The organism is Mucilaginibacter sp. GW821-FHT07G05 (assembly GCF_059418565.1).
In genome coordinates, this window is record NZ_JBWKQC010000002.1 from 692058 (window position 1) to 749728 (window position 57671).

Consider the following 57671-nt stretch of genomic DNA (forward strand, 5'->3'; position numbering starts at 1 on the left):
TGCAAGCGCCAAAAGCGTCTCCGGATCCGTAGTATCTATCACTTCATCTTTTAACAGTCCATATTCTTTAGCAACGCGTAAATGGCCCTCCATGTTGGCTTTCCAGGCGGTTGAGATCGATCTCGTTTTATCGTATTCCCTACGTAACTGATTTAATCTTTTCTCAATTTCCTGTATCCTTTGTCTGGCTTTTAAAGTCTCAAGATTTTCAACGCCAAGGATATAAGGAAACCAGTTACGCAGTTTCTCCCTGTGTTCGTGAGCGTGTGTTTTATAAAATAGTATATTTTGATTGGCTACTATTTCCTGCGATTGAAATATCAAAGCCATCAGGTCGCGAAAACTCAAGCGTGAATTGTATGCTTTTTTTTCCTCTTGGCCATCAAGGTTGAAATAAGGAACCCCTGAAATTGTGTTAAGATAATTTTTGATTCCATCGGTAGTTTCATTTCTTTCCCTGATTTCAGGGGGTATAGAAACTGTTTCGGCCCGAGATAAGTAAAAGTCGTTACTTACCTGATTGCCTACCGGAACTTTTCGCGCCAGCAAGACCTGTTCTTGAGCGGTCTCTAAAACAATGCCATACCATGAGGAGAAGTCACGAATCGTATCAATTGGTATAGTACAATCACCTGATGCCAAGCAATAATCGATTATAGGGATAATTGCCGACTTACCAGTTCGTGAAGCGCCGGTTATTACGTTGAGCATCCCTAGTTTAAATTCTACCGTTCTCGGTGGAAATTGATTGTTTTTAGGCCAAATGATTAACTTTAATAGTTGTAGTTTCATCAGAATACGATAGATAAATATTTTGCGATTGTAGGTGTATCATGTTTTCCAAACCAATTTCCTAATATCTCAGCTCTATTTCCGGCTTGTTCGTGTACAGCTTTTAATGCATTTCCACGAGAAGGTTTTTTTAGTTCACTTTTAGCGTAAATTTTAGCTGTTTCCATATCCCAAAAAAGAAGCCCTTTCGACACAGCAATATCAATAGCTTTCATTGTATAAGAAAGCCGCTCCTTTGTTCTTTCATGTATTGTAAGTAGAATATCGGCGCTTTTGGAATCCTCAAAGCTTCTTACATAAGATTGAAGATCCGCACGTTTATTAGAAATAGGAGCCGATAACTTTTGGCTCGTTAAAATAGCGGTGGCTACAAAATGCAGTAAGCCAATTGGTGCATCTCCGTTTGGGTGAGTAGCCATATAGCCGTTCGTAAAACGCCATAATAAATAAGCACCGATAATCGGTGTGTTCCATATTTTTACTTCTTCTAATACTTCTCCCATAAGTTAAAGCGTATTCCAGCGAGGATGCCAACCCAATGACTTTCCCTCTACTAATGCATGGTACGTACCCGATACTGTTCCAGCTGGCGGGGTCATATCTCGTATCACTTCCTGTCGAACTTTACAATCATAAAACAGTAGTTTACCTCGGTCTTGTTCTTCTAATGTTTTTTCTGTTAAATTAATTGCTTTTTGCCTTGTTTTCCAAAACTTAGTTAATCGTTCTTCGAAGTCAATCGCAATTTCTTCATTAATAATTTCGTTTTCAACCCATAAATCGCGATTCACTTTTGCTCTAAGAAAGTCAGTAACAGCCTCTATTACATCATCTTCGTCAATATCTATGTGATTTAACTGCTGTAAATAATGGGGCTGGATCTTAACTTGATCTTGTATAACTTCTATTGTCGGAGGATTTTGTAAGGCAAAATCTACTAATTCGAGTTTTCGGGCTCTATCAAAGTAAACAAGGAATTGCTTTTGGTATTCTTCCCAAGGGATAAATGCTGGGGCTTTGAGTGCAATTTTTAACATTATTTGCTCTTGCAGCCACCCGTTTAAAAGGTTGGAAACAAATTTATGTTGATTTTTTCCTATTAGAAGACGTTCTAGTTCTTGATTTATTTGCGTTAATCCCAGGCCGTCGTTTATTTCCAGTTCAAATTTTGTCAATAATTCCGCCAAAACATTTTGGTCATATTTCATGACATAATCATAATATCGCCATATTTCATGTTCGTTATTAATGTCCGCAAGTTCCTTTTTACCGTCCTCTAAAGCTTTTTTGGCTTCTTTAATTGTAGTAACTTCATGGAATGTATTGACAATTGACTCCCTACCGCTTTTATTTGTATAAAGCAGAAATTTTGTTTTATTTAAATCAATCGTTCCACTATCGATAGCTTGAAGCCAATTATAAAAAGTTTTCCAGAAATCAGTTGAACGATTCGTAAGGGGATTGGAAACAGTTGAAATCTTATCCTCTTCAGCAATAATTGACGCATCTGCTTTATGAGTTACCACGTCCCCAAGAACTTCAATACTTATTGCATCCCCGGGACCGGCTTGTAAAAGATGCAATAGTGCCCGGGGAAATTGGACTGTATAACCAAGTAGTTGAGCAGGAGCATTTGTTGACATTACGAAAAGGTTTATAAATTGAGCAATGTAATATTAGTAAAAATATTTCACTCTATAACGTCAACATATAAAGATACTTATGTAATTAGTAGCTGCAATCATATAACCCGTTTGACCAAGTTGTAATGAAATTGCGGTGTGATTTTTATTTACTAGGCTATTTTGAATTTTTAACCAACCTTAAAAATGTCGTACCATCCCTGACGCAGCAAGCCGATTGCACTGCGGCAGACGTTTTCAGCTCATCTTTATTATTGAAATTCTGCTGAAGGTTTGCTACGAATTACGCTCCGACCGTCGTTAGCTATTAACTCGGTTTATTAAAGCGGAACGATGTAGGTTCTTTAAAGCCGACATTCCTAAGTACAAATTGAAGTCCCTCGTCAGATAGTTTTCCAACTCTCTCGAATGGTCTCCAATCATTCTTTTTGTGATATAATTCAGATGATATATAGCTTTTTTCATAATAAACTTTCCATTGGACGCCGTGTTCATCGTATTTAGTAAAGTGATTCTCTTCAAGTGCAATATTGCCAAATTTTGATGAATGAGTTAACATAGCTCCTAAGAATAACTCGGGCGAATCACTTGCGGATAAGAAAATGATGTAATGGGAGGAGATATTTCTAATGTTGCGATTATTCTCCCCGTATAGTATGTCGCCCGGTTGCGCTTCTTTTGTAGGATTTTCCATAAGTGGAGCTTAAGTTTGAAACTATTGAATTTCCCCTAATAAGTATTTGTTTTGGAACAGCTTAGTTTTCTCCAGACGTTGGAAATCAGAGGGCAGATATTCTCTACGAATTAACATCTCAGAAATGATACTAACTCCAAAAACATTGCCCATTCCCTGTGCCCTTTCACTGATGTAACTTATGAGCAACCTTCCCCGTTCGGTTAATGGCGCATAAAAACTCGGCACTAATTGCCGTTGCTGCCAATCGATTAGATAATCGTCATAATCTATCTTTACTAAATTTTGAGCTAAAAGGTATTTTGCGTAATCATGCAAAAATTCGTATTCATCAAATCCCAGGGAAATACCAAAATCAGAATTGTTGTTGTAATCAGCAATGTCACATGCTAATGACATTGAGAAGAAAGAATGACGGCAAATATTTGTTAATCCTTGCACGAATAAATCAAAAAAGGATATCGCAAAAGTGGGATTCTTAGATCGATTCTTGATCATATCATCAAGTAAATCCTTATTATTTAAAAATTTGCTACCATACATAGTAGAATCTCCGAAAATGGTATTTCTGCCTGATCTTTCGTAGATATTAACTTTGGGAATCTTAATTGCACTCTTGTAGTGATTTTTAGATATCTCATCACTAACATTTACAAAATAGGTGCACTGGTCTTTAGGGCTGTAAATAAATAAGATAACTGATAAAGGGTATGTGGACCAATAAACTATATGTTTCTCCTTAACGTAAAAAACATAATGATCGGAATGATCGTGCAAATATGAATCGCCGTATTTAATTTGGACAGCTATCATCTGACCTGTTACCTCACCAGTGTCATTCACAAACTCTACCTGCCCATCAATTCCTACATCAGTATGCGGCGTTTCTCTAAATACATGTCCCTGCTCATTGATCAAGGATGCAATTTTGAGAACACCTCGGCGTTCCGCGACAAAATTATTGGGTACTTTGGGCAACATGCTCATAATTCGCCTATAAAAGTTTCGTCTCAAGTAAATATTTCAAGAATAGCGAGCTTGTTTTGCCTGCAAAGGTTTTCGCGCCATCCGTCTTATCTTTCATATTATCCATAACAGATTTAAAAATAAGGAACTTAGTATTTCCCTCATTTGCAAATTGACATGCACGGGCGATTCCGTAGCTTTCCATTTCGAGAGCTATGACCTTCCTATCTACTGGTTTGACATTTTTTTCAAAATATCCATCTCTATTGATAACCATAGTGCTACAAGCAAGGGGCTCAAAATGTATATCTAACACTTTTCCTCCCGTTAAAGCTTTGATTTCTTTGTTTATTTTTTCTTTAATACCTTCAATTAAGGGCCGTAACCTATCAATCAAAACGGTATCAGTATCACAAATAGAACTGTGCTCAATTTCAAAATTTTCATAACTTAAAATGACTCGCTTTCCCGTTTCATCTCTTAGATTATCCAAATCAATTTTTTCGCCTTTGTCGTTGAATATTTGCATTAATTCATCTTTTTCGTTTTTAACATCAGAGATCTTTCCTTTTTGAAACATGAATACCTTACTTGCAACAACTATATCACCAATGTTAGTCTTTACATCACCTCCACATACTCCAGGCATTAGAATGTATTTTGGTTTAAAAATTTCAGCCATCTGGCTGGCTATGACAGCTGCATCAATAGGACCAGTAGCCGTCTGAAAAGCTGCAACTACTTTTTTCGCAGGATCTGATTTTGGATGCCCCAATTTGTAAATTTTTCTTCCCGTATTGTGTTCATCGGTCCATTCAAAAAGCTCTTCAATTTGATCAAATTCATCTTGATATAAAGCCGTTATAATTCCAATATCATAAGAGTTATTAATGCTATCCATGTGTCTAATAGATTCTTCAGTTATTGTAATTTGCTTTTTTTTGTCGGTCTTGGTATCGCCGAGTTCCACGTTATTTCTCAAAGTAGAGTATAATGTGACTGTTCTGCTTACCCTTTCTGTTTCGAACAGATTTTTCATAACATCTCCACCATCACCAGAAGACACAAGATGGGCGGTAATACCATAATCACGTTCGATTTTTGTATTTAACAAGTTATAATATCCTCTCAATGCTTCACCTTTATCACTTTTTGCGTGGAAAAGATGACAAGCGAATATAAATTCTTGCTCGAATTCAAGTTCATTATATGCTTTATCGAATTCTTCACGATTTGTCACCAGCTTAATTTCCTGCCATAAAGTTTTCCCAATCCTTAGTTGTGTATTGTCTGAATAAAAATTTTCTTTTTCATCCATTACGATTAAGACCACGCGTTCACTATTCATTACTAAATTGTTTTAAATGTTAGGGTTTGTTTAAAAATGTTACCTTCTTTTTGATGTTGATATTGCACATTCTGGGTAGGCATATTATTTAATCGTTCAAGTCTTGCAATACCATTGCCGCCACCCTCCTGAGAGTTTGCAAGGGCATATGCCTGAAAATTGATTGTTAAAAAATTTACAGAAGCTACGGACCAGTTTATCTCTACCGGATTATTTATATCACTATGTCGGAAATTCTGTAATAATTCTTTAAAAATGAGCTCTATATAATATGATGGAAAGTCTAGTGAATAAGAAGCGTGATGCGTTTGATCATTAACTGCAGGATGTTTTACAGTGTATCCCTTAGCTTTTAATTTGTCAATGAATTCTCCAATTTTATCGATGATAATCGGTTTATGGTCGTCAATGAAAATTTTGAAATACTCCGTTCCACTTGTGATAAACATTTCAAAAATCTGCTTAGAAATCTCACGAATTCTATCAAATTTTGATGAAGTATTTAATGTTGATAACAGTTCGTTTATTTCCCCAAAAAGTGCACGTAATGATGTGTCTTTAGCTTCTAATTTGTGGTATAAAGCTTCATCACAACACATAAAAAATTCTGGAAAAGATTTGGAAAATGAAAGAAGGTCAGCAATAAAAGGGGAAATATTGTCCCAGGTAGTGAGAATGACAGCTTCTGTGTCTGGTCGAAAGTCCTTTTTTAGTTCTGCTATTTGAGTATCAAATATATCCCTTTGAAGATTTAGAGAATCCTTGTGGTTCTCATCATCAATTAATTTATTATAGTTATGCTTTATTTTTGTAAATAAATCCTGAAAATTGCGACTTGAAGCTAAACTCATGGCAAATGTTCGGAAGCGCTTTAAGGATTTTAGGTGCCTTGGTTCCAACTCTTTTCGATCTATAAGTAGATTAATTAAATTAACCAAATTTTCATTTTTTAAATCATATGATTTATCTACCCTGCCTACTGGGTAGTATCGTAACAGTTTAAATAGAAGATAACTTAGGTCATTATCAGATTTACAGAAATCTACTATAAGCATCTTTAGTTTTTCATAATTGAAAAGATCGATTAAGTCTTGTCCTTGATAAACGATAAAAAGAAAATGAATTAGATTTTTATTGCTCCACTGGTGAAATAGTTTTTCTTTTTCCAAACGTGGCGCTTTGGCTCTTGTAGGATTTCCAAATAATATAGTCTGAACAAACTCTTGTAGTTTTTCTGTTAAGTCGGGAAGAACCTTTGTGATCCTATTGAAAATATATGGTTCATGCAGAAATACGGCACAAACAAGCTCTATTTTTTGGTAGCGACCATCAAAATCAATAGTATTTTCATAGGTACTTATTATATCGTCAAAAAATTTAAAATAATCAGAATACAGGTGATAGGACATGATTTTTCCTATCTCATCTTTTTTTAATATTAGGTCTTTTATAATGGTTGTTCCATCTTTTTTCTTTAATAGAAACCTGTTACTACTACCGTTTATATCCTTAACAGCTAATTCCTCGCGCACACTATTTGCGATTGCCTTTATCGCATTTGGGACGTTTGGATATGATAAAAGGCTGTCAAGCCAATTCCTTTCAAAAATTACAGGACTTTCTTCAACATAGTACGTTGGAATATGCCAATGACTGCCAAAGAAAATTTTGAGATTTATTTCTTTATTGTTATCTGGATTTGCAAGTAATTTAATGCCACTAAAGAAGTCTTTTTTGTGATCCGAGACACGTCCTATGATCGACAGAACAATGATGTCGGTTACTGGCAACGAGGAAACCTCATTAATCATTTGGATTAATGATTCACCGGAACATGAGCCATCATCCAGGATAAGAACTGTGCTGTAGGTTTTCGAATGCAAGAAGCTCGGGAGTAAAGGGAATCTCCATCCATCATTTGTGCCATACCTGTCTAATTGATACACCTCTATTTTATGATTTTTGAAAATCTTAGTCTTTAAGAAATTAAAATTCAGTTCACTTACCCCTGAGTTCTTTGGGTAAAAAATTGTTCCGACATTACTTAGGATATCGTCAGAAAGTTTCTCAAATATTTTTGTAAGTAATACCTCATTAACCGTTGGTTCACTGAGAACGCCGGCCATATCAAAAAAATAGGGATGTATCAAGCTGTTGAACCTAAAATACCCGGCTTTTAAGAATTTTTCAGGCATTAAAGTTATAAATTCATCAGGGCCTAATAAAGTTGTGCTTTCATTCCCTAGGCGCAGATTACGTGATTCTACCATTACAGGACTAAATGTGAAAGGATCAATCCTTATTACTTTAGTTTTGGAATCAATCAGGCGATCCCTTATCAATGCTCTCCTGAATTTTTTTATGGGATAATTTTTTAAGCAAATAAGATTTTCATCTATATCTTGGTAATTTTTCTTTGAGCCTTCAAATGTCTCATCTATTGCATTAACTAGGACTGCGGTGCAACATAATTGCCCATTCATTTTTTCAACAGCAGTTTTTATAGAAAAATTAAGATACCCGGTAGATGTGACGTCGCATAATAATACCACATTTTTGGGTATATCAAATTTATTCGTATCGCTACCTTCTATCAGTTTCTCATAACTTTCAAAAAACAGTACTTGATCGCTATTTAAAAGCTCTTGCTTAATAAGGGATTGTCCAATCTTAGCACTATTAGGTGTTATGCATAGATAAATTACGTCTTGTATTTGCCCCTTTTTTTCTAGTATTTTGTCAAACAAGGATCTGGATAAGTAATGGCAGTTTTTTTCGTCGCTTAAAATATCATACATCTGCAAATACTCTTCCTGATAATAGTTGCCATTGCACAAAAATATCTGATTTTCAGCTTTTAAAATACTTGTTTCTAATATGGCATCAATATTTTGGGAGAGAGCAGTGCCTTCCACCTCTATGAAAATTTCAAGCAAATACTCTCTATTTAAAAGGGAAGTCAGATTTCCATAAGCGTCATAATAATTGACATTACCGACGACACTATCGGAATCTTTAAAATCACTCCTCCTTAATGAATGACTTTCAAGAATAGTGTCATTTAGAAGTATTATATCTTCATTATTATAGACTCCCAGCCAAAAAACATTTAAGTCGTTATTGTTTTCCCGGCTAATAAAAGGTAGGGGGTGAATAGTATAATCCTTCTTTACTTTGGGTAATAGGGTAATCTCGTGTTGTAATTGCTTTAAAAAATCCGCCGGTGGGGGATTAATTATAATTACACCATTCTTTTGATTTATACTATAATCACTTAAAAGAAAATAGATTATTTTTTTTGAAATTCGTTCATCCAGATCATAATCTTTGAAGTCTATATATATGGTTGTTGGATCATTACTTCCTTCAGATACCTGATTTATCAGTTCTTCAAATACTCTTGAATAAAGATCATTTTTATCTGTTCCTGATTCTATTAATTTATTAGTAATATCGTAGATACTAACAACCTTTTTTTGTCTCCTACTTATCTGTGCAGTTTCTAAAGGGATTATTGGCTTTATAACCGTTGTTGGTATTTTATTTACTATATCACGTTCAGGTAAGTAGATACTTATTAATGTCCCAGGAAAGAAAAAATCACCGTCTGTAAATTTTTGGGGGAAGAATTCAGTTGTATTATCTGAAAAATCATAGAAAATCTTACCATAATTGCTACGCGCAACCAGTAAACCTTTGAATCTTTGAACTATAGAAAGAAGGTCAAATAACCCTCGCGGGATAATTGCACGCTTTGCATATCGTTCAGAGAGTGGGTCTTTTGAACTGTCAAACTGAAAAGCATATTCTAATATCTCAGAATCTATGGCCTCATCAGATTTAGAGAAATATTTATCTTTTTTTTCTTGAAATTGGGACTTTAAAGTTGCTGGAATTCCTACCCCAAAATCAAGAAAAGTGAGTTGCAAAACAGAATTGTTTTTAAATTTTCTTGACACTTTATCATAAAAGAAGTTCTTAAAATATGGTAGAGACTCCTCTTTGAAATTATTTGCTAAAATATCTTGATTGTCTTTTCGCAGTTTTAAATTTAAGCCAATACAAATAAATGCCTCTTTATTTTCGCTTTGAAATATACTGGGCTTATAATGATCAAGAAAGTTTTCATACAACTCCTTTGTAACTATGGAACTCAGCGTATTATTTTCAAAGGGCATATAGCAATTGTACTGCTGTAGTATATCACTTGTCGCCTCATTAAGCCGGTAAACCTCAGACAACATATCTGAAATCTTTTTGTCCTCGTATCCAGTTATATAATCAAGTGATATAAATGGTGTAACGCCATATCTGCTATAAATTTCATTTTGGGAGGAAGTTATATCAAATTGTCTTTTTAAATTATTTATAGTGTTGCCGTCTATATCAAAGTAGTCCTTGAAATTCCCCTCCGGAGCAATTTGGAAAATCTTCCAAGTTTCCCAAATCTGAATTATATTCTTCGCTCGTCTTATATCCAAGCTATGTCCAGTATCACGTGCTATAAATGTTACTTGAAATTTTATCCCATCATTAATTAAGCATTTAAGCAGTGCAGTAAAAACAAGGAGTTCTTGATTTGACATCCATTCTGTTGATGATAAATCAAAAATGTACTTAATTGTATCCCCATGTTTTATAAATGCTTTATAAAACTCATCGATAAAGGCACCAATATGTTTTTCGGAGAATTTTTTGCTTAACGTGAATGTATAATTCTTCATACATTAAAAGTCATGATGGGTTTGGGTAAATTATTATGCTAACTTATAAATTTATCTGATTGAAAACTAAATCTTGCGAGGGAAATGCAAACAGCAACTATTTGCAGATTGTCTTAGCTGGAAATAGCAGTAAAAAAACCGCTGATTTTCCTCCGAAAATCAGCGGTTGAACAATCAAACCACCTTTTATAAACAGTAAACTGCAGAAATAAAACGCCGCGCAATCCCCTGACGAAGGAAGCCGATTGCGCGGCGGCGCGCATCAGTCCACCTTAATCGGGGTGCTGCTGAAATTTTTCAGGTTCAAGAAAAAGCCCCTTGTATCGGTCATACCTTCACGGAACAGTTTCCATAGCAGTGATGCCGCCATGTTCGCAAGCGTTGAGTTAATATACAAATCCTGCTTTTCCAATGCCTCGGCAAGGGAACAGCTGGGCTCATTACTGTCATCCTGCGCTTCCAACTGCGCTTTAAATTCTTTGGTTACAAAAGGTAATTCTGCTACGGGCTCATACCGTTCAGAATTGGGTTGTGTGATATAACTGATAGTAGCCAATATGGCCTGTCCCGTATTTTTGGAGTTGCCCAAATCCAGCCAATATAACGGCTTGTCCCGCTGCGCCCTACCATCGGCGGCAATGGCTTCAAGTCCGTCTGCAATATCAAACCTTGCGGCTGCGGTGTCCACACAGGTGATGTAAATATTTGCCCTGCCACGTTCGGACAGTTGGTGCTTATTCGTACTTGTAAATGGTTTGGTAACCGCTTTCCAGTCCGTACCGAAAAAGCGGTTGATGCGGTTAATGAGCGCAACAGATTTGTACATACCGACTTCGCAATCGGCAAAAAGCTGCCTGCCCTGGTTGGCGGTGGTAACAATATCATCATCATATAGGTTAAGTTGCAGGCCTGCATGGCCTAAAGCGATAAGGCTGTGGTTCATCCGTGCCAATGCGGTCAGCATCTGGCTGCCTGTACCTCCCGCACCGATAAGGTTGACCGTAACGGGGTTGGTCGGGTTAATCAGGTAGTTGTCTGCAAAGTGCATGGCTGTTTTCATTTCAGTAGGTTTTTAAGGGTGTAACGAGTTGGAATTAGCGATTTTACCGGGAATTGCTTTTTAGTATTTACAAGGCTTTGCCATAACTGGATGATATTGCCTTTTACGGGGCTGTTGCCAATGGTATGGCTGAAATAGCTATCAAAAAAATACCGCTGCCACCTTTGCATAAATTCTTCCAACAGGCAGTCGGCAGGGATTTGGATTTTAACCGTCCCCATACAAACCTTGCCATCGTTGTAGAGGTTGAAAAAAGGCGCATGGTACAAGGCGGTGTCTTCACGGATTTCTGCATCGCTGCCCAATGCATAAACCCATAAGGCATCCTTTGAAGCCCGCCACAAAAGCGATGGTATGGAAGCTATGCCGCATGGAATAGCAAGGTTGCCTGTAAAGAACAATCCCACCCTTTGCGGCGGCGTATGCCATACCGCATAGCCTTGTTGCGAGGGGTTAATGTACAGCACATTTTTAGGCAGTAAGCCCGACGGCTTTAAAAAATTCCGCTGTAATTCTTCCGAGGTGTCGAGCGCTTTGGCAAGGGCAGTGCTTTCCCTTACGCTAAGCGGGTGGGCATTGATGGGGAAACCGCTCTCATCCATATCGTAGCTTTCCACGTAAATGTGCTTTTCGGTGCTGCTGGCCTCGTAAACCACCAGTGTTTTTACGGGGCGGTAAAGCGTGCCGAAAGTTTGTGTTATATCGTTCATGGCGTATTATTTAAAAGGAAACATATATGCTCCAAAAGGGCAAACAGCCTGTATTCAAATTCAAGGGTTTTGCCATCGGGGGCGAAATGGGCATCGTAGTGTCGGGTTAGTGTCGGCAGTTCCATCCTGCCGCACTCGTTAAATTCATCATTTATCATCTGCTGTACCTGGCTGTATACTTCGCCCTCGGTCTCGGCGACAAAGGATATATATTGTTCCGCCCTGATCATGTCATCATCGTATTCATCATCCCGGAGGGTTGTTTCCGTATAGCGGAACACCGATTCATTGCGGTAGCCGTTGAGCAAGGCAAGGGCTTCCTTCGCCGTTTTCAGGCATTCAAATTCGTATTCGCTTAGGGGCTTGTAGTGGTCAATACGCTGCTGAAACTCATCTAAATGATGCGCGCAGAACAATTCACTATGGATTTTATCCCCGTACTTTTCGGCGGCATCGAGTTCTTCGGTGTTAGCATATTCATTTTCTTCGTCTATGTATTCTTCATTACAATCCTTTAGAAACTCGTATTGGTAATACAGGGGTGTACCCTCGTCACGGTAGTACGGGACGCCTGCGCTTTTGTAGAGGTAGGTGCAAACCGATAAGAGCAGTTCCGCCGTGCTTTGCCGCTGCGTGTCCTGAAGCATCCTGTAAAGCGGCAGTACAGGGATGTAGAACAAGGTCGTGCCGGGGTTAAAGGTTTCCATAGTGGACAGGCACAGCTGCCCGTTATCGCATTTTTGCAGGGACAGGGTAATATCCCTGCCTGTTTCCTGCAATTGCGCCTTTGTACTTTCCACCGCCAATAATACATTGTAGGGATAGGGCTTGCCTGTAACATCCACTGGTTGGAGGCTGTACTGCCTTTGCAGCTTTTCAAGGGAAGTGAAAAAATCCTGTTCCGCCCCGTTCGCCATCGGTACTGCCGCTTGCTTATAGCGTGGCAGAAAGCTATGTCTTAGAAAACCATCGGCAGCAGCCCGAGGGGTGCGGACTGCACCTTGTTGGTTTTCACTTCGTTTGCATCGCGCAGCCTGCTGAGGTTGCTTGCGAATGCGCCTAATTGTTGGTGCAGTTGCCATTGCCGTTTGGTTTTAATTGTTCCTATTGTAGCTGCATTGCTTTGCGTTTCCATATCCTTATCCTTTTGTGCCGATTTGGGCGGTAAACTCATACTGTACGGCATCGTCCTTAATGACAGGCCCACTTATGGTGGCGGTGGTCAGTATCGGGTAAGTCTGTGCGTAAAAGTTCAGCACCGCCTCGGGGCTGAAACTTGGCGAGGGGTCGGCAAGCTGTATATCCTGCCCTTTGTCTTTAAAGGTAAATACCCTTTCTAATTGCGTGGCTATTAACATGGCTACTGAGTTTTAGTGTCGTTAAATAAATCGGGTGCGAATTGTGCCGATAGGGAAGCCTTTCGGTTACGGAGTGTTTCCGCTTCTTCGGGATAATCCTGCGGGTTGGGCACTTTCATCCATGCCTCTTTAAACTTGCCTTCGGCTTCGAGCTCGTCCACCTTTTTCATGGCTTCCTCGTATTTCTTCTCTTTGTCGGTCTTTTGCTTAGCGGCTTTCTCGGTGCTGTCTTTTTCCATTTTGGAGGCAAGCTTTGCTTTTTCCTGCCCTTTCAGGTAGGCCTCCATATTGGTAAGTAGGGCGGCGGTCTGCTGTACGGGTCGGGTAATAGCTTCAAAAAAGCCTGCATCCAGTTCGGCCACCGTTCCCCTTAAAATAAGGGGCGGCACTTTTTTTCGGGCATCATCGCCTATCTTGTCGTTGTAGAACAGCACCGATACAATCCATAAATCGGCACTTTCATTGGTGATATTGATTGTCCACCCGCCTTGAACCTGTAGGGCGGCGATGGACTGAAAAAAGTTCGTTTCCATAATCTTGTTTTTGTTAGTGTCCTGTAAGAAATAAAAGGATAGCAGCTACTATCAGTAGTGCTGCCACTACCATAAGCAGCTTTTCAAATACGGTTGCAAAAAGGGCTTTGCTATAGCTTGTGTAGTGCTGCATGCCGCCCCAACCACGGCGGTAGAACCTGCGCCTGTTTACCCACAGGCGTATGAGTAATGCGATACCCAAAAGGGTAAGGCTTTTAGGGTGCGCTGTTATAAATGCGGTTATCGTTTCCATGATGAGAGGATTAAGGGTTAAAAGAATACTTCGACTGCAAGGAAGAATTTACGGTTGTCCCGTTGGCGTGTCTTGGCATATTGTGTCAGGCAATGCACGGAAAATATCGCCTGATACCCATCGAACAACTGGCCGGTAAAGAGGCGTTTGCCCGTGTGTAGCTTTTTGCCGTACTGTTTGATGGCCTGCTCAGCCTGCCCTGCAAGCCGTAACCAAAAGTCAAACCCGAACAGCCCATCCTGCCAGGCGGCTCTGTGTTCTGCTTCATTTTCCCTGATCGTGGCGGCCATGCCCTGCATGGTGTCCAAAAAGGTGGGTATCTCGTCAGGGAAAAGCCCGAAAAGCAGTGCCGCCTTTTCCACGTTGTTTAATTGCTTTAAAGATTTCATGGCGTATAATGATTATGGGGCAGGCAGGAAGCCTGCCCCTGTTAGCTTGCAAAAGTTTGATTAGTTCAGTAATAGGATTTCGCTGCCTTCTTTAGCAAAGCTGCTGCACAGCTCAAAGGCTTTTTGTGCCTTGCCCTGCGCCGTACCACCCATGACGATGGATTGCAGTTTGGCTTCATCATCCTTGTAATTACGCACGTTTTGGTAGTACCCTGTCACGGCATTGTACGCCCCGAACAGCGTACCCCGTGTGGTGTCCATTTGTTGGGTATCGCTTATCATGGCGTAGGCAAAGGCATCCTCCACACTGTTCTTAAATACGGTGGATAGTTCATCCTCAGCCCCTTTTTTAAGGAGGTCGTACGTTTCTTTGTTTGGGCAAAGGGCAAGCTGAATGAGTTTCTTCACTTCGTTATCGGTAACCTTTACGGTTGTCCAGTTATTAAATATGCCCTCCAATTGTTCGCTCATCATGTTAGCAAGCCCCATTACTTTATGGGCATCTTCCAATCGCTGTTTTACCCCTGCGGTGTGCTTAATGCGTACCACGTTGGTCATATTGCGTAGGGAGGCGTTAAGGGTGTTCTGGCAGACAATCCTTATTGGTGTAAAGGCTGCGGTAATACTGCCTGAACCATCGTGCGAGGTGGTCAGGAAAATGTACTTTTCGGTTACATCATCACCCTTGCCCACACGGATATAGCCGGGCAGTTTGGCGGTAATGAATATGCGCTCGCCGTTGCCGAGCGCCCCTGCAGTCTCGTATAATATCCCATCGCCACCATCTACAATCGCATCAAAAAAGGTAAAGGCATCCTTGTTCTGTACAATATGGTAGTCCTTGCCGATTTTATCGCCCAATATGGCTTCGGTGTCCGTGCGCAGGGTGTAAAAACTGTTGTCTGACGTGATGCTGTTGCCGCTCGGCAGGATGTGGGTATTGGGCAGTTTGGCTACAGTGTAGTCAAGCCCTGCATATTTTATGGCCTCGGCGCTTGTCGGGTAATTCGTTACGATTTGCCCTAATCCGTGCCATGCCTTTTGCTGTACGCTAAAGAAGGAGTATTTGCCTGTATGTTCGTTGAAATTCAGATTATGTCCCATGATGTTTTGACTTTAAGAATTGAAAAATTGAATGATTAAAATGGCAGGTCGTCATTTTCCCCTGCCTCCTGTGACTGTGCTGCCCTCGCTGCCCCCTTGTTGCTTTTAGGCTTTGTACTGGACTGTATGGTTTCCTCTTTCTTAGCGCCCCCGTGGAATTTGATTTCAGAGGTGCGGAAATTCAATGCCGCCCGCAGCTGCCCGTCCGTATCCACCCATGCCCGTGGGCTTATCCTGCCCGAGAGTTCCACCAGTGTCCCCTTTGTCAGGTATTGTGCTACCTTAGCCGTCCGCCAATAGGCGCAGTCTACATACGTTACCTGCTCGGTACGTTCGCCTTCCTTGTTGCGGTAGCTGTCGTTCAGCGCGACCGAAAAATTCACTACCTGCTGTTCATCCGACACGTTGCGCACCTGCGCATCACTTGTCAGCCTTCCGATGATGTTCATGATAAATTGCTTTTAAATGTTAATCCCTTTTTATTTGCTGCCCCAATCCCTGAAAATTTATTCGGCAATGAGAGGAGGAGCTGTTTCGTTTTGCCTTGAAGTGTCTGATTTGCTATAGTTTTCATACCTGACATTTTTTTTATTCGTGTAAAGAGCCGGAGTATGCTGGTTTCGTTTCAAGGGCAGGATAAGGCTGTTCCCCGGGGGAGCAAGGTTTTGGGCAAAAAAATACTACCGCCCATGGGGCGTGTGGAGATTTTTTTGCCAAACCCGAAGGGCATGACCTTGAAACCCCAAAAGGGGGCTGCCATACCTTCGCCCTTAAGAAACGGTGACCAGTATACGGCTCGCAGCAACAGATAAAGTGGAGGGGATGAGCGCAGGAAGTCATGCACAAGGCGGGACAGCAGCCCGCCGGTGCCCGAGAACATCGCAAGTATCTTCTATGAACTGATCGATGCCTTTAAAAAAAACAAATTTAATTTGGAACGTTAGGTTTAATATAAGTATCTTTGCCCCATGCCAAGAAACAAGGAATTTGATTACGATGAGAAGCTGGTGACGGCAAGGGACCTCTTTTGGAAGAAGGGTTATAATGCGACTACGATGAATGACCTGGTGGACACTTTGGCGATCAACCGGAGCAGTTTGTACCTGGCGTACGGCAATAAACATGAGCTTTTTATAAAGTCACTAACCAATTACATCCAGCAAAAGGACAAGCAGTACAGCCAGGCGGCAAAGAAAAGTAAAAAGCCTTTAGAGGCTATCCGTCATATTATCCTATCTGTGACCGCTTCAGCTATAAAGGATACCAACTGCCTGTTCACCAACTCCGTATTTGAACTGGCAACGACAGATACAGAAGTTAGTGGTATTCTAAGTAAGCAGACGCTTAAAGCCGTTAACCTGTTCGAGCAATTGTTGAACCAGGCTAAAGCAGATGGCTCACTTAAATCATCCAAAGAGCCACGCGCCCTTGCGCACTTTTTGGTATCCGGTCTGGTCTCGATCTACAACACGCAGATCCTTTTTACCGATGCAGCGTTAACCAAACAGACAGCAGAAATTTTAATAGGCTCAATTAACAACTAATTTTTTTGCCTTATTTTGAAACGATAGGTTTAATATAATTATGAAAAAATACGCATATCAAAGCGCAATAGCATTGCACCCGGCTCCCTTCGTGAAACGCTTCATAGTATTTACATCCCTCGCACTAATGGTGCTGTCATGCACCCACAGTAACCAACAGTCGCATCAGATGGAAAAACCTAAGATCCGAAACAATTATATAGAGACAGAAACCTTCCAGGAAATAGGTTTTTTTGGCGAGGTCAAACAAGAGCAATGGACTGCCTTTGTCCAGGCCGTACAGCATAACATAAGTAATTCGCGCAGAGAAAAGGCCAATATTGCCTTTAGTCTGTACCAGCCCGAAGACGGCAGGTTGCAGCCCATATGGTTTGAACGGTTTAAAGACAAGGCGGGGCATAACTACCATAAAGAACAGGGCTATTTTAAAAATGCCATTAGTGTTATCCAGCAATCATTAAAAGGAGAAGCAAGATCTATTTCACTTCTGCTGGTGGACAGGCTACCCGCCATAACGGCCAACGCCGCTGAGCACCCTACCGATGCCCGCCATGTCATCGTGCTATTCGATGTCAAACCTGAAAAGCGAGAGGCTTTCATCGACGCCATGGCCGCAGCTACAACGCTCTCGCGTAATGCGCGGGGAAACCTCGAATTTAACCTCTATGCGTATGCAGATGATCCAAACAAGTTCGTCCTTATTGAAGGCTGGCAAACTGTGGCAGACCATGAGGTGCAGCTTAAGCAGGACCACATTAAACGGTTAAATAGCGCATCGGAAGGCTTATTCGTATCAAATCCTATGGAGACCCGCTGGATCGTGAAGGATATCTCTCAATAATACCTGAATAATTAAAATTCATATATATCAATATGCAAACAATCAAATTAAATAACGGCATCGAGATGCCGATGGTAGGTCTGGGCGTTTTCCAGATACCTGACCTGAACGAATGTGAACAGACGGTACTAAGTGCCATAAAAGCAGGTTACCGACTGATTGATACGGCCTCTCTTTACCAAAATGAATCAGCCGTAGGCAATGCTATCATAAAAAGCGGCGTCCCAAGGAAAGAACTTTTCATTACCACCAAGCTTTGGGTACAGGATGCCGGTTTTGAGAAAACCAAAGTAGCGTTCCAAAAGTCGCTGGACGAGCTACAACTCGAATACGTCGACCTTTACCTTCTCCACCAGTCCATGGGCGACTACTACGGCTCATGGCGTGCGATGGAAGAATTATACAAAGAAGGCAAGATACGGGCAATCGGGATCAGCAACTTTTTCCCCGACCGCTTGGTAGACCTGATCGCACATAATGAGATTGTCCCGGCCGTGAACCAGATTGAGATAAATCCATTTTATCAAAGGGCTACTGAGCATGAACTGTTGAAGAAGAAAAATATCGTCACGCAATCCTGGGCATCTTTCGCTGAAGGGAAAAATGAAATTTTCAGTAATGAGATATTGACCCGCATTGGCCAGAAGTACGGTAAATCAGTCGCGCAGGTTACCCTGCGCTGGCTCGTACAGCAAGGCATTGGTGTTATTCCCAAATCGGTGCGTGAAGAACGTATGATCGAAAACTTTAATATTTGGGATTTCGAACTGAGCCAGGAAGATTTGAATGCGATCGCAACACTGGACACCGGCAAAAGTGTCTTCTTTGACCACCGTGATCCGGAAACCGCAGAATGGCTTACCAAACTGACCTTTTAAATAAGTTTTGCGACGCTAATATTAAAAAATGTAAACTTTACTATAACAATTATCAATTAAGAGCATGAAACATAGTAAACTGGGAGCACTTGAAGTGGGCCGTATCGGCTTGGGTGCCATGGGAATGTCTGCCTATTATACCATGGGTGAAGGCAACGAAGCGGAATCCATAAAGACCATTCATAGAGCGATTGAGCTGGGCGTGACCCTGATCGACACTGCCGAAGTATATGGGCCTTACACTAACGAAGAACTGGTAGGCAAAGCCCTGAAGGGCAAACGGGACCAGGTGGTACTGGCTACCAAATTCGGCGTAATCTCGCATCGCAATGGCGGCATTAACGCACTGGACAGCAATCCCGATAATATCCGCGCAGCCGTAGAAGGGTCGCTCAGGCGCTTGCAGACTGATTATATCGATCTTTATTATCAGCATAGGGTTGACCCAAATACACCCATTGAAGACACAGTTGGTACGCTTTCCCAATTGGTCAAAGAGGGTAAGATACGGCATATAGGCCTTTCGGAGGCGGGTGCCGCTACCATTCAAAGGGCTCATGCAGTGCATCCCATTACAGCGCTGCAAAGTGAGTATTCTTTGTGGGCACGTGATCCGGAGCGTGAAATATTGCCGTTGTTGCGCCAGCTTGGTATCGGCCTGGTGCCTTATTCGCCTTTGGGCCGTGGTTTCCTTACGGGGCAAATTAAATCTTTGGAACAGATTGCCGATGACGACTGGCGTAAAACCAATCCGCGGTTCAGTGCTGAGAACTTTTCAAAAAATTTGCAGATCGTGCGGGAAGTGGAAGCCATTGCTGACCAACTGAATGCAAAGCCCGGCCAGGTCGCCCTTGCATGGCTACTGGCACAAGGTGATGATATTGCGCCCATTCCGGGAACAAAGCGCACGGAACGCCTGGAAGAAAACGCGGGAGCTGACAACCTGGAACTTAGCCAAGCCCACATCGAAAAGCTAAACCACCTTGCACCTGCCGCTGGCCAGCGGTATGATGAAGCCAATATGAATTCGATAGAAAAATAGCCAGCCGCATCGCACTATGTAAGTTTTAACCGTCCTACGTATTTTGTTAACTATGTAGCTATCAAAAAAATCGCTTATGATTAAAATGATTTTTACACTGGCAAGCCTGATGATGTCCGGTACTTTATTGGCGCAGCATATAGATGGTGCTAAAATTCAGGACCAGTTCGGATTAACAGGGGATAGCATTTCGCTTCCTATTTCCATCATTAACACTTACCCATTTATTTCGGGGGAAATTAATGGCGTTAAGGGTAAACTGATGTTTGACACCGGCAATCAGAATGCCTTGGATATCAATAATAACATAATCCCGCTCTCCTTTCAAAAGGAGGTGGGTAACGGGCAGGTTGGGAGCGGTCAAAAGTTTAAAAAGTATATTAATGATACTATTGAGGAGGTAAAGCTGGTAAACGGGTTGCGTTTTCAGAACTTAAAACGAATCCCCAGTGCTAATTACGATTTTTTACAAAATAATATTACCCCCGATTGCATAGGATATATAGGCCATGATTTTTTCAAGGGATATCTTTTTAAACTGGATTACACCAAGCGGCAAATTACTTTTTACAAAAACACTTCGGAAAGAGAATCATCAAAAGATTTTCTGGTGGGAGAAAAAGTATTAGCTGTGTTACATTTCGAAACAAGAAGGCTTCCAAATCATCCCTTGATCAAAGTAAAAGTGGACAATGTTGAAATGCTCGCATCTTTTGATACGGGAGGTTCCTATGGAGGATTAGAAATTACCGTAAAGGATGCCCAAAAGCTTAAGAAAGAAAAACTGAAAGATTATGGTAAAGATGGCTACGATGACGAGTTAGTTTCTTTATACAATGTGAGTATAGACCCTCAATTCACTATCGATCAAATAGGTATCTACAAAGAATCCGGGGATGACAACAGCCACGTCAGGAAGGCCCTGGGCATAACCGAGGACAATTTTTTGACTTTCGCTTACCGATTTTTGTCAGAATATAAAACGGTTTGGGATTACGACCATCAGAAAATATATGTTTTAGCATATTGACGAGATATAAGGAGTATACAGGGCCTGTCGTTGGATATAGCATGTAACAACTCTAACTATAAATTGATAATGACACCTGAATTGCTTAGCGGAAGTTTTATGAAGGATGATTATCAATTGCTGAAATTGACGAGCGCGTTTAGGTTGCCAAACCACTTTGATAAATAAAAGCGGCAATGGATATGAACCATTGCCGCCTTAACTATCTGTAAGAAGTCAATTGAATGTCTTATGCTAATAATTCGCCCATGCCAAATACTGTCAGGCCTTTACCAAATTGCTCAATTACAGCCTGGTTAGCCGCTTGGATATATTCCCCTGTTATCGGATCCACAACGGTCCTTAACGGCCTTTTGCCTTTTTCGGCACCGATCAACCTCACTATGGCATCGGCAACATCCTGCGGGTTAGGGTTTTTAGCCTGCATCTCCGCAGTCAGGGCGGCTACCATTTTGTTGGGTATATCTGCAACTGCGCCGTACCCCTCAAAGACGCCCTGATCGGACGCGGGGTTGTTCTTTTGCTGCATTTCAGTAGGGAAAGCACCCGGCTCCACGATAGCCACATCTATGCCCAAACGTTTCACCTCGTAATGCAGGCCCTCACTAATTCCTTCCAGTGCAAACTTGGAGGCCGCATAAATGGTAGCGAACGGGAAGGATACGCGACCAAAGCCGCTGGTCACATTAATAATCAGCCCATCGGCCTGTTTGCGCATGTTGGGCAGCACCTGTTTGATCAGCCGCCAAGGGGCATAAACGTTGATATCAAAGGTAGTGTGCACATCGGCCGTGGTAAAGCTCTCGGCCACCCCAGTCATCGCGTAACCGGCGTTGTTTACCAGCACATCAATAGTGCCTTCTTTTGCTATAATGCGCTCAACCGCCTGCTTCACACTTTCGTCGTCAGTCAGCGTTACATCCAGAACCGTAACATTTGCTACAGCAGAAAGGGCCTGGGCTTTTTCCGAATTCTTACCCTGGGTATCTCTCATGGTAGCGTAAACCTGGTGGCCTAATGCAGCAACACTGTGCGCGGTCAGCCAGCCGAAGCCACTATTTGTTCCTGTTATCAAAATTACTTTTTTGCTCATTTTCTTGTTTTTTAAAATAATGATGCAAAGTTTGGTAACTATAAAATGAAACCATTTACCATTTGGTAAAAAGTGCCCTTAACGGATATTTTTTCTTATCCGGCTCAGTGACTGCTGGGTAATCCCCAGATAGGACGCAATATGGGAAAGTGGGACGCGGTTGAGAAGGCCGGGAAACTGCCCGATAAACGATAAATACCTGGTGGTGGCATCTTCCGAGACCAATGGGCTTCGTCGCTCAATTGTTTTTAACAGGCAATTCTTTAAGATCAGGTGCTCGATATCTTTCCAGCCAACAACGGTATTGCCGATTTCGTCCCAGTCTCTCTTGGAAAAAACAAGGAATTGACAATGGGTAACCGCCTGAATGTACTCGGAGGCTACCATTTGTGCCTCAAACCGTTGCTGGTCAGATACAAAATTGTTCTCGTCAATAAATGAATGCGTAATCTCTTCGCCTTTATTGTTGTAGTAACAGAAGCGGACAACCCCTTCAAGAAGAAATCCGACGTACCTTGGTATCTTTCCGGCTTCAGAAAAATATTCCTCCTTAGGAAGTTCCAGCGTTTTCGCTTTGCTTAAAATGAAGTCAGTTTGCTGTTTATTGAGATTGCCGAACTGTAGGATGTAATTGATAAAAGCTTCCATAGGCCAAATTTCAAGTTTATTGAGGGCATTGCATTTACCATTTGGTAAAAAAACAGCTGTAATGACTTTTATAACTGCAAAGTACAAAATTCCATCATGCCACGACTCTGATTTGCCGCATCAGGGATTGCAGCGGGTATCCTTTTTTTGAAAAGAAAAGATAAGAGCGGAAAGCCCGGCCCGATGGGGATGCCCGATTAATCCAGTAGATTTTCTGCATGTACGTTTAGAAGAAAAAGATTTTACCAGCGTATAAGTATGGTCAGTACTTGATACTGTTACCTAGTACTCTATTGGCTGAATAGCGTATATCTTAAAACGTGTTTATACTAATATTCGTCTTTCTGTTCTTTATTAAACAATAATACCATTTATAAAGGGTCTATCGGAAAACTATATAATTCATAATAATTGGATGCATTTAAAGATTATATAATACAATTGTCGCGCTGAAAACGCACTTTTTTGTGATGTTAAAAAAAAGTATTTTTTTAACAATTGTTTAGGTTTGATATAAATTATTTCTTAATTTTATTTGGCTGTAATCATCTTATTATTAGACATTTCAGTTCGAAATCCTCTTTTCCACTTTCATTTATAGAGATAACGTGTTACCGGTTAACACGACAATATATACATATCCTTTCTGACCTGTTATCCGGCCCTAATTTGTAAGCCGGCAGCTAGAGGTATACCATTAACATTAAATATTATCAGAAATGAACCTAAACTATTCTGGCAGTAACCAAAAAATCATCCAGTCTGTATCTATTGCCAACAGAATACTGGCCGATCCTGTGTTTTATGCCCAAATTGTTACGTTTCCTGATTTTGCCTATTCAGTTTATAGAGGTGCGCGGGTAGCCGAAGAAATGCAATCCGATCTGGTAGTTAAGATACAGACCTATTGGAACCCACTTAGCGGCGCAACAGCCAAGACGCAAACCGAAATCAATATCAACTCTGCTAAGCTAGGGCGTCCAATTCCGTCTATTGTGAATACCATCATATACGAAAGTGTTCACTTTATCGATTGGGCCATAAACAGGCAGTGGGATTACACAGACCGCAATGCTTTTGAAAATCCTCCAATCTCTGCTCCCTATAAAATTGGGAATCTTGCAGAAGGGTTTGCAGTTCGTTACTTAAATCAATAACCTTCAATCACAGCTTTTATGTTCGATCATCCAGTTCTTGACATCGTTATCGGCCTGACCTTCATATTTTTATTGTATAGCCTGCTTGCAACAAGTATAAATGAGCTGCTTGCCACGATATTCTCTTATCGACCGAGGATGCTTGAGTTAGCCATTGAGCGGATGCTGGATGGCAAAAGCTATAGTTATTACTGGTGGGATAAGTTGGCGAACTTTATTTTTTTTATATGGCATTGGATTTCTTATGGCGCGCATTACTTGGCCAAATATAAGATTAAGATCAAATCGTCTTCAGATCCTGTTCGACCTCTTAGATTTAAACCATTCTTTCAGCGAAAGCCTTTATCTGAGTCTTTTATCAGGAGCAAGCTAAACAGCAAAGCAGAATTGTACGCGACGAACTTTATCAATCATCCACTCTAAAAAAGAGCGGCTGAAAATTCTATTTTAAGTAAAAAGCCGGCTTATCTTGATGCCGCAACATTCTCAGATATCTTATTGGATATCTTAAGCCCTGCCTCAGGCGGACCGGTTTTACTTTCGGATGTCGCAAATCATATTGAAATTCTCCCTGTTTCGGGAACTGGCAGTATGGCACCCGACACCAAAAAAATATTAAAATTATACCTTAACCAGGCCAACGGTGACATGCAACGCTTAAAGCTACTGCTTGAGGATTGGTATAATGATACAATGAAGCGGGTAACAGGCTGGTATAAGCGTCAATCTTATTGGGTGCTTTTTTATATAGGTATTCTGCTTGCCGCCACATTTAATGTAGATACAATTTCGATAGCTCAAAAATTATCTACCGACAAGTTAGCAAGAGAAGCGATGGTCAAAAGCGCTTCCGATTATATAGCACAAAATATTAGCTCCCAGCCTAATCCTTCACCGGTAAATACCACTGCTGCAATAGACACCGCTAAGATCAACAAAGGTATCCGGGAAATCCGGGCATTGTATGAAAAGTCGATTGCTAAAGAAAATACGACGCTCGGACTGGGATGGACGTCAAGAATGCATAATGATTCCTTATCCTGGCATAAGGCCAGGCTGACAAAACAAACGAGCTATGATTTTCCGGCATACTTTATTTTGCACAAGCTCCCCTTGATAATAGCCGGGCTGCTGATAACTGCCCTTGCGATATCCCTCGGCGCACCATTTTGGTTCGACCTCCTCAACAAGTTTGTGAACCTGCGGGTTAGCGGCAAAAAGCCTGACGATGAAAATGCGCCGGCATCAAAAACAAGTGCGCTGAATCAAAGACCTAAACCAAACTCCTTTGCCTGAGATGAAAGAATATATTGTAACCAAACCCCTGCTTAATATCAGGAGCAGCGCTTCTGACCTGAGCGACGAAAATTATATCGGAGAGTTGGCAAAAGGTGAAACCATTCATCTGAAGGATGATCTGATTGAAGGAACAATTCCTAAAGAAGGGACTTCAAACTTATGGAGGATAGATCATTTAAATCGCTTCTTTGCGGACGAAGGGGTCAGGCTTATGGATTTTGAGGACCGTTCCAATGCCTTTGTGGCCGACAAAAACTTTGATGCCTTACATCAAGGCGCAAACGATACCAGTAACTGGTTGGTCAATTGGGGTTTTGCGGATCTGGAAATATGGAAAGTATGGCGTGACTATAATACCCGTGGCAAGGGCGTGAAAGTAGCAGTAATTGATCTGGGTGTCAGCAGCGCCCATAATGATCTGGCGGGAAGGATTAGTCCAAAATCAATGAGCCTTATCGGAGGTCCGGACGATATACTGGACAGGAGCCCAAATCAGCACGGCACCATGAGCGCGGGAGTTATAGGTGCCAGCGGGAACTCGACAGTGTATGGCCTGGCCCCGGAATGTGAGCTGATTATCATACGCGCAGGAGATGGGGGATTTTTACCACTAAATATACAGAAAGCGGTAGAACAAGCGATTAAATTGGGTGCCCAGATTGTTTCGATGAGTATCCAGTATTTTAAGCCTTTGCCGGAATTAGAGAAGATTTTTCAGGAATACAAAAATAAGCCCATCCTGTTCCTTGCTGCCACTGGCGACCGCGGAGGAGCACAATTGTCCTTCCCGGCGAGCTGTGACGGTTGTATCTCTGTCGGCGCGTATGGTCTCGATGGGAAGGTTCGCATGATTGACCCGAACAATAATAAAAACGCTAAACTGAAATTCCTTTCGCCGGGCATCAATATCCGCACATGTTCCGCCACAAGTGTTCCCGCAAATTACAATGACAGTAGTGCTTCGACCGCATTTGCTGCGGGAATGATGGCGCTCGTCTGCGCGGCACTGAACCGTGTCCCCAATTATCAGGAAATCGTTTCCGCCTTAGAAAAGGGGCGATGCACAGAAAAAATTGGTTCCGTTCCGGGATTTTCACCTGACGAGGGCTCTGGGATTCTATTACCCCGCAATTTGATTAACTTTTTAAAAACCTGAATATGAAAAAGTACCTTACCTTCCTTGCGATCCTGCTGTTGAGCTGCGTTTATGCCATGGCGCAAAATCCCTATTATGACGCGCTTAAGTTGCGTTCAATGATGACTAAAGTTGAAACGGACGCCGTAACGCAAGATTCCGCTTACTTCTTTAATACAAGTAAGATAACACAAGTGTACCAAATTCTTAAGAACTACAGTTATGACAGTGGTAGCAATGGCCCAGCGAATGATGATGGGGCAATTGACCGAAGCATTTGCGGGGGGGCAGTTACCAATGACTATTTATGTAATTACTTCGCGGGTGCGCCAGCGGGCGCTACTGCCATCAGTTCTGTCTTTAGTACGATTGGAAGTTATAATGGTACAAACCTGTTTAACGGTTTATCACAGTTTCTTATTGAACGGGCTAAAGCAGAAGTCAATGAAGCATTTTTTATCCGCTTTAAAGATTTCCTCGACAATTATCCGGAATTCAAAACGCTATTCCCCAACACCTACATCTTTCTGTCAAACTACAATTCCTGGGAATATGCCAACCTGCTAAATACCCTTAAGGAAGCTTTTAATAAGGATATTAATCAACTGCCTGCCAGTATCATTCTACTAAAGGACCTAAAAGTCGTTGACTGCGAAAAAGTTGCTGGGGACACATCCGAAAGCTGTCAGAAATGCAAGGAGAGAGTCACGGTTATCAAAGACTTTTTCAACAGCAATAACGGCAGACTCCTGCTTTCCGCTTTAAAGGTTTCGGATGGGGTATTGCAAAATCAAAAAACCCCGCAAATTATTAATTCGATTACCACCAGCGAATTTCTGTTGGGCTACAATGGTGCCAATGCAGCGGCAACTACAAATATTAAAAGCACATTACAGGTAATAAACATTTTCAGCCTCAGCATAGAAAGTAATGAAACCGGGAAAAATTATATCAGCACAGATCAGTTTAATGGAATGTTGAAGGATGAGGTTTTACGCAATCTTTTCCTGGGGTTGGTATTCCAGAAGATAAGTATCGCTAATTCCGGAGCGGGTATAACATTTAATATCAGCGGCAATTCCGTCGCTTTGAATTCGCTGATCACACCGGATAATGTGCAGGGGCTTATAGCTTATATCACTAACTTTTTGGAGCAGGCAAAAAACCTTCAGCATGTCACTGATCAGTTGAAAGCCGATAGACTTGCAGCTAAGGCCGATTTGAGTGCAGACTTTGCAGCATTAACGGAAGCAACCCGACAACTCCTAATCGGATTGCGGGCAATAGCTATCATCGATTCAAGACTAGTTGTCCCTGCTGAGGTGGATAATTTTTTTAATCACACGGATCGAACGCTTCAGTTAACCAACGAAATACTTGCCAAACATTATAATGCTGCCGTCATGGACCTGCTTAGCATGCTTTCTTCGTATGCTCAATCACAAGGCACAGTAGATACTGAAGTTACCATCTTTTTTGCAAACTTATTGAAGTATGGGTCATTTGCAGCTAATGTGGTTGAAGCAAAATCTGCAGAGGATGTTAAAAAGGCTGTAGAAGCAATGGCCTTACCAGTAGGTAGCTATACCGTTAAACAGAAATCCGCCTTTAATATATCACTTAATGCCTATGTTGGTTACGCATGGGATTTCAACAAACTGCTGTTCAAAGACAAGTATGCGCATGGGATTTATGCGCCGATTGGTTTTTCATTCAATTTTGGCTCGTCCAAACCTTAGGGCGTTCCGGTAACTTTCTTTACATCGATTATTGATCTCGGTTCCTTTGTATCTTACAATATTAATAAGACATCCACCGACGAGCTCAAACAGGAGGTCAGGCTAGAAAGCGTTTTTTCACCGTCGTTTCAAATTTTCGTACAGGTACCTAAAACGCCGCTAACTATAGGAGGAGGCTGGCGCCAAACCCCTAAACTATTTTATAGTTCTGAAAGCGAACCCTTTGTACCAGTAAAATCACGCAGCGTGGTGAATATCTCTTTATTGATCGACATCCCCCTTTTCACGCTGCATAACCGGCCATTTGCAGCCGCTAAATAAAAATCATATGAGCGTGATTATATTAACCTCGATTTTGAGCTCCGATTGGCTTAGGTATGGCTTCATCGGGCTGGTTGCCGTGACCAATATCATAGTCTTTTTTGCTATTCGTCCCCTCATCAGACGGCGACCGACGCAGCCGCTATGGCCGATTCTTTTTCTGATATTTTCACTTGTGTTGTTAGCCGGTGGTGGCTTCTCCACCTATACCAGTGATAAAATGAAATTTGATAACAAGAGAAACATGCTAAATACCAGTTATTCGATATCGTACCAGCTAAGAAGCGCAGTATTTGAGGGGCTTTTTGTGCTGAAGCTTTGCTCAACTTATGCTAAACAGCTATAGTTCCTTTTCCATTAGACATAAAGGCATTTTTTCCTTCTTTAAACCCCTTCAATTTAACCACGCGAACCTGCGTGTTCATCGCCGCACGCCTTTATTACTTTCATTTGTGGCATGACTAAAGTGATGTATATCGTCCACATCACATTTATTGGAGTCTTCTCGGTTTCTAAAACTTAACGACTCAATGTAAAAACAGTTAAACGTTTTTAATTAATATGTATTGCTTTAAATGATGTTGTTATCAAGCGTTGATATAGTGTTGTTTCTTTGATAATTATCTCGGCATCGGCACTCATTCCATATCGTAGCTTAATCGTTTTTTTAATATCAGATACATTAGAAAGTATCTTTATTTTTGAAATAAAAGCACGTTTATTATCTGCGACATCAGCTATGTTATCGATCTTGCCGTAAAGAATGCCGTACTCTTCAAAACGATAGCTTTTTAATTTAATTATAACACCTTGGCCCTCTTTGATTTTTCCTATATCATCCTGTGAAATGTTCATTTGTCCAAAGAAGTTATTATCGTTTGCCCTAAGATAAAACGCAATTTGCCCCTCTGAAATCAGTTTGTTTTCTTTAATATCTCCAACATAATTGACGAAACCCGTTTCAGGGGCAGATAATACATATTTATTTTTCCACTCTTCACCATGCTTAATAAAATCATCCAGAGTTTTCAAAAACCGCAACTGTTTCTTAGAAAGATTGTGATCAGATTCAAAAAGTTCATTTTGTTTAGCTAACAAAGTACTTTCTGAAATGGTTAAAAAATGTTCAGTTTGCGAAAGGAGTGACCTCTTGGAAAGATAACGATTTTTATGCCTTCGTAATTCGGTTATCGTTTCTTCTCCCTTCTTGAAAAGCGACAAATGCAGAGAGTACTTTTTTTTCATTAACATGGCGTCACGTCTTTGCGATTGCATTTCGCGATTTAGCTTTCGAAGTTCCTTTTTTATTGTGTGAATATCACGTAACAGGAGCAAACGTTTTTTTTGCCGGAAACCGTTTCTTTCCGTTTCCTTGAACAACGAATAGCACTTAATAAATTCAAGGTAGCTCATCTGAAATTCACCAAGACCATTAACTCCTGAAAAATCAAATAAATTACTAGGTAAAGGGTTCCCTTCGATCAGAATTTTCTGTAATGTGTCCATTTCTGACAGTACTTTTAATATATCACCATGAATACCAGTGTATTCAAGGAACGCTATTGGTTGCCCTTGGTTAACCTTTTGCCCATTTGATACAATCAATCGGGCAATTTTCCGTGTAATCTTAGCCGCAATCGGTATAGGATGATCGTCAAATGATATTGTAAGCTCGGCGTTTACAGTTTCGGGGTATCTAATTGTAGCAGATAAAGCCAAAATCAGTAAAATAAAACCGAAAAAAAAAGTGATACCCCAACGTACGACCCAAGACGGAACGGCTGTTATTATTTCCTGAATTTCATCGGTATGACGTGAATTGCGGTCAGTTTGGTTAGAAAATGCCATGGCATGACTTGAATATGATTTTAATTTCCCAACTCTAATTGATTCTTTACTAATTGAAAGTAATTCCCTTTTAATGCGGTTAACTCCTTGTGAGTACCTTGTTCGATAATGTGCCCTCTGTCAAGCACAATGATATTATCTGCATTCTTTACAGTGCTAAGTCTATGGGCCACTACAATCACGGTGCGGCCGTTAAAAAACTCTTTCAAGTTGTCCATGATTATCCGTTCGTTGTTAGCATCTAACGCATTGGTGGCTTCGTCAAATAATATATATTCAGGGTCTTTATAAACGGCTCGTGCAATTAATAGGCGCTGTCGCTGGCCTTGACTTATTCCATTTCCTTCCATTCCAATTTTGGTTTTCAGCCCCAACGGCAGGTTCTCTATTAAATCTCCAATATTAGCAACATGAATTGCATGCTTCAATTTCTCTTGGTCGGGATATTCATCGCTAACAGCAATATTCCTCTCTAACGAATCAGAAAAGATGAAGCCGTCTTGCATAACTACTCCACAATGTCCTCGCCAAATACTAAAACTAATATTTGAAAGAGATTGCCCACCTATTTTAATCTCGCCTTTTTCTGGCTCGTAGAATCGCAGCAGTAATTTCAAAATGGTCGTTTTTCCACTACCACTCATACCAACAATAGCTGTGATTTTTCCTTTTGGAATTTCCAAATTAATATTTTTTAATACAGGCTCACTACCAGCCCCTGGATACCTGAATGTTAAATCGATAAGATTTAACCCACCTTCTTTTGGAACTATGGAGCCAAGTTCTTTATTTAGGTGTTCTTCGTCATCCATTTCATGAATTTCATTTAATCGCTCTAGGCTGATTTTGGCATCTTGAAAGCCTTGAATGAAATTGAGAAACTGTTGAATTGGCATGTTCAATTGTCCTATAATGTACTGAATAGCCACCATTCCACCCAAAGTTAGATGGCCTTCTATAACCGCTTTGGCACTTAAGAAAGTTATAAATAAGTTTGTTAATTCATTTATTAATGTAGAACCGCCTTGTTGAAATTGGCTAATCGAAAGATTCTTAACGGTAAATCTGAACATTCGAGCCTGAAGGCGTTCCCATTCCCATCTCTTTTGTTGTTCACAATTATTTAGCTTAATCTCTTGCATTCCATTGACGAGTTGAACGATACTACTTTGATTCTTTGCTGAAATATCGAAACTCTTGTAATTGAGATCACGGCGACGCTTTAAAAACGAAAGTATCCAACAGGTGTATAATATACTGCTTAAAAAAAAAACAAAAAAAATAATGACATTGAAAAATATTAGTACAACAGAAAAAATTAAAAGGTTGAAAGTAGAAAATATAGTGTTCAATATTGAGCCTGTTAAGAAGGTTTCAATCTGGCGCTGATCGTTCATACGCTGCATAATATCTCCTGTCATTTTGGTATCGAAAAAACTCATAGGTAGTTTCATAAGTTTAATCAGGAAATCTGTCAATATTGATATGTTAATTCTTGTACTAATATGTAGCAGGATCCATGAGCGAATGAATTCTACGCTCACCCTTCCAATAATCAAAGCAGCCTGTGCTATGAGAATTATGTAAATGAAGTTGAGATTACGAGCATTAATACCTATATCAACAATAGATTGGGTAACAAAAGGTGCAATTAACTGTAGTAACGAACCAACAGTTAGACCTAGCAGTAATTGAATGATCAATTGACGGTAGACTGTCAGATATTTAAAAATACTGCCCCAACCAATTTCATTCACCCGCTCATCTATTTGATCGTAGAATCCAGGTGTAGGACTAAGAAATAAAGCGATGCCGTTATTTTCATTTGTATCTTCCAGCCAGTTGTACATGAACTCCAACTTATTTAACCGAACTAAACCCTGAGCTGGATCAGCAATATAAAAGTATTTTTTTTTAACTCTGTAAAGTACAACGAAATGACTCTGCCTCCAATGTAAAATACAGGGTAATTCAGCTTCAATTAAACTTTCCATATTTACATTTGCACCAACCGATCTGAAACCGATTTTTTCTGCTGCTTTACTAATGCCTAATAATGATACTCCGTTTCGGTTAATTTCACAAAGTTGTCTTAATGATTGTATCTTAAAGTTTCGACCAAAGTGTTTAGCAACCATCCGTAGACAGGTTGGACCGCAATCCATTTGGTCATGTTGTTGAAAATATGGAAAGGGCATAGCGATAAATAAATCTACAAATGTATTGCATGAAACATCCGACTTTTTAAAATGTCAATTCTGCTTATTTACGCCTTTTGTGAAATAGCAAATTGAGATGAATAATATCTTTCTAAAAAATGGTAAACTAATAATTCGTGCTTTCGCTGATTATTGATGAACAGTCGATTTAAAAACATATGGATAAAACTGGTCAATACCTGATTCATTTTCTCGGTATCATGGTTTATTTTTCTTTTCAAAGACTCGACAATTAATTTATTCATCTGTGAGCGTTCATGGAAGATTAATACGGCCTCCTCAATTTCGTTTTCCGCGTCAAATTTCGGATTCATGTGCGAAAATATTTCTTTTTGACTCCTTCGATACTTGTCATTCAGTTTTTTTACTAATGAATTACTGCCACCGAACTCACTTAAAAAATCAGAGGATAGTCGTTTCAACAGATCTCTTTTTTCAACTAGAGAGAAGTTAAAGTCATTTAGTAATTCGTCGGCTCCTCTAAGGGCAAATAGAAGACGATACTTTTCGTATTCTTCGCCGTCGAGCAATTGAAGGAATTTTAGTACCGCATGACTATCATGGAAAAACAAAGTTTCAGCCTCTTCAATAATATCTTCACCATATCTTTCGATTTCCCTGGTATAAGTATCTATAACCACGCGTTCAACTGATTCATTTTTCAATAAAGGTTGCAGTGATTGCATAAATAACCGATAGATAACTAATTGATTATCCAAATTCGAATTATAAAACCTTATTCTGATATGCGCAGAATCATCCTTATAACGTATAAAAAAGAATTTTTCTAAAAGCCCAGCGTTGATACCATTTAGAATAAATAACGGTAGTTCACCTTTTAAAAAATGGTCTGCAATAACAGGCCCGCAGTAAACTTTAAAGTACAACCACTCACTAAATGGGGAAAATTTCCTTGTTATTTTAAACGGTTCATCAAATTTTGATAAATTTTTGTTATCCAAGGCAGTAAAACGTCGCAAGGGAATAACAATTTCATTAGTATAGGGATTGCCGTCTGCATCCCTTACGATGCAATTGTTTTCGGTAAACAAAAATTCCTCAATATTAATAGTTCCGTAACGTTTAACATAGTGTATTAATAATTCTATACCATCTATTCGCTCAAGATCAAGGTAAAGCTTGTTATCTCCTTCAATATAAGAGACATTTGATGGTATTTTAAACTTGTTTCTAAAACTACGGATATGCAACAAGCGCTCGTTATTATCCAAAGGTAAATCGTCCAAAAAATCTTTTCCAATTTTCCATTTTGCCTTGGAAAGGATAAGGTCCTTATAGATTACTCGTGGTAGGTGTTTTAAAGAAGACAAAACTCCCCAATCCCATACGTTAGCGATGTATAATCCTTGAAATTGCAAATCTCCCAAGAACCGATAAATTGGCAGTGAAGCTGTTATGAAATTATGAGCCGTTGTCAGTCTTGGTATAACTCTTTTCTTATGCTTTAAACTACGTAGTACTATTTCGTTGTTACGTATACTCACCACTAGGTCACTGATTGGAATTTGTTCATTTACCGACATTCCAGATTTGCCTACATACGGAATCTCATAATTTCGTAATAATGGCCTTAGTAAGACGTTTCCTATTCGTGCCTGAGGCTGGTGCGCAACTTCCGCATAAATTGCAGTGGAATCATCAAGCTGTTCCTGTAGCAGTATTTCCTTTATAAACGAAGCCAGTTCAATATCACCGTGTGCGAACCTTGTCAAGAGGTTTGCTGCTGATGGCCCCCCAGAATTATTAAGGTCAAATTTGATTTCATTTTGACCATCTCCGCCTTGTTCTTCAATAATACAGCCGAATAAATAAAAGCTGTTAGCACGCGTTTTGTGACTATTATCATTTAAAGATTTTAGCTCTGTTTCAGACAATTCTATTAAAGATCGCTGATTAGAAAGATAATCGAGATATTTTGAATGAATATACCATTGAATATCATCAAAGATAACCATCTGTGACGAGGTTTGACTGAGTCCAGCCAAGTCTTGCACAATTGAGTGATCCCCAATAATGGACTGGTTGCTACCTCCATATCCTACGCCCAACTCCGCGTCAAGGGCAGTAGTTAAAGGGATTTCTTGATATTCATACCGCGCTAAAAATTTTGCTTTAAATTCCTCCTGTATAGGATTACTATATTTTCGACTTAATGCATACAAATCCTCATGCTGTTGAATTATTTTATGAACCGTTTCACGATTCAATGCATTTTTTTCTAAAGACAAGAATAAATCAGTCTGTAAAGTATTTTTAGGGATTGCAACATCAATATCCAGTTGTTTCAATTTCTCTTTGAGATTGTGATAATAAGAGATACCGGGAGTTGCTGCCGAAATGACTTTTTGAATTTCTTGTAGCTGTTTTAATAGATACTCGAAATTTTCAAGTTTTTCAAGTTGGCGAACAAGGTTATCAAGAGGTTCTAAACCAGTTACGCAGGGTTCAAGATCTGAAACCAAAATTTGAGAGTTATATAATCCCATAATAAACTCTTCCGCTTCTTCTTGGCCTACATTTTCAATGGTCATCAATAATTGACAGACTTCCTGTATTGTCGCTCCATTTTTAACACGCGCAAGCACAGAGGTCAAATATTCAGTTTTTTCGATATTAGTTAGTTCGTAATGTCTGGTATTATCTTTTATATAATATTGCGCATACCGGAAACTCTCATTCAATTCATAAATGCTATTGTTTGGATACATCTTAACAGCCTTTTTTATATCAGTGCGACTCATCAATGCATTTATAATTGCCGTCATATAATTCATATCTATTCTTGTCTTACGGATATGTGTTTCCGCAGCAGACAATGTTATAGATGTACGATCATCGGTAAGTTTCAGTAATGCTGTACCGGCAAAAGTACCATATGGAGTACACCGGCTACTACTACGGATGTTATATTTTAATAAAGATAAGCGTAGCTTTTCTTTATCATTTTTAGATAAATTATCATGTTTTTGCATTTCCATCCAAAGAATGTCGGATGATAGGTAAATACCTTCTTCAAAAAGTGTTGGAAAATATTCAGGAATACGATAAGCGTCTTTCAGGCTTTGCACCGGAGCTCGCATAAGAACACAGGGAAAAGAATAAGTCATAAATTTAAATTAATCATCAAGCATCAAACAAAAATCCCATTCAAAATCACCTGTCAAATAACTCATTAATGCAAGCCCGATTCCACTTGCACCTTCTAAAAGAGAATAAGAATTCACCCAAGTGTTTGTAGATCCTTCGTAACTTTTGTAACCACCAACGCCATCTTTATGAATGCTTTGATCGATAGTCTTATGTATCCAAAAATCACAAGCATCCTTAAAAATTAAATCTCCTGTGTAACGCCATATTTTATTATAAATATGGGCAATCCCGGCCGACCCGTGACACAAGCCTGCGTCAAATGCTTGGGTCTCTTCGATTTCCCTTCTCGTTGTAGTGAGACGCAGTATATTTAATGAGAATTCTTCTAATGTTTTGTCGAGGAATACTTTACTAGCCTGAAATAAGATAATTCCAATACCTAAATCGCCATAACACCAAGCAAGTCGACTATAAACGGATTGTGAAGGTCCCTCTATAATACCACAGTACGGAAAATAACACTGATCGTTTTCCGGATTTGCATAGGTTTTAAGCATTTCGATCACTTGCAGCGCTAATGATTTGGCTTGTCTTTTACAAACGTTTTTTTTATAACATTGCAAGCAAAATTTAAGAATACTTGGTATTCCATGTGCGAGACCCAGATTGACCTTCTCCTTATTTTGATATTGTTCCACCATATCGAAATCCGGGAAATACGCTTTTTCGTTCTGATAAATAATTAAGTCACCAAGGAGTTGAAAGAAGCTATTAAAAAAAACTCGATAGCTTCTATTATTTGCTCGAGAATAAAGTAGATAATAAGCAATCCCTATTCCGCCATGTAAAAAATCAGGATTTTTGTACTTCTTGAGAAATTCGATAGCCCAATTGGCTAATTTAACATCTTCAGTGTTAGATAAAGCTTTCCAATCTGCATCAGATAAAATACCACTTTTATTTAGATAAGAAAACAGCCAGTTTATTCCAGCTGTACCATTACATAAAGTGGGATATGCATCTTCCAAAGAGGCTTCTGCCAATGACTGTATATTTGCTTCAAATATACTACTACTGGTTTTGCCCACGAATTCCAGATAATATTTCTCAAAAAGGCAATATCCAGCTTCACCTAATAAAAGTGATGAAGACTGGATATTTCGTTTTTGATAGGAAGCATAAATATGATCAACAATCTTACAAATATTGTCTTTCATCAATTAACCCATACAAAGTACATTGAAAGTCGCGCAGGCGCATGTATTTTGACACAATGTGGCACCGCCAAGGGAACCGCAATTATTTCCTACACAGGTTGCTGTGCAATTATCTCCTGAAAGGATATTACAATCTGTTCCTCGACGGGGATCTGTAGCTAGACAACAAGTTTGGTTCGTAACACCACTTGGTATGTCACCTCCCAGTACCTTGCTCATTTGATTATCGGTCAATGACGCGATCTTTTGTTTCTTTAGTTGAAGTTTTGAATTGTCTAATTTGATTTTTTTCATTTTTTGGTGATTAAGGATAGTAAATATTTCGTTTTAATAAATATTGTCAAATATTTTCATGAAACGAAAATTTCCTCTCTTGTAATAAAAATATTACACGAGAGGAATATCGAACTGTTTTATGGCAAAAAACACATTATAACTTTTGAGGTTGAATACCGATTGTACGGCTTGATTAAGGATAAGCTAATTGAAAATTGTTAACAAATTACTTTCAAAAAACTCCTTTAAAAGAAAAGATTAAAATTAAATCTACTAACACCATCATCGATATCCCTTTAATATTGACGTTTTGTTAGTTTATTGCCGCAAAAATAATGATAGATGTTGCTTTTGAGGTAGCTGGAATTCATTATATTAAGGTTGCAACTGTACGGGGCGGTGCTTTTGAATTTCGTATCGACCAGATCTCCGATAAGGTTTTTGAAAGGATAGTATGTACTCCGCTGGGATATTCCTGCCGAACGATTAAACCTTACAATGTTTCAATTGTTGGAGGACAAATTTGCCTCTCGTCCCGGCAAATTCTCTCCGTTTTATTTTGAGAATTTCGCTGTTTCCTGAGAATTGGGTTCCCCATTTGACGGATAAGGATTTTGGATTTCCCTTCCTTTCCGGTAGGGGGCGCCTAGTGATCAAAGATATAGTTATACTTGGTGGTGCCATTGTAACGATGAGCGAATCCGCGAGGCTATATCTTAAAAAGCAATTCTAAAATAAATAAGAAATCAGTTTTTATACATTAATAAAAAACAACAGCAACCACTGAATCTATCAAAGGCTGCGACATATTCATACTGTTTGAGGTTGAATTTCGCCAACCCTCATTGGATTTTTGAAGCGTGTAGTGAGTTCCGTACATTGTAATCTTAACCTCATTCGGCTTTTGATCTATAATATAAAAATAAAAAATACGGGTTTCCAGCTGCGCGGAAAATCTGTCATTGTTCATGGTGGTGCAAAGATATAATTGCTACATTAAAATATTCTATTGTTTATAAATGGGAGGTTGATATCAAGTGAATGGATTTTAAAGAGAATAAAAATGAATTTTATTTATTGATTAAACTCATAGAATTATACAGGCCGTTATCCGGTTAGTTAAGTGCATTTAAGTCAGCTTTATCTTATTGAAAGCAAACTGTGAAAATTCTACTTTTCCTTCACTTATTAATAAATATAGCTTACGCCCAGGATACTGTAACCATCCGGCACGCGCGTTACATAACCACATTTGATAGGGAATTACAATATCCACTCTTAGTGCGCTGGAATGTTGAACAGCGCGACATCAGTTGCAAAAACCATATTGACAGAACCGGCAATTTTAAAGCAGACGATGTTATCGATGATGAGCAATTGCTTGATTCACTCTATCAAAAGATATGGACTAATTATGACCGTGGGCACAATATGAATGCTAATGATAACCGCTGTAACATTACCCAGATGCAGGAAAGTTTTTATTATTCTAATATTGCACCGCAAACTATACAGCTAAACAGGGGGTCATGGAAATGCCTCGAATTGCAAACACGTAAGTTGGCACTGAAATACGGTAGAGTGGAAGTATGGTGCGGCAGTTATGGGAAAGCCGATAGTATCGGTGTATTAAAAATCCCTGCGTTTTGTTGGAAGATAGTTAAATGTAATGGCAACTTAACAGCCTACGTATTTCCGAACGCTTCATGGGTTAAAGGGCATAATTACAAAAGAGTTCATATCCGATGTCAATGAAATTAGAAGGCAGTCAAAACTTCAACTAATTCTAACTGATTGAACTTATAGGAAGTAGTAACTATAATTTCCTGTTTAAAGAATAAAGAAAGCCAACATCATAGCGCCCATTACCACCGCATTTATTATCACTTTAATCGTCAGGTTTTTAAATGGAATTAACGTGATCAGAAATCCAATCCCTAATACGTAAGGAGGAAACGGATAGGGTTTGTGAAAAACAATGGGTAAAAAAATAAATACAGCTGTAATTATTACTGTAGAAAGAATAAGCGTAATGGTTTTTCTATCCATATTTTTTAAGTATATAAGTATTAAGATAATTCATGTTTGCACAGTCAAACGACCCGCTGAATTATAAGGCGAAGATAACCATCAGGATTTTATAGTAACTATTTAAAAGGCTGCTGTTGATTTGTTTTTGGAACTGTGGGCGTTAATAATGATTGAAGATTAACATTCAAAAAATCAGCAATGAAAAATAATCTTTTTATAGAAGGTTGCGCCGAATTGGTACACCAGCTAGACACAGTTTCTTCCGCAACTCCCAAATGAGCAGCTAACTGTTGGTTGTTTTTGTCTGTTTATGCTAGTACTGATTTAATACGGTTGTACAGGGTTTTACCTTTTCTAGTCATTTATTTTTTTGAAGACATTTCTTCATATAGCGACCAAACTTTCTTTAATTCAGCTCTAAGTTCGAGAATGACATCATCTTTCTCTTTGATTATCCGTTCATATAATTGCCCTTCAATTTCAGATTTATGGTGGATCGTTATTGAACTATTGTTAAACCCGACATCGTTATTTTTAATTTCATTGATATAGACATTGTCTTCAGCATTTATAAGGTCTTCTACGGTAGTCTCTAATAATTCAGCAATTTCCTTTAAACGATCAATATCCAGTTTAGTAACTCCATTCTCAATTTTTTGCCAAGTTTTTAGATGCATGTGCATTTTATCAGCAATGTCCTGCTGAGTGTATCCCAATCTTGTTCTAATGATTTTGATCTTATTGTGTATAGCGCCCATAGAAGTATATAAATAGTATCCTTTTTAGTTTTTAAAGATATAAAAAGTAGGTTTTGCTTTACAGTTTTTAACTGTAAATTTAGAATATTCGATAATTTCGAATTTGAAAAATATTATTCCATTAACACAAACGATATATTATAGTAAAAAACAAATAGATTTGTAGTCTTAAATATAAGACTTCTCAACGAGCCTCGCTGGCGAATCTGGTAAATTTCACGCGACGGTAAGTAGAGCTCCATACCCTATTTATGATAGGGCTGGTGCTCGCTTATGATAATGTGTGAAACTCTTTTCGAAAGAAAAAAGTAGGCCCTACCAGAGCCTGCCAACATTAGAATTTGCGGGTTACCGGCCCTATTGTCATTATCAAAAGCCTGTTCCTTGCATAAATGAGGCTCATTATTAAAGCAAAATAATGAGTAAGACCTTAATCTCCTTTCAGCAAAAAACATCTCACAAAGCAATCTTGGATTTGTGTTCGAATGATTCGCTTCCCCTTATTAGTGATGTTCATGAAAAACTATGGGATGTCTTCCGCCTCGCCGTTAAGGGAGGTTTGGAAGATAAAGGGACGGCTTATGTACAAGAAGTTGCCCTGCTTTTTGATCAGTTAATTAGCCTGGTGGCCGCGGCCAATGCATTGCACCAGGAAAGCAGGGCTGAGTCGGAAGAAGAACCATCTTTACCCGGCAATCATTTAACCGGGCAGGAGGGTAGGGTACATGACTAATTACCCTGTACATACCTGGCTGCTGCTGATCTCCCCGCCCGAGTGAATCTTCATCTGGCTTTTTAGCCTGTGGTATTAGGTAAGCACCCGCTTGTCGTTTAAGGCCACTCATCTTCCATTTTTTTATTGGTTATTTAACACATCAAAATGAAGCAATATTTCAGCTTCCTGCTACTGCTTTGCCTTTTTTTCGGGGCCGCGGCGCAGGATAAGCCCATCCCAAATAAAACAAAATCAACTGCCGCGCTCGAAATCGGCAAAGGAGGCCTGCAAATCGGCGACCAGGTTCCTAACGTCATCATCACCGGGTTATCCGGCTTGCGGGTCAATAACAAGCAGGTGAGTAAGCTGCCTTTATCGCATTTTCGCAGCAAACTACTGATCATCAGTTTCTGGGCCACCTGGTGCGCCCCCTGCCGTGCCATGATGCCGGTGGAAGATTCATTGCAGAAGGTTTTCGGTGATCGAATAACGATCCTGCCGGTCACTTACCAGCCCGAAGCTGTGGCTGCTCCCGTATTGTCTGCCATGCGCAAAGTGCATGATTTTAAGCTGCCGGGTGTTACAGGCGATACCATACTGCGCCGCCTTTTCCCGCACCGCGCGCTGCCGCATTATGTATGGATCGACGCTAAAGGCATTGTCCGCGCCATTACCGAGGAAAAGGAGGTGACTGCGGAGAACATCCGCGCCATGCTTTCCGGTACCGGGACACTCGCACAAAAGAAAGATATCGTACAGCCTTATGACGGTACACTGCCGCTGTTAGCAGGCAGTAACGGCGGGGATGGCACCGGCCTCAAATACCATGCGCTGCTGAATAGTTACATTCCCGGACTCGAGGCCGGTATGACCGTCACCAAATTCGACAGTAGCAGCGGCCAGCGCTTTAATGTGCGTAATGTTCCCTTTGTCTGGGTCTGCCGTCTGGCCTTCGCCGATAAGGGGCGCTGGTTCCAGGATTCCCGCATCGCTGTCCTGTCCAAAGACTCCATGCGACTGAACTCCCGCCTGAGTGGACAGGCCTACATGGACTGGCTGGCACAGGGCAACGGATGGTGTTATGAACTGTTGGTGCCGCCCGGCTTGTCTTTACAAGCCTTTTCGCTGATTCAGGCCGACCTCAAACGGTTGTTCCCGGCGTATGAGGTCACCGTAGAAACCCGCAAGACGAAATGTCTTGCCCTTGTCCGCACTTCCGGCACCGATAAACTGGCGACCAAAGGCGGGGAGGTGCTGGTGGATATTGATCCTTACAAGGCCCGGCTGCGCAATAGCACCCTCGCGCAGCTGATGAAAAGGCTGGATCACCAGTATTTGCAGAACTCGCTTTTGCCGGTGGTCGACCAAACCGGCTATACCGGGCGGGTAGACCTGTCGGTCGATGGCCACTTATCCGATGTGCCTACGTTAAACAAGGCTTTGGCCGTCTATGACCTCGCTTTTGAGGAAAAAGAAGCCGCGGTCGAAATGCTCGTCATCCGTGACGCGCAGCAACCCTGATGTTTAATTATTGATTACCCCAACAAATCCTAAGCTATTCCTTATGAAATATTATATCATCGTCATCTTACTCCTGATTGGCCGGTACTGCTTTTCGCAGGAGGCCGGCAAATACACCGTTAATGGTAAGGTATTGGATGCCGGTCAGGCCTTGCCCGGCGCTTCAGTCTCCATTACCGGCACTTCTTATCGTTCTGTAACCGGCAATTCCGGCCAGTTTACTTTCAGCCTGCCGGCAGGCAGCTATGAACTGAAGGTCGCCTATGTGGGTTATAACGCCATTGAACAACGCATCACAGTGCCCATAAGTGATTCCCTGGTCATTTCGCTGCGGGTAGCCACGGCTGAACTGGAAGGTATGGTGGTTTCCACGGGTTACCAGCAAATCCCCAAGGAGCGCGTAACAGGGTCATTCGTGCAGGTGGATCGTAGCCTGGTCAACCGCAGCGTATCTACGGATATCGTAGACCGCTTGCGTGACGTCGTGCCGGGGCTGAGCTTTAATTCGGTGGGTACCCGCATCAGTATCCGCGGGCAAAGCACCATCAAATCCAATGCCGATCCCCTGATCGTGGTGGACGGTTTTCCTTACAACGAACCCATTGAAAACCTGAACCCTAACGACGTGGAATCCATCAGTATCCTCAAAGACGCGGCAGCGGCATCCATCTGGGGCGCCAAAGCCGGTAACGGGGTGATCGTCATCACCACCCGCCGGGGATTAAATAACAAACCCATGCAGGTGAGCTTCAACGCGAACGTTACAGTCGGAAAGCGTCCCGACCTGTACTTCCAACCAAGGATGAGCACCTCTGATTACATCGATATTGAAAAGCGGTTGTTCAGCGAAGACTATTATACCGGTTTGGAAAACGCGGGTAACCACCCACCGCTTTCGCCGGTAGTAGAACTCCTGATCGATGCCCGTGAAGGTAAGATCAGCCAGTCCGAAGCCGACCGTCAGATCGACGCCCTGCGCGGGCAGGATATCCGTCAGGATGTTTCACATTACCTGTACCGCACTGCCGTCAAACAGCAGTATGCCCTCAGCCTGGACGGCGGTTCCCTGCACCAGCGCTATTATTATTCCCTGGGGTATGACAGGAATCTCGACAACCTGCAGGGTAACGTTTTTAACCGTTTGACCCTGAACGGTAACAATAACTGGACGATGCTTGACCGTAAGCTGGAGTTCAGTTTAGGACTGAACCTGGTGCATACGCTGACAGACCAGAACAACCCCGGCATCCTGCTGTGGAATCGTGGGCAGGCCATTTATCCTTATGCCGCATTAGCTGACCAGAACGGGAACGCGCTCGCGTTAACGCGTGATCACCGCTTGGGGTTCATCGATGAAGCGATGGGGCAGGGCTTGCTCGACTGGCGCTACCGTCCGCTAGACGAACTCCGGCTGGCAGACAACCGCAACCGCCTGAACAGCCAGCGGATCAACGCTGCCCTCAAATATCGCCTGCCGCTGGGCCTGCAGGCGCAGGTGCTTTACCAGTATGACCGCAGCCAGTTAGCCGGCCGGAACCTGCAGTCCGCGGAAAGTTATGCCGCGCGGGATATGATCAACCGGTTCACGCAGGTCAATGAAGATGACGGCACAATGGTCAGGCCGGTGCCTCTGGGTGGCCTACTCGACCTGTCGAACAGCACCACGATCAGTCATGACGGACGGGCGCAGTTAAGTTATGACGGCGATTTAGGTGCGAAACACAGCCTGAACGCGCTGACCGGATACGAGATCCGTACCCAGAACGTGCTGGCCGACGCTTACCGTCTCTATGGCTATGACGCGGAACATGCGACTTCATTGCCAGTGGACGGCCGTTCACTATTCCCGCGTTTCGACGACCCATTCCAGGAAAACGCGATCCCGCTGAATACGGAAGAAACCGACTTGACCGATCGTTACCGTTCCTGGTATGCCAATGCTGCCTATACATATGATGGAAGGCTGACCATATCGGGAAGTGCCCGCATAGACCAGTCCAACGTGTTCGGGGTGAAGACCAATCAAAAAGGTGTACCGCTCTGGTCGGCCGGCGCTGCCTGGCAGCTCAGCCGTGAAAGTTTTTACCATATCGGCTGGCTGTCCGAACTGAAACTGCGGGCTACCTACGGTTTTAACGGGAACAGCAATAAAAGCCTTTCCGCTTACACTACGGCTTTGTATTATGACGGGAGTGATTCCCAGATCCAGCAACCTTACGCGGATATCCTGAACCCGCCGAATCCCCTGCTGCGCTGGGAAAAGATCAGGCATATCAACCTCGGGCTTGACTTCGCCGCCTTTGCCCACCGGGTATCCGGCACGCTGGAGTTTTATCTGAAGCGCGGGACGGACCTGATCGGCAGGACAACTTACCCGCCCTCATCCGGCGTGAGCGTTTTTACCGGTAATACGGCACAGACAAGCGGACATGGTTTTGACCTTGACCTGCAGACGCGCAACCTGGCCGGTGTTTTCAGCTGGACCAGCAACGTGATCGTCAGTCGTATTTCTGAGAAGGTGACGCAATATGAACAGGCTTCCCTGTCGCAGGATTACCTGTTTGGCGGTGCCACAGGCAGCTATCCGTTTACCGGCAAACCGCTTTTCGCGGTTTACAGTTATGCCTCCGCCGGGCTGGATCCGGAAACGGGCGACCCGAGAGGTTATCTGAACGGGGAGGTGAGTAAGGATTATACCGCGATGTCGGCAGCGGCAACCCCGGAGAACCTGGTATATCACGGTTCGTCCCGCCCGACCTGGTTCGGCGCATTCCGTAATACCATCAGTTATAAAAGCTGGAGCTTGTCGGCCAATATCAGTTACCGTTTCGGTTATTATTTCCGGCGACCATCGATCCGTTACAGCAACAACTACGGCCTCGCCGGTCAACAAGGTGATTATTCCCTGCGCTGGCAGAATTCGGGTGATGAGACACATACCGTGGTGCCGTCTATTCCCGCCGCAGCGAGTGCCGCCCGCGATGACTTTTATACCTATTCCTCGGCGTTGGTGGAAAAAGGGGATCATATCCGCCTGCAGGACCTGACCGCATCTTATACTTTCGCGCAGGGTAAATTTACCTTCCTGCCCAAAGGCAGTTTACAGGTTTACATATATGCCGCCAACCTGGGTATCCTCTGGCGCGCCAATAAAAACCACATCGATCCGGACTTTTTACAAACTTATCCCGCCCCGAGGACCATCGCAGGCGGTATCCGCTTAAACTTTTAATCATTGAAGATGAAAAAGAATAAACTTATACAATACCTCCTGTTCTTCCTGATTGCCGCCGTACTGGGCACAGGCTGCGGTAAGGATTTTTTAGAAAAGAAACCCAGCAAGGCTTTACTGGTTCCCGCTACCCCGGCTGATTTCCTGGCGCTCCTTGATAACATACAGGTATTTAATTACTCGCCTGCATTAACATCACTCGCAGACGGCGACCTGGTCGTGTCCGATGCGGGTTTTAACGGCTACGGGGAGGATTACGAGCGCACCTCTTATACCTGGGCGAAGGAGATCTTTACCGGTTCACCTGCACTGGACTGGAGCAGGCCGTATCAGCAAGTGTTTTACGCAAATATCGTACTCGACGGACTTAACGAACTGAAGCCGGGAACCTTTGCCGCTACAGAGCTGAATGTGATTAAAGGAACCGCGTTGTTCTACCGTGCCTATGCTTTTTTCAACCTGGCGCAGCAGTTCGCGTTACCTTACCGCCAGGAGACGGCGGATGCCGATCCCGGCATTCCATTACCGCTCAGCAGCCCGGTCGACCGGCAATTGCCAAGAGCGAGCCTGGCAGTTACTTATGACAGGATACTGACCGACCTGCGCGAAGCCCGGCGCTTATTACCGTCGACGGCGGCTTATAAGAGCCGGCCTGTTACGGCCGCTGCTTTCGGCATGCTGGCACGCGTCAACCTCGCCATGGAAAACTACGAAGCCGCCGGACGTTACGCGGATTCCTGCCTGCGGCTCCGCTCCGCACTGATCGATTATAATACGCTGAACCCGGCAGCTAACCGGCCGTTCCCGTCGGCTTTACCCAACGGGAATGATGAAGTGATCTGGTACGCGGTAGATAACAGTTATTCTTTCGCGACTTCTGCTTCGCCTACGGTTGCAGATCCGGCCTTTTATAATTCTTTCGATCAGGACGACCTTCGAAAAGGGTTGTTTTTTCGCCCGCTTGGCGACGAAACCTTCCGTTTCAAAGGAAGTTACACCGGGAATATCTATAATTTTTCGGGGCTGGCTGCCGATGAGATCTGGCTGATCCGGGCGGAATGCCGGGCAAGGGCAGGGGAGACCGCCGAAGCCTTAAGTGATCTGAATACATTACTGGAAAAACGCTGGCTTGCGGGAAAATTCAAGCCGGTTACCGCAGCCGATGCGGAAGCCGCATTAAGAAAAATACTGGAGGAAAGACGGAAGGAGCTATTCCGGCGGGGGCAACGCTGGTCCGATCTCCGGCGGCTTAACCGCGATGAACGTTTCAAAGTCACCCTGACGAGAACCATAGCCGAACAGACCTACACATTGCTGCCGGAAAGCAAACGCTATGTGTACCCCATCCCGCCTGAAGAGATCCGGCTGAACAATATCCCGCAAAATGAGCGCTGAGGGAAGATACCACGAAGCCGCAGGCCGGGTAGACCTGCGGCGTTCGGCCGGGAATGAATACGGGGAATCAGTTAGCGAAAGTACCGTTCACAATAGTGATCGGATCAGCAGTGCCCGGGTGGGTATCACCCGCCTGGTTGTTCGGGTTCACATCCGAATCGTAGGTCGCGGTACATACACCTGAGCTGCCGGTACAGCTGTAGGTAGACGGGCTTGCCGTAGTGACGTCCACATACAATCCGGTGCTGCGGTCAAGGCCCCATTTTTTAACCGCGAAGTGGTTAGCATTACCTGCATAGGCGCTGCCGATCCCCAGGATCGCAGCGGCAAGGGCGAAACGAATACTTAATTTTTTCATGGTACTGAACGCTTTTTTGCGAAAAAACGAACCAAAAACTTTTGCATGATGTGCCTACTCTGTTCAAGGTTTTCGGCTTTCCCTTTATCTGTCGGTCAGTTAACAGTCGGTAAAGAATGGCTCGGAGTAGCTGAAAAACGCCACCCCGCGATACTCAGGACAAGAAAGAAAAGATTTAAAAAGAAATGTTGTGTCCAGTTAAGCCGGCCGATCACCCCGCCGCAGGAACAGGGCACCCTGTCCCAGGCGCCGGCAAGTACCAGGAGAATGTAGCCTGTAAATACGGCGAGCGTGACCATGGATAGTAATAGCCCAATACGTTGGGTTCGCGGGTGCAACAATAACGCGGCGATCAGCAGCTCCGCCGGGATAAGCGTGTACAGCAGCAGGTCAGCCAGCCAACCAGGAATATTTTGGTTATGTAGTTGCCAGCTGAATTCACTGAAGGTGAATAGTTTGCTTGCTGCTGCGTACGTGAATAACAGGACGAGCAGGGCAGGAGCAAATGATTTAATAATTGTGCGCATGGTCGTTTTTTTAACAAAGGAAGCGGCCTCGGCAATAGTAAAACAGTGGGAGATGGGTAGTATACCCTTTGAAAATTATGATGGACAGTGAATTTGAATTTTTTCCGGAGGTCTTTGTAAGGGCACCATTTTATAGTTTTAGCGGTTATGACCTGGACCGTTTACCGGAAATATTACAGGATAAGTATTTTTTAAACGCCTTATGGCTCGCCAGCCCTGAATTCTACGGGGTGCTGGAAACCAAAAAGTTCAAGTTTGAAGTTCTTACGGCCAGGGAAATATATTCGGTGGCTAAATATTATAACCGCATGAGTTTCCGCCCTACACCGTTCGGGGCGTTTGCTTCGTTTTCAACGGTATCCTGGAGCAACGACCAGGTGCTGCGCCTGGGCAATGACCACTCGACCATAGTGCACTTACAGCCTGACCAGGCCTGGCTTGCTGCCATAAAACAGGACCACCCTTTACAGGAAGAACAAACCCTACTAAGATTAAATTCAACTGTTTACCGGGTAGGAAAGCATTTTCGGTATTACGTGGCCACTACGGATGAAAAGGGGAAATATCAATACGCTATTGACGGGATTGCCGCGGAGAAGTTTTATGTTGACCTGGTGCAGTTGCTAAGTAAAGGAACTGTTAAGGCTCCCGATTTACTGCTCTGGATCTCCGGTTTCCTTGGTGGTGACACCGAGGAAGCGCGTGATTATCTCCGTTTTTTGATCTCTTCGCAGCTCTGTTATACGAACGGGCTCAGTCAGATGATTGAAACGGACACTCCACTCCATAATGATAGCCTTAAAAATACAGGTATACATACATTGATCACCAACGTCCGTCAATCATGGAAGGACGGTCTCCTTTTAAAAGATCAATTGGCTCCTGATTTTACCGACATCCCATTTGCATTAAATTCGGGAAAGTCCATGTTCTATACCGCACTGCAACGACCAGTTCATAACAGCGGCGCAAATGCGGTGGACCAGGCAGTGATCAGGAGAGCACTCGCCTATTTAAAAGCACTGTCATTTCCTTCAGTCAATAGCAGCCTGGTCCGTTATAAAAAGGCATTTGAAAAGAAATATGGCAACAGGAAGGTCCCGCTTCTGGAAGCGCTGGACCCGGATACCGGCATTTTATACGAAGCAAGGACATCCGGCGGTGTAGGTGAGGCTATGTTGAATGGTATCCAGTTTCCGGTCAGCAAGTCGCCAGGGAAACAACTCGATTGGTCTCCTGTACATCGGCTCCTGTTAGCCGCGTGGCATCAAACCGGACGGCCAGACCGGTCGCCCATTTCTATCCGGGAAGAGGATATAATAGAAATAGCCAACAGGGATCCGATCCCGGTTTTGCCAAATAGCCTTTCAGTGATGTACCGGAAGACCGCTGAATACCTGATTATCGAACAAGCAGGGGGCGTAAGCGCTAATACCCTGGTTGGAAGATTTTCCTTGTTTGATGACGCAACCTGGCAATTATGCAGGAAGATCGCTGCTCTTGAACAGGAGGCCAATCCTAATGTGATTTTCGCTGACATTGATCAGTTGTCTCACACCCACGTCGATAATATCAACCGGAGGCGGATGATCTATCAGTATATTATCCCGCTAAATGTTTATCCAAGGCAGGATGGGTACTCACTGATTAAACCTGAAGAACTGCTGGTGTCCGTAAATAACGGGGAATTAACATTGGAGTCTATTAAAGAAAAAAAACGAGTGGTCCCGAGACTGGCAACGGCTTTTAACTACCGGCACAATGACATGCCGTTGTTCAGGTTTTTATGTGATCTGCAATACCAGGGCTTACAGGCCAGCTTAAACTTTGATCCGGAATATTATTTCCCGGGTCTGGATTATTATCCCAGGGTAATGGTCGGAGATATTATTCTCAGCCTGGCCAAATGGTTAATTTCATCTGACAAAGTGCAGGCTTCAGTATTCAAGGATGATCGACCAGTCATAGATAAGATCAGGTCATTCAGGAAAAATTATAAACTACCGCGCCGTGTTTCCCTGGGCGACACCGACCAGCAATTAGTATTCGACCTCGCCAATCCCTCTGAAACCGAATTCTTTATGCAATGTATTAACGGATTAAAGCAGTTTAAACTTACGGAATATCTACTGCCAGATCGTTCCGTCAAGAACGGTCATGATCCCTACGCTGCCCAATTCATCGTTTTTTTGAACCATAAACAAAAAATTTATAAAGAAACTACAATGGTGAATTCGCAAAAACAGTTACCTGTTGCGCGAAGCTTTTTACCCGGCAGCGAATGGCTGTATATCAAATTGTTTTGCACTCCCGAAATGGCTGATGAGTTGTTAAAGATTATCATTCACCCTTTGATTAAAAAATTTGCGGCGCAACTGGAACGCTGGTTTTTTATTCGGTACAATGAAGATGGTCACCATATCCGGCTGCGCTTAAAAGGTAGCAATGATGTTTTGGCCAAGCTACTGTCTGCCATTCAACGCAGGCTCATCAGGTATCATTTAGGGAGCGTACTTCATCAATTTGAGGTAACCATTTATGACAGGGAAGTAGAAAGATACGGTGCAGATTTCATAGAGAAAGCGGAATCCATTTTTTATGAAGGCAGCCGTTTGGCATTATGGCATCTTTCACAACGTGGCGGCCATGGATTGACGCTATTCAATTTTGGCGTATTAACGGCATGGAAAATGATCATGGCGGCATACGATAAGAATTTTGATCATTGCCTTCAGTTTGCAGCGATAATGCGGGATAGTTTTCTCCTGGAATTTAAAGCTGATAAGAAAATGCGGATTAGCCTGGATAAAAAATATAGGACGCTTAAAACGGACCTAACGTCTATGCTGGAAGGCGTTGTTACCGGCGGCAGGAACGATGTTTTGGTGAAGAAATTGAATTTGTTTGCCAGGGAGATGCAGGGGTTTGGGACTACCCGGTCATATAGATCCCCCGAAAAAAATGAACAACTATTAGGTGACCTGGTGCATATGCAATTGAACCGGACATTTAATGAACTGCCCAGGCAGCAGGAATTGCTGGTTTACTATTGCCTGTACGAGTACTGGTTATCGGTGAAGGCCAGATCCTATAAGTAGGTGATGCGTCCGTCCCGGTTAATAGGCTGTTGGGATCATTTAGATTCAGGAAGAATATGCCCGACCATTTTGTCCTTGAAAGGTTGCCGGTAAGCACGACCGACCGGGATCCTGATTTTATCGTCAATCCAGACCTGTCCGGGTTCAATAACCCTGATACTACGATGATGGACGATATAGGAGTGGTGAATCCTGGAGAATTCCGCCCAGGGCAACCTTTCGAGGATTTCCGCCATGGACAGGTAGGTGATCAACTTTTGTCCGGTCGTGAAGATCTCTATGTAATTGGATGCGGCCTGTATGTACAAGATGTCGGGGATGTTGATTCTAACAAGTTTTCCCTTGATGCCGCTTTTGACGAATAAAAAATCCGGCGAAGTGTTTTGCACCTCAGGTACGTTCTTTCTCATTCGAATGTTTTGTACGCAGGCAAGGAACCTATCGTAGCTGATCGGCTTCAGTAAATAATCGGCTGCGTGTTTTTCGAACGCCTCCACCGCGTATTCGCGGAATGCAGTCGTAATCACTATTTCGATTCTTTGGGGAATCATTCCCGCTAGGGTCAGGCCTGACATTTGTGGCATATCCACATCCAGGAACAATATGTCAGTTGGGCTAATTGTGCTAATTTCTTCAAGCGCAAATACAGGATTGGTGGATGAGCCTGCAAGCTTAAGGCCGGGCGTATTGAGAATGTAGTCGCTCAGCACGTTGATGGCGTGATGCTCATCATCTATAACATAACATGAAAGGCTCATAAATTGATCGATAAACGAGTGATAAAATGGGTTTCTGATTCGTCGACCTTCAATTTATAATTGCCTGGGTAAGTGTTATCGAGCCGAATCTGGATATTAGAAAGCCCGATTTGCTTTCGGGGAGGTTCGTTACTTTTTTGTTTTTTAAGATTTTTCGCGTAGTAAGTCAGCACACCCTCACTGAAACCGATCGATATCCGTGCTGGTTGCTCGCTATCCTGCAGATGACCATGCTTGAATACGTTCTCCGTCAGCGTCAGCAAAACCAGCGGAATGAGGCGAAGTCCGATGAAATCGCCATGAAAATTACAGATGATAAATTGTTGCTGAAAACGATACCGGTTGATCTCGACGAGGTTTTCTATTTGCTCCAGTTCATCCTCAACGAATATTTTTCCGTCATCGTTATTGCTATCCAGGCTGAAGCGGAGGATATCTGCCAGCAGAAGGGCACAATTGCCAGCTTGCTCGGAAACCTTGTAAACGGAGCTGTGTATAAAACTTAATGCATTAAATAGCATGTGGGGGCTAATTTGCTGTTGTAAATAGGCGTTTTCGGCAACAGCGAGACGGTTTTGCAGTTCCATCTGGCGGTTTTGCGTTTCCAGCCTAAGGCGTTCCAATTGTTCGGCTTTCTTCATGACCGCGTTCCTATTCATTCCGAGCCAGTAAAAAAAGGCGAGCACGGCAAAATAACTAAGACGGATGAGGCTTAAAATAAGTGTCGTGCGGTTAGTGGTAATATTCTTCAAAGAGAAACCACCGCCTTTAAGTAGAGCATCCAGCATGTATTTTAAGAAAAATGCGATTAAAACCAAGACGATAAAGTGGAATATTTTCGTTATCCCGGAGAGTAGATTGAGTTTGAAGCTTTCAAAGATATAGTGTGCCAAAAGATAAAAGAAGGTGATGTTGATCAGGTAATATAGCACATAATTGAGGATCGGTTCTAATTTTCCTGTTGCATATTTAAGTAAACCTAACTCATAAGAGGCAAATAGCAACCAGCAGAATGCATGTTTTAGCAGGATGGACAAGCGGGGAGCTTGCCAAAAGGATGAGTTAAATATTATTGACGTCGGCATAGGTAAAAAGGTCGATGGTATAAAAAAAGCCTTGTTCTTAAAAATCAATTTTAATTTAACTAAAAAATAACAAATATGAAAGCACTAACAAAAAAACCATTAAAACAAGCTATGTCCATTTTTTCACCCTTTAAAAGCGTAAGTGGCGTACATCCAGTCGCTATGGAAACTGATCCTACCAATACAGTGACGGTAACATTAACCACCACTACACATTTTCATGCGAAATAAATTGTGATGTTCTGTGAAGACCTTTACCAGTTGGAAGAAGCTTTTGCGCTGCTCGTTAAGCCTGAGAAAAACCGGGGGAATTCTGACCCTGTTCAGTCAATGGCCAGTGCAGCCAGTAGTATGTTTCGTTCATGGGAAAGGTCTTTGCTTTCCAATGTATCTGAACAAAGTCTTCGGCGTTATTTTACCTTACACCTGGAACGGGTCGCTTACCTGCTACAAGAATTAGATCCTTTCAATAAAAAAGATGGAATCAATTTAATACACGAGGTTCGCTACTCAGAGGCATCTAGAATTCTTTTATTTATTATCGATGAGCTGCTGCAACGATACCATTGGTATTTAAAAAGTCAGATTCAGGCTCCCAATATATGGCAGGAAAAGTGGATTGGCAGCCATACTGATCTATTGGATAATGTAATAAACGGCGAGTTCAGAACACGTGCCGGTACATACCTTTCGGATATCCTATACGTTTATTGCTCCGATTTACTGAACTCACCCATAAGTCAGCACAATCTATTCCATTCTTTTATTTACACCCAAAATCTTTTACTGGAGTTACAAAGCCTGCATACTTCAGGCAGGTTGAATCCAGAATCTCTTGCTGAAAAATTGTTATGCCTGGATTTTAACTATCTTCCCTATGCCGTTAATTTGCAGGATCAGATGCTCCATAGGACTGGAGAATTAAAAGACAAAACAAAACAGTTGGCTTACTTTGAACAGCAAAAAAGACTGATCAGCTTACATAAGAGTACGGATGGTATGAAATGCCAAACGCGGTGGCCATCATTGTCGGTTATGGTGGGTGGCTGGCTGGACGAACAGATCAATAAGCTCGAATCGAAATTATTTCAGGAGGAAGTCAGTCTGCCTATTGCAGGAAAGAAAGTTTTGTTGCAATTACCGGTTGCTCAGATCGCTTTTTTCGCCAGGCTTTTTGTTGACGGGAAACTCCTCAACGGGCTTTCGCTTACAGAATTGTTTGACTTTATTTCAAAAAACTTCAGTTCCAAGAAGCAGTCAGTCATTTCGCCCGGAAGTTTAAGCAAAGAATACTATAGCCCTGAACAGGTGACCGCAGGACGCGTTCGAGGTTTCCTATTAGATATGGTTGCCTATATCAACCGCCATTTTTTTCCACTGCTGGCTGCAGGTATTGTATTAAACCATTTCTGATCAGGTACCCGCTCAGTTCGTGCAGCCAGGTATAACTGAATGACGGATTTGCCAGTAATTTTTCCTCTCCCGATTCAATTATTTCTCTTAGTGTACTATAGCCCATTACTGCGCACTGCTGTTTAAACCCGGCATTAAAGTCAAGTGAAATGATCTTGCCGTCAAGATGCTCATCATTTTTCATTTGCTAACGATTGAATAAGTAAATATACCAAATCAACAGTAAATATACATATAAGTAGACTACATATATGTAGTCTACTTATAATTGGTTTTAGACGCCTGTTTTTTTCAGTTATTTTACCATATGACTGGCAGTTTTAAAGGCCCGAAAGATGAAAAGCTCTCCAAAGAAATAGTAAAACGACTTGGTGAAAGAATAAAACAGATCCGTATTCAATTGGGGTATGAAACTGCTGAAGCATTTGCCAATGCCCATGATATTCACCGTTCACAATACAGTAAATTTGAGCAGGGGCAGAATTTGACCTTTGTTACCATCGGCTTACTTATATCAAAGATGGGTGTTAAATACAGGGATTTTTTTGAGGAGGGGTTTGATAACTGACAGTATCTGGAAGAGCTTTTTTAATAAAGACTTGCCTGATATGCAACCCTTTAGTTCTTTATATTATAAGAATCGTTAATACGATAATGCAATAAAAGGAAGCCGGGTTGGTTTCCTTTTATAGTATTAAGCCAGGTGGCAATTCGATATGCATAAAGTATATCTTCCCATTTAGAAAGTCGTCAAGCAACAATAGAAAACGTTGCGTAATCCTTAATTTTCGGCCGCTTCCTTTGTTGGTTCCATATAAGGCAATGAGTAACGCTCGCTATGAAAGATCATCTGGTACCATTCCCAAAAGCGCCATGGTTTGATAGTGAAATTTCTGTACAGATTATTATCTCCCTGATCCTTTTCTGGATGTTTGCAAAGGAAAAAACCATAACTTCTTTGGCATCCCCAGTAGGATTTTCCTTTACCGCCTTCCTCGCTATATGTAAAGGTTGCATCGATATTGCTGTAAGTATAGTTTTCTGTCAGAAAATAATTTATTGGTGGAAGATTAATTACTATAACGACGAGTATTAATATTACTAAAATTACTTTTTTCATGCTGCTTTATTACATGGTCCATTACTATTAGGCGTAGTGCCACCTTTTTTATTCACATTATTGGTATTTAGTTCCCGGATGCTTTTCCCGAGTCCGGCGGGGCACATGACCATTGGAGATCCGCCTGGGCCGCTCGGCCCTACAAAATTAAAAGAACTCGGCAAATCTATGCCCCCCTTCAAGCAGGCAATGTCCACAAAAGTTGTGCAGTTGAATTTCAGCATATCATAGGTAGATGGTGGGTTAGCGATGTAATTCATAATTTTCTTAAAACTAGCTGCATTGATTGTATAAGTGATACTTACATCAAAATTTAGATCGCCACCATTATTGACTATTTTACTGGATCCTCCAAAAGCCGCCCGAGTCGTACTAGGATAATAACCTAACACTTGCGTAACCGAGCTGCTACCGTTACTTTTAGTGAGCCCGATCGCTGTATGTCCCACGCTATTTGGGCCGATGTTGAATTCCGTCCCCGGGAATGGTTCCTGGACGTAGACCGTTACCTTCATGGTAGCGCCTGCATCAGCAATATTGTCAAAGCAATTCATGAGTTCATTTGGCTTTACTTTGGTCCCTTTTTCGCCTGGTAAATTCGAAGTAGGTGGAGGGGGTGTCGCAGGAGGGAGGTTTCCACCACCACCCCCGCCGGTGACCGGTCCTGATCCGAAACCGTCCGGTAGGGAAGGCGGGTTATCCTGCACGGTGGTATACGAGCATATCTTTTCAGAATAAATGACCAGTTCTCCTTCCGCGTTAGTATAGGATGATTGGTACCATGTACAGGTTTCGATCACACGAACCAGGTTAGTCGTCAGACTGTTGTTTTTAGTTCCCGTCGGTATCCTACGGATCTCACCGGTCGCTTTACCGTTAGCCAGCACGATACCCGAGATCAAATGGTAGTCCAGATCATATACAAATACGCGCCCAGTAAAATGGTCATGACCGGCTTGTTCACCTTTTTGTAAACTTAAGAGGTCAGGTACGATTTCAAAGATGTAGGCGCTGATTTCTCCGGAAGCTAACCGGTAGAAAGCTAATTTTCGATAACCCGCTCTATATCCGCTCATCTTCGCCTGCCCTTTTAACGGGATCAGCCAGTAATTGCCGGATGCTTTTTGATGACTACTCGCTTTAATCCATTCTGGATCCCATTTGCCGTGATCTATGGATGAAGTATTTCCGGACGACCGGATTTTCCTTTCAGCATTCTGGTACCACTGCTTTGCACTGTTCAGCGTCAGGGTATCGCCCTGACTCGAAGCTGTTGCTGGAACATCAACGGCATTTTCCTTCCGGCAGGCCGCGTTTACCAGCAGCAGCAATAAGGTGATATAGGTGATCTTTTTCATAGGCATGGTACAAAGTTGGATGGAAATCGAGTTTGCTTTTTTGACAAAAGTCAAAAAGTCACTTTTTCCCGCGCACGCGGCTTAAGGTTTCCTGGCTGATACCCAGGTAAGAAGCGATCTGCCCCAGCTGTGCTTTTTGCAGGATACCGGGATGTGTTTCCAACAGCCTTTCATACCTTTCTTTAGCGCTCAGTGTGCGCAGCAAAATATTCCTTTCCTCGGCAAGAATATAGTACTTCTCGGTCAGCTGGCGGCCATGGAAATTAAATTCGGGATGTTCTGCGTAAATCCCTTGCAGCTGCTGCCAGCTCATGGACAACAATTCACTGTCTTCCAGCAATTCTATGTATTCAGCCGCAGGCTTCTGAGTATAGAAGCTAAAAACGGAGATCATCAGGTCGCCTTTACCCATAAACCACGAAGTATACTCTTTGCCATCCGGTGTCAGGTAATAGGCACGGGCAAAACCGCTGTTGATAAAATAAATATGCTTACTTACCTGCCCGTCCTTCAGGAGGATGGTTTTTTTTCGGAAATATTCTTTTTTTACGCCTTCTGTTATGCGTTTTTGCAGGCGTTCATTTAAGGGAGAAATGAACGATAAGGTGTTGATCAGTAAATCAGTTTTCACGTGAAATTGTATAGGTTGAAAAATTTGACAATAGTCAACCCTTTCCGGTATTACAAGAATTTACTTTGTGTTAATCAAATAATGCTTATTAGTTAACGTTGGTTGATTCAAAACTGTTGCCTTCACCGACGAATGATTCGCTAGAAGCAAGTAAACTGGCATTTTTATGACAATTAGGATATGGTTTAGGCTGTTACACGAATTTGACGAGAGTGTATAAGTTTATTAATTATTTCGTCTAAGGCAATCTTTGATTTTACTTAAAATATGGAGGGCATACTATGATCAATGAGTGGAGCCGCAAGGTTTTTGAACAAATGTTAGGAGAGCTGGAAAAAAGGGGCGAACCGGCAAGCGGTTCACTAATAATGTTAACGGAACGGATCAACATTATCCGGCAGTATTTGGTGGAACTACGCACGTATCTCGGCAGCTATTCCTTTGAATCCATAAGTGAGGAAATTCTTTTTTTTAAAGAAACAAAGCCAATGTTTTACAGCAGGCATATTTTTGAAGTCATGCACGCGCGCTTCCTCAAATCGATGCCTATAGGAACGGATGAGCAGGTTGGCCGGTACCTGGAATCCGAACTTATACGTGTTAACCTGTATTTTGAACGTTATTCCTTTTATTATGATTACTATCGTTATGGTGGGGATGAACTGGACCAGGTATACTTCCTGCGTGGACCAAAGGCAG

The 57671-nt window shown here is 42.0% G+C and carries 55 protein-coding genes and 1 pseudogene (2 of these 56 cut by a window edge); 21 read left to right on the forward strand and 35 right to left on the reverse strand.

All coding sequences use genetic code 11. From position 1 onward, the window contains the following. The 17 genes from AC07NA_RS07395 to AC07NA_RS07475 form a co-directional block, all read right to left on the reverse strand. On the reverse strand, positions 1-792 hold the 5' end (the start) of the coding sequence (locus tag AC07NA_RS07395; protein ID WP_494896955.1) for a DUF3732 domain-containing protein. 1194 nt of this gene lie to the left of the window's left edge; 792 of the gene's 1986 nt are visible here — the first part of the coding sequence; it begins with the start codon at positions 790-792; its stop codon lies beyond the left edge, outside the window. Beyond that, the gene (locus tag AC07NA_RS07400) at positions 792-1295 is read right to left on the reverse strand and encodes a three component ABC system middle component (RefSeq protein ID WP_494896957.1); all 504 of its coding nucleotides are present in this window, start codon (positions 1293-1295) and stop codon (positions 792-794) included. Before AC07NA_RS07400 ends, AC07NA_RS07395 begins: the two co-directional genes overlap by 1 nt. Before the next feature lie 3 nt (positions 1296-1298). Then, complete coding sequence (locus AC07NA_RS07405; protein ID WP_494896959.1) at positions 1299-2435, reverse strand: ABC-three component system protein; 1137 nt, start codon at positions 2433-2435, stop codon at positions 1299-1301. Positions 2436-2742: 307 nt separating this feature from the next. Beyond that, on the reverse strand, positions 2743-3129 hold the full coding sequence (locus tag AC07NA_RS07410; protein ID WP_494896961.1) for a hypothetical protein: 387 nt from the start codon (positions 3127-3129) through the stop codon (positions 2743-2745). Between the two features lie 21 nt (positions 3130-3150). Further along, entirely contained in the window at positions 3151-4116 is a 966-nt protein-coding gene (locus AC07NA_RS07415) for a DUF4365 domain-containing protein (protein ID WP_494896963.1), read from the reverse strand. A gap of 7 nt (positions 4117-4123) precedes the next feature. Further along, positions 4124-5413, reverse strand: coding sequence for a 5'-methylthioadenosine/S-adenosylhomocysteine nucleosidase family protein (locus tag AC07NA_RS07420; protein WP_494896965.1), 1290 nt, complete (start codon positions 5411-5413; stop codon positions 4124-4126). Between the two features lie 32 nt (positions 5414-5445). Continuing rightward, positions 5446-10167 (reverse strand): hypothetical protein, encoded by a 4722-nt coding sequence (locus AC07NA_RS07425; protein ID WP_494896967.1) that lies wholly within the window; start codon positions 10165-10167, stop codon positions 5446-5448. 262 nt (positions 10168-10429) lie between these two features. Next, the gene (locus AC07NA_RS07430) at positions 10430-11227 is read right to left on the reverse strand and encodes a PRTRC system ThiF family protein (protein WP_494896969.1); all 798 of its coding nucleotides are present in this window, start codon (positions 11225-11227) and stop codon (positions 10430-10432) included. After that, on the reverse strand, positions 11224-11937 hold the full coding sequence (locus tag AC07NA_RS07435) for a PRTRC system protein B (protein ID WP_494896971.1): 714 nt from the start codon (positions 11935-11937) through the stop codon (positions 11224-11226). Before AC07NA_RS07435 ends, AC07NA_RS07430 begins: the two co-directional genes overlap by 4 nt. After that, positions 11934-12854, reverse strand: a complete 921-nt coding sequence (locus AC07NA_RS07440; protein WP_494896973.1) for a hypothetical protein — start codon at positions 12852-12854, stop codon at positions 11934-11936. The genes AC07NA_RS07435 and AC07NA_RS07440 overlap by 4 nt, the downstream gene beginning before the upstream one ends. Positions 12855-12895: 41 nt before the next feature. Beyond that, on the reverse strand, positions 12896-13072 hold the full coding sequence (locus tag AC07NA_RS07445; RefSeq protein WP_494896975.1) for a hypothetical protein: 177 nt from the start codon (positions 13070-13072) through the stop codon (positions 12896-12898). A 4-nt stretch (positions 13073-13076) separates the two neighbouring features. After that, positions 13077-13295, reverse strand: coding sequence for a PRTRC system protein C (locus AC07NA_RS07450; protein WP_494896977.1), 219 nt, complete (start codon positions 13293-13295; stop codon positions 13077-13079). A 2-nt stretch (positions 13296-13297) separates the two neighbouring features. Continuing rightward, positions 13298-13828 carry a PRTRC system protein E gene (locus tag AC07NA_RS07455; RefSeq protein WP_494896979.1) on the reverse strand — a complete coding sequence of 177 codons (531 nt, stop codon included), beginning with the start codon at positions 13826-13828 and terminating at the stop codon, positions 13298-13300. 13 nt (positions 13829-13841) lie between these two features. Further along, a complete protein-coding gene (locus AC07NA_RS07460; RefSeq protein WP_494896981.1) occupies positions 13842-14081 on the reverse strand; it encodes a hypothetical protein in 240 nt (79 codons plus the stop codon). Between the two features lie 17 nt (positions 14082-14098). Beyond that, positions 14099-14470, reverse strand: coding sequence for a hypothetical protein (locus AC07NA_RS07465; RefSeq protein WP_494896983.1), 372 nt, complete (start codon positions 14468-14470; stop codon positions 14099-14101). Between the two features lie 60 nt (positions 14471-14530). Further along, positions 14531-15574, reverse strand: coding sequence for a DUF932 domain-containing protein (locus AC07NA_RS07470; protein WP_494896984.1), 1044 nt, complete (start codon positions 15572-15574; stop codon positions 14531-14533). Between the two features lie 35 nt (positions 15575-15609). Further along, the gene (locus AC07NA_RS07475; RefSeq protein ID WP_494896986.1) at positions 15610-16023 is read right to left on the reverse strand and encodes a single-stranded DNA-binding protein; all 414 of its coding nucleotides are present in this window, start codon (positions 16021-16023) and stop codon (positions 15610-15612) included. Positions 16024-16542: 519 nt separating this feature from the next. Here AC07NA_RS07475 and AC07NA_RS07480 point away from each other — a divergent pair. The 5 genes from AC07NA_RS07480 (at position 16543) to AC07NA_RS07500 (ending at position 20909) form a co-directional block, all read left to right on the forward strand. Next, a complete protein-coding gene (locus tag AC07NA_RS07480) occupies positions 16543-17118 on the forward strand; it encodes a TetR/AcrR family transcriptional regulator (RefSeq protein WP_494896988.1) in 576 nt (191 codons plus the stop codon). A 40-nt stretch (positions 17119-17158) separates the two neighbouring features. Continuing rightward, positions 17159-17959: a putative quinol monooxygenase gene (locus tag AC07NA_RS07485; protein WP_494896990.1), complete on the forward strand. Its 801-nt coding sequence runs from the start codon at positions 17159-17161 to the stop codon at positions 17957-17959. A gap of 32 nt (positions 17960-17991) precedes the next feature. Then, entirely contained in the window at positions 17992-18837 is an 846-nt protein-coding gene (locus tag AC07NA_RS07490; RefSeq protein WP_494896992.1) for an aldo/keto reductase, read from the forward strand. Positions 18838-18901: 64 nt separating this feature from the next. Continuing rightward, positions 18902-19879, forward strand: coding sequence for an aldo/keto reductase (locus AC07NA_RS07495; protein ID WP_494896994.1), 978 nt, complete (start codon positions 18902-18904; stop codon positions 19877-19879). A 76-nt stretch (positions 19880-19955) separates the two neighbouring features. Beyond that, positions 19956-20909, forward strand: a complete 954-nt coding sequence (locus AC07NA_RS07500; RefSeq protein WP_494896996.1) for a hypothetical protein — start codon at positions 19956-19958, stop codon at positions 20907-20909. A 229-nt stretch (positions 20910-21138) separates the two neighbouring features. Here AC07NA_RS07500 and AC07NA_RS07505 read toward each other — a convergent pair whose 3' ends face one another. After that, entirely contained in the window at positions 21139-22002 is an 864-nt protein-coding gene (locus tag AC07NA_RS07505) for an SDR family oxidoreductase (protein ID WP_494896998.1), read from the reverse strand. A 78-nt stretch (positions 22003-22080) separates the two neighbouring features. Then, positions 22081-22650: a Crp/Fnr family transcriptional regulator gene (locus AC07NA_RS07510; RefSeq protein ID WP_494897000.1), complete on the reverse strand. Its 570-nt coding sequence runs from the start codon at positions 22648-22650 to the stop codon at positions 22081-22083. A gap of 719 nt (positions 22651-23369) precedes the next feature. Here AC07NA_RS07510 and AC07NA_RS07515 point away from each other — a divergent pair. The 5 genes from AC07NA_RS07515 to AC07NA_RS07535 all read left to right on the forward strand — a co-directional run bounded on the left by AC07NA_RS07515 (position 23370) and on the right by AC07NA_RS07535 (position 27980). Beyond that, the gene (locus AC07NA_RS07515) at positions 23370-23807 is read left to right on the forward strand and encodes a hypothetical protein (RefSeq protein WP_494897002.1); all 438 of its coding nucleotides are present in this window, start codon (positions 23370-23372) and stop codon (positions 23805-23807) included. Between the two features lie 18 nt (positions 23808-23825). Beyond that, on the forward strand, positions 23826-24230 hold the full coding sequence (locus AC07NA_RS07520; RefSeq protein WP_494897003.1) for a hypothetical protein: 405 nt from the start codon (positions 23826-23828) through the stop codon (positions 24228-24230). Positions 24231-24305: 75 nt separating this feature from the next. Further along, complete coding sequence (locus AC07NA_RS07525) at positions 24306-25103, forward strand: hypothetical protein (protein WP_494897005.1); 798 nt, start codon at positions 24306-24308, stop codon at positions 25101-25103. Between the two features lies 1 nt (position 25104). Further along, the gene (locus AC07NA_RS07530; protein WP_494897006.1) at positions 25105-26262 is read left to right on the forward strand and encodes a S8 family peptidase; all 1158 of its coding nucleotides are present in this window, start codon (positions 25105-25107) and stop codon (positions 26260-26262) included. A gap of 2 nt (positions 26263-26264) precedes the next feature. After that, positions 26265-27980: a hypothetical protein gene (locus AC07NA_RS07535; protein ID WP_494897007.1), complete on the forward strand. Its 1716-nt coding sequence runs from the start codon at positions 26265-26267 to the stop codon at positions 27978-27980. A gap of 873 nt (positions 27981-28853) precedes the next feature. Here AC07NA_RS07535 and AC07NA_RS07540 read toward each other — a convergent pair. The 5 genes from AC07NA_RS07540 to AC07NA_RS07560 all read right to left on the reverse strand — a co-directional run bounded on the left by AC07NA_RS07540 (position 28854) and on the right by AC07NA_RS07560 (position 36990). Further along, positions 28854-30149 carry a beta-barrel domain-containing protein gene (locus AC07NA_RS07540; protein ID WP_494897008.1) on the reverse strand — a complete coding sequence of 432 codons (1296 nt, stop codon included), beginning with the start codon at positions 30147-30149 and terminating at the stop codon, positions 28854-28856. Between the two features lie 20 nt (positions 30150-30169). Continuing rightward, positions 30170-32347, reverse strand: a complete 2178-nt coding sequence (locus AC07NA_RS07545; protein ID WP_494897010.1) for a peptidase domain-containing ABC transporter — start codon at positions 32345-32347, stop codon at positions 30170-30172. 68 nt (positions 32348-32415) lie between these two features. Continuing rightward, on the reverse strand, positions 32416-35496 hold the full coding sequence (locus AC07NA_RS07550; RefSeq protein WP_494897011.1) for a lantibiotic dehydratase: 3081 nt from the start codon (positions 35494-35496) through the stop codon (positions 32416-32418). 9 nt (positions 35497-35505) lie between these two features. Continuing rightward, a complete protein-coding gene (locus tag AC07NA_RS07555; RefSeq protein ID WP_494897013.1) occupies positions 35506-36696 on the reverse strand; it encodes a lanthionine synthetase LanC family protein in 1191 nt (396 codons plus the stop codon). A 3-nt stretch (positions 36697-36699) separates the two neighbouring features. Beyond that, entirely contained in the window at positions 36700-36990 is a 291-nt protein-coding gene (locus AC07NA_RS07560; RefSeq protein WP_494897015.1) for a class I lanthipeptide, read from the reverse strand. 541 nt (positions 36991-37531) lie between these two features. On the opposite strand from AC07NA_RS07560, the gene AC07NA_RS07565 reads away from it, so the two are divergent. Together AC07NA_RS07565 and AC07NA_RS07570 are read left to right on the forward strand one after the other, a co-directional pair. After that, the gene (locus tag AC07NA_RS07565; RefSeq protein WP_494897017.1) at positions 37532-37705 is read left to right on the forward strand and encodes a DUF417 family protein; all 174 of its coding nucleotides are present in this window, start codon (positions 37532-37534) and stop codon (positions 37703-37705) included. A 428-nt stretch (positions 37706-38133) separates the two neighbouring features. Beyond that, positions 38134-38727 carry a DNA/RNA non-specific endonuclease gene (locus tag AC07NA_RS07570; protein ID WP_494897019.1) on the forward strand — a complete coding sequence of 198 codons (594 nt, stop codon included), beginning with the start codon at positions 38134-38136 and terminating at the stop codon, positions 38725-38727. 75 nt (positions 38728-38802) lie between these two features. Here AC07NA_RS07570 and AC07NA_RS07575 read toward each other — a convergent pair whose 3' ends face one another. From AC07NA_RS07575 to AC07NA_RS07585, 3 genes and pseudogenes are all read right to left on the reverse strand, one after another. Beyond that, on the reverse strand, positions 38803-39021 hold the full coding sequence (locus tag AC07NA_RS07575; RefSeq protein ID WP_494897021.1) for a hypothetical protein: 219 nt from the start codon (positions 39019-39021) through the stop codon (positions 38803-38805). 98 nt (positions 39022-39119) lie between these two features. Then, positions 39120-39293 (reverse strand): annotated as a pseudogene (locus AC07NA_RS07580) (helix-turn-helix transcriptional regulator); the annotation flags it as partial. A 72-nt stretch (positions 39294-39365) separates the two neighbouring features. Then, a complete protein-coding gene (locus tag AC07NA_RS07585; RefSeq protein WP_494897023.1) occupies positions 39366-39761 on the reverse strand; it encodes a helix-turn-helix domain-containing protein in 396 nt (131 codons plus the stop codon). 418 nt (positions 39762-40179) lie between these two features. Here AC07NA_RS07585 and AC07NA_RS07590 point away from each other — a divergent pair, with 418 nt between their 5' ends. The 4 genes from AC07NA_RS07590 to AC07NA_RS07605 all read left to right on the forward strand — a co-directional run bounded on the left by AC07NA_RS07590 (position 40180) and on the right by AC07NA_RS07605 (position 46624). After that, on the forward strand, positions 40180-40494 hold the full coding sequence (locus tag AC07NA_RS07590) for a hypothetical protein (RefSeq protein WP_494897025.1): 315 nt from the start codon (positions 40180-40182) through the stop codon (positions 40492-40494). A 147-nt stretch (positions 40495-40641) separates the two neighbouring features. Beyond that, the gene (locus tag AC07NA_RS07595; protein WP_494897027.1) at positions 40642-41997 is read left to right on the forward strand and encodes a TlpA family protein disulfide reductase; all 1356 of its coding nucleotides are present in this window, start codon (positions 40642-40644) and stop codon (positions 41995-41997) included. Positions 41998-42040: 43 nt separating this feature from the next. Then, on the forward strand, positions 42041-45229 hold the full coding sequence (locus AC07NA_RS07600; protein ID WP_494897029.1) for a SusC/RagA family TonB-linked outer membrane protein: 3189 nt from the start codon (positions 42041-42043) through the stop codon (positions 45227-45229). A 9-nt stretch (positions 45230-45238) separates the two neighbouring features. Then, positions 45239-46624: a RagB/SusD family nutrient uptake outer membrane protein gene (locus AC07NA_RS07605; RefSeq protein WP_494897030.1), complete on the forward strand. Its 1386-nt coding sequence runs from the start codon at positions 45239-45241 to the stop codon at positions 46622-46624. Positions 46625-46691: 67 nt separating this feature from the next. Here the strand turns inward: AC07NA_RS07605 and AC07NA_RS07610 are convergent, their stop codons facing one another. Next, positions 46692-46982, reverse strand: coding sequence for a hypothetical protein (locus AC07NA_RS07610; RefSeq protein ID WP_345211810.1), 291 nt, complete (start codon positions 46980-46982; stop codon positions 46692-46694). 95 nt (positions 46983-47077) lie between these two features. Next, positions 47078-47509: a MauE/DoxX family redox-associated membrane protein gene (locus tag AC07NA_RS07615; protein WP_494897031.1), complete on the reverse strand. Its 432-nt coding sequence runs from the start codon at positions 47507-47509 to the stop codon at positions 47078-47080. Positions 47510-47586: 77 nt separating this feature from the next. Here AC07NA_RS07615 and AC07NA_RS07620 point away from each other — a divergent pair, with 77 nt between their 5' ends. After that, the gene (locus tag AC07NA_RS07620) at positions 47587-50607 is read left to right on the forward strand and encodes a lantibiotic dehydratase (protein ID WP_494897032.1); all 3021 of its coding nucleotides are present in this window, start codon (positions 47587-47589) and stop codon (positions 50605-50607) included. A 35-nt stretch (positions 50608-50642) separates the two neighbouring features. Here AC07NA_RS07620 and AC07NA_RS07625 read toward each other — a convergent pair whose 3' ends face one another. Next, complete coding sequence (locus tag AC07NA_RS07625) at positions 50643-51365, reverse strand: LytR/AlgR family response regulator transcription factor (RefSeq protein WP_494897034.1); 723 nt, start codon at positions 51363-51365, stop codon at positions 50643-50645. Next, a complete protein-coding gene (locus AC07NA_RS07630) occupies positions 51362-52450 on the reverse strand; it encodes a sensor histidine kinase (RefSeq protein ID WP_494897035.1) in 1089 nt (362 codons plus the stop codon). Before AC07NA_RS07630 ends, AC07NA_RS07625 begins: the two co-directional genes overlap by 4 nt. A gap of 75 nt (positions 52451-52525) precedes the next feature. Between AC07NA_RS07630 and AC07NA_RS07635 the strand changes: the two genes are divergently transcribed. Continuing rightward, positions 52526-52681 carry a hypothetical protein gene (locus AC07NA_RS07635; protein WP_494897036.1) on the forward strand — a complete coding sequence of 52 codons (156 nt, stop codon included), beginning with the start codon at positions 52526-52528 and terminating at the stop codon, positions 52679-52681. Between the two features lie 30 nt (positions 52682-52711). Then, the gene (locus tag AC07NA_RS07640; RefSeq protein ID WP_494897038.1) at positions 52712-53863 is read left to right on the forward strand and encodes a hypothetical protein; all 1152 of its coding nucleotides are present in this window, start codon (positions 52712-52714) and stop codon (positions 53861-53863) included. On the opposite strand, the gene AC07NA_RS07645 is transcribed toward AC07NA_RS07640, so the two are convergent. Then, positions 53808-54047 carry a hypothetical protein gene (locus AC07NA_RS07645; protein ID WP_494897040.1) on the reverse strand — a complete coding sequence of 80 codons (240 nt, stop codon included), beginning with the start codon at positions 54045-54047 and terminating at the stop codon, positions 53808-53810. The two genes, AC07NA_RS07640 and AC07NA_RS07645, sit on opposite strands and share 56 nt — an antisense overlap. Positions 54048-54170: 123 nt before the next feature. On the opposite strand from AC07NA_RS07645, the gene AC07NA_RS07650 reads away from it, so the two are divergent. Beyond that, entirely contained in the window at positions 54171-54431 is a 261-nt protein-coding gene (locus AC07NA_RS07650; RefSeq protein ID WP_345211818.1) for a helix-turn-helix domain-containing protein, read from the forward strand. A 213-nt stretch (positions 54432-54644) separates the two neighbouring features. Here the strand turns inward: AC07NA_RS07650 and AC07NA_RS07655 are convergent, their stop codons facing one another. Genes AC07NA_RS07655 through AC07NA_RS07665 form a run of 3 tightly spaced genes read right to left on the reverse strand, consistent with a single transcriptional unit; the run spans position 54645 to position 56972 of the window. Further along, complete coding sequence (locus tag AC07NA_RS07655; protein WP_494897041.1) at positions 54645-54983, reverse strand: hypothetical protein; 339 nt, start codon at positions 54981-54983, stop codon at positions 54645-54647. Beyond that, positions 54980-56341: a hypothetical protein gene (locus tag AC07NA_RS07660; protein ID WP_494897043.1), complete on the reverse strand. Its 1362-nt coding sequence runs from the start codon at positions 56339-56341 to the stop codon at positions 54980-54982. The genes AC07NA_RS07655 and AC07NA_RS07660 overlap by 4 nt, the downstream gene beginning before the upstream one ends. Before the next feature lie 58 nt (positions 56342-56399). Then, on the reverse strand, positions 56400-56972 hold the full coding sequence (locus AC07NA_RS07665) for a Crp/Fnr family transcriptional regulator (RefSeq protein ID WP_345211821.1): 573 nt from the start codon (positions 56970-56972) through the stop codon (positions 56400-56402). A gap of 281 nt (positions 56973-57253) precedes the next feature. Between AC07NA_RS07665 and AC07NA_RS07670 the strand changes: the two genes are divergently transcribed. Further along, a protein-coding gene (locus tag AC07NA_RS07670; protein WP_494897044.1) for an RteC domain-containing protein crosses the window boundary here: on the forward strand, positions 57254-57671 show its 5' portion. It continues 425 nt past the right edge of the window; the window shows 418 of its 843 coding nt (coding positions 1-418); the start codon lies at positions 57254-57256; the stop codon falls past the right edge of the window.

Coding starts and splice junctions, on each gene's coding strand:
- AC07NA_RS07605 (WP_494897030.1), top strand. CDS start 45,239: ATGAAAAAGAATAAACTTATACAATACCTCCTGTTCTTCCTGATTGCC.
- AC07NA_RS07615 (WP_494897031.1), bottom strand. CDS start 47,509: ATGCGCACAATTATTAAATCATTTGCTCCTGCCCTGCTCGTCCTGTTA.
- AC07NA_RS07650 (WP_345211818.1), top strand. CDS start 54,171: ATGACTGGCAGTTTTAAAGGCCCGAAAGATGAAAAGCTCTCCAAAGAA.
- AC07NA_RS07620 (WP_494897032.1), top strand. CDS start 47,587: ATGATGGACAGTGAATTTGAATTTTTTCCGGAGGTCTTTGTAAGGGCA.
- AC07NA_RS07470 (WP_494896984.1), bottom strand. CDS start 15,574: ATGGGACATAATCTGAATTTCAACGAACATACAGGCAAATACTCCTTC.
- AC07NA_RS07545 (WP_494897010.1), bottom strand. CDS start 32,347: ATGCCCTTTCCATATTTTCAACAACATGACCAAATGGATTGCGGTCCA.
- AC07NA_RS07405 (WP_494896959.1), bottom strand. CDS start 2,435: ATGTCAACAAATGCTCCTGCTCAACTACTTGGTTATACAGTCCAATTT.
- AC07NA_RS07530 (WP_494897006.1), top strand. CDS start 25,105: ATGAAAGAATATATTGTAACCAAACCCCTGCTTAATATCAGGAGCAGC.
- AC07NA_RS07600 (WP_494897029.1), top strand. CDS start 42,041: ATGAAATATTATATCATCGTCATCTTACTCCTGATTGGCCGGTACTGC.
- AC07NA_RS07460 (WP_494896981.1), bottom strand. CDS start 14,081: ATGGAAACGATAACCGCATTTATAACAGCGCACCCTAAAAGCCTTACC.
- AC07NA_RS07430 (WP_494896969.1), bottom strand. CDS start 11,227: ATGAAAACAGCCATGCACTTTGCAGACAACTACCTGATTAACCCGACC.
- AC07NA_RS07450 (WP_494896977.1), bottom strand. CDS start 13,295: ATGTTAATAGCCACGCAATTAGAAAGGGTATTTACCTTTAAAGACAAA.
- AC07NA_RS07465 (WP_494896983.1), bottom strand. CDS start 14,470: ATGAAATCTTTAAAGCAATTAAACAACGTGGAAAAGGCGGCACTGCTT.
- AC07NA_RS07410 (WP_494896961.1), bottom strand. CDS start 3,129: ATGGAAAATCCTACAAAAGAAGCGCAACCGGGCGACATACTATACGGG.
- AC07NA_RS07425 (WP_494896967.1), bottom strand. CDS start 10,167: ATGAAGAATTATACATTCACGTTAAGCAAAAAATTCTCCGAAAAACAT.
- AC07NA_RS07485 (WP_494896990.1), top strand. CDS start 17,159: ATGAAAAAATACGCATATCAAAGCGCAATAGCATTGCACCCGGCTCCC.
- AC07NA_RS07655 (WP_494897041.1), bottom strand. CDS start 54,983: ATGAAAAAAGTAATTTTAGTAATATTAATACTCGTCGTTATAGTAATT.
- AC07NA_RS07590 (WP_494897025.1), top strand. CDS start 40,180: ATGAGTAAGACCTTAATCTCCTTTCAGCAAAAAACATCTCACAAAGCA.
- AC07NA_RS07455 (WP_494896979.1), bottom strand. CDS start 13,828: ATGGAAACGAACTTTTTTCAGTCCATCGCCGCCCTACAGGTTCAAGGC.
- AC07NA_RS07585 (WP_494897023.1), bottom strand. CDS start 39,761: ATGGGCGCTATACACAATAAGATCAAAATCATTAGAACAAGATTGGGA.
- AC07NA_RS07540 (WP_494897008.1), bottom strand. CDS start 30,149: ATGGCATTTTCTAACCAAACTGACCGCAATTCACGTCATACCGATGAA.
- AC07NA_RS07505 (WP_494896998.1), bottom strand. CDS start 22,002: ATGAGCAAAAAAGTAATTTTGATAACAGGAACAAATAGTGGCTTCGGC.
- AC07NA_RS07435 (WP_494896971.1), bottom strand. CDS start 11,937: ATGAACGATATAACACAAACTTTCGGCACGCTTTACCGCCCCGTAAAA.
- AC07NA_RS07520 (WP_494897003.1), top strand. CDS start 23,826: ATGTTCGATCATCCAGTTCTTGACATCGTTATCGGCCTGACCTTCATA.
- AC07NA_RS07510 (WP_494897000.1), bottom strand. CDS start 22,650: ATGGAAGCTTTTATCAATTACATCCTACAGTTCGGCAATCTCAATAAA.
- AC07NA_RS07440 (WP_494896973.1), bottom strand. CDS start 12,854: ATGGCGAACGGGGCGGAACAGGATTTTTTCACTTCCCTTGAAAAGCTG.
- AC07NA_RS07480 (WP_494896988.1), top strand. CDS start 16,543: ATGCCAAGAAACAAGGAATTTGATTACGATGAGAAGCTGGTGACGGCA.
- AC07NA_RS07560 (WP_494897015.1), bottom strand. CDS start 36,990: ATGAAAAAAATCAAATTAGACAATTCAAAACTTCAACTAAAGAAACAA.
- AC07NA_RS07415 (WP_494896963.1), bottom strand. CDS start 4,116: ATGAGCATGTTGCCCAAAGTACCCAATAATTTTGTCGCGGAACGCCGA.
- AC07NA_RS07535 (WP_494897007.1), top strand. CDS start 26,265: ATGAAAAAGTACCTTACCTTCCTTGCGATCCTGCTGTTGAGCTGCGTT.
- AC07NA_RS07515 (WP_494897002.1), top strand. CDS start 23,370: ATGAACCTAAACTATTCTGGCAGTAACCAAAAAATCATCCAGTCTGTA.
- AC07NA_RS07630 (WP_494897035.1), bottom strand. CDS start 52,450: ATGCCGACGTCAATAATATTTAACTCATCCTTTTGGCAAGCTCCCCGC.
- AC07NA_RS07445 (WP_494896975.1), bottom strand. CDS start 13,072: ATGGAAACGCAAAGCAATGCAGCTACAATAGGAACAATTAAAACCAAA.
- AC07NA_RS07475 (WP_494896986.1), bottom strand. CDS start 16,023: ATGAACATCATCGGAAGGCTGACAAGTGATGCGCAGGTGCGCAACGTG.
- AC07NA_RS07550 (WP_494897011.1), bottom strand. CDS start 35,496: ATGACTTATTCTTTTCCCTGTGTTCTTATGCGAGCTCCGGTGCAAAGC.
- AC07NA_RS07420 (WP_494896965.1), bottom strand. CDS start 5,413: ATGGATGAAAAAGAAAATTTTTATTCAGACAATACACAACTAAGGATT.
- AC07NA_RS07500 (WP_494896996.1), top strand. CDS start 19,956: ATGATTAAAATGATTTTTACACTGGCAAGCCTGATGATGTCCGGTACT.
- AC07NA_RS07625 (WP_494897034.1), bottom strand. CDS start 51,365: ATGAGCCTTTCATGTTATGTTATAGATGATGAGCATCACGCCATCAAC.
- AC07NA_RS07555 (WP_494897013.1), bottom strand. CDS start 36,696: ATGAAAGACAATATTTGTAAGATTGTTGATCATATTTATGCTTCCTAT.
- AC07NA_RS07645 (WP_494897040.1), bottom strand. CDS start 54,047: ATGAAAAATGATGAGCATCTTGACGGCAAGATCATTTCACTTGACTTT.
- AC07NA_RS07595 (WP_494897027.1), top strand. CDS start 40,642: ATGAAGCAATATTTCAGCTTCCTGCTACTGCTTTGCCTTTTTTTCGGG.
- AC07NA_RS07495 (WP_494896994.1), top strand. CDS start 18,902: ATGAAACATAGTAAACTGGGAGCACTTGAAGTGGGCCGTATCGGCTTG.
- AC07NA_RS07610 (WP_345211810.1), bottom strand. CDS start 46,982: ATGAAAAAATTAAGTATTCGTTTCGCCCTTGCCGCTGCGATCCTGGGG.
- AC07NA_RS07635 (WP_494897036.1), top strand. CDS start 52,526: ATGAAAGCACTAACAAAAAAACCATTAAAACAAGCTATGTCCATTTTT.
- AC07NA_RS07490 (WP_494896992.1), top strand. CDS start 17,992: ATGCAAACAATCAAATTAAATAACGGCATCGAGATGCCGATGGTAGGT.
- AC07NA_RS07400 (WP_494896957.1), bottom strand. CDS start 1,295: ATGGGAGAAGTATTAGAAGAAGTAAAAATATGGAACACACCGATTATC.
- AC07NA_RS07660 (WP_494897043.1), bottom strand. CDS start 56,341: ATGAAAAAGATCACCTATATCACCTTATTGCTGCTGCTGGTAAACGCG.
- AC07NA_RS07575 (WP_494897021.1), bottom strand. CDS start 39,021: ATGGATAGAAAAACCATTACGCTTATTCTTTCTACAGTAATAATTACA.